The organism is Pseudomonas sp. yb_2, from assembly GCF_043103905.1.
Classification (GTDB): domain Bacteria; phylum Pseudomonadota; class Gammaproteobacteria; order Pseudomonadales; family Pseudomonadaceae; genus Aquipseudomonas; species Aquipseudomonas alloputida.
Map to the genome: position 1 here is coordinate 53,974 of NZ_JBICKH010000066.1, position 55,504 is coordinate 109,477.

Sequence of the window (55,504 nt, forward strand, 5' to 3'; positions counted from 1 at the left end):
AGGAAGGAAAACGGCGGGTAGCTTTCCATCAGCACGTTAACCATTTCCTTGCGCGATTCAACTCGCTCCAACGTGGCGCCAGCAAAGGCTTGGGTGGCAGTTGCGAGCAGTACAAGGCCCGCACCCAGCAGAGAAGAAAATCGCATGTACATACCTGATATGTTGGGCAAATGGGTGATAGGGTATTTAATAGTTATAACCCTAATCCCCATAATGAATTTTATTCATAAGAACCTTCAGAGAAGTTATATGGCAGAGCGAACGATGGTAATTCTGGACGGTGGCATGGGCCGAGAGCTGCAGCGCAGTGGCGCACCGTTTCGCCAGCCCGAGTGGTCGGCGCTGGCGCTGAGCGAGGCGCCGGAGGCGGTCGTGGGTGTGCACGCAGCCTTCATCGAGGCGGGTGCGCAGGTCATCACCAGCAACAGCTATGCGGTAGTACCGTTCCACATCGGTGAAGAACGCTTTGCCGCCGAAGGGCGACAGCTGGCCCATATCGCCGGCCAGCTTGCGCGGCACGCGGCAGATAGCGGCGCGCACCCGGTCAGGGTGGCCGGCTCGCTGCCGCCGCTGTTCGGGTCCTACCGCCCCGACCTGTTCCAGCCCGAGCGTGTGGCAGAGGTGCTGACCCCGTTGCTCCAGGGCCTGGCCCCGCATGTCGACCTGTGGCTGGCCGAAACCCAGAGTTCCGTGGCCGAGGTGCGGGCCATTCATAGCCATTTGCCGGCAGACGGCAGGCCGTTCTGGGTGTCCTTCACCCTGCAGGACGAGGACGTCGACGAGGTTCCGCGCCTGCGCTCCGGTGAACCGGTGGCCGACGCCATCGAAGCCGCAGTCAGCCTGGGGGTGGCTGCGGTGTTGTTCAACTGCAGCCAGCCTGAGGTGATCGGCGCCGCCATTGATGTCGCGCGCTCGGTCATCGAGCGGCACAACGCCGAGATTGCCATCGGTGCCTATGCCAACGCCTTCCCGCCGCAGCCCAAAGAAGCCACTGCCAACGATGGCCTGGACGAACTGCGCGAAGACCTCGATCCGCCGGGTTACCTGGCATGGGCCAAGGACTGGCGTGCGCGGGGGGCCAGTATGGTCGGCGGTTGCTGTGGCATCGGCCCGGAGCATATCGCCGAGCTGAAGCGCAACCTGGCCTAAGCGACCACGTGGCCGGGCGGCTTTTGCAGCGCCCGGCCCGCAGCCATTAAAAAAAACGCCAGTCAGACCCGGATTCCATCGTTTTTCAGGCCTCCGTCATCTCCCTATAGTCCGCTGAAGGCCGATGCTGCATCGGTGTACACAACTCAGCTGGGCGGGAAGCGGATATGAACAACAACGAAAAATTCGAGGGCAATGCTGCGGCCGGTGTGGGGACGCGGGTCGTGTGGAGCGGGGAGCAGGTACAGCACCCGTACAACGCCACGCAGACCCCGATCGTGGTCAGCGCCGCTTATGGCTACAACGATATCGATGCCTGGTACGACGTGGCGCAGGGCAAGCAGCCGGGCTTCATCTACAGCCGCATGAGCAACCCCACGGTCGCCACGCTGGAAGCAAAACTGGCCGAACTGGAGCAAGCCGAGTCGGCAGTCGCGTTCAGCAGTGGCATGGCGGCCATCAGTGCCGTGCTGCACACCTTCCTGTCCAACGGCAAACGCGTGGTGTCGACCCGCGACAGCTATGGCGGCACCAACAAGATCTTCGAAGAGTTCCTGCCGCGCATGGGGGTGCAAGTGTGCCTGTGCGATACCTTGGACACTGAAGCGCTGGAGCGCGAGATTTCCGCCGGTTGCGACCTGCTGTACCTGGAAACCCCCACCAACCCGACGCTGAAGGTGCTGGACATTCGTCGGCTGAGCGCCGCTGCGCACAAGGTGGGGGCGCTGGTGGTGGCCGACAACACCTTTGCCACGCCACTGAACCAGAACCCGCTGGCGCTGGGCGTGGATGTGGTGGTGCACAGCGCAACCAAGTTTCTGTCCGGGCATGGTGACGTGCTGGGTGGGGTGGTGGGCGGCGCGGAGGCGCTGATGGCCCAGGTGCGGCACTACCGGGAAATCAACGGTGCGGCGCTGGACCCGTTCTCGGCCTACCTGATCATCCGCGGTATCAAGACCCTGGCAGTGCGCCTGCGCCAGCAGCAAGCCAGTGCCATGGCGTTGGCCCTTTACCTGAGCACCGAACCGCTGGTTGAAGCGGTGAACTACCCAGGTTTGCCGGCGCATGCCGGGCATGCCATTGCCAAGGCGCAAATGCGCGGGTTTGGCGCCATCGTCAGCTTCGTGCTGAAGGGCGGCATGCCGACCGTGGCCCGTTTGCTGCCGCGGCTGAAGTATGCCCACCGGGCCGGCAACCTCGGCGCGGTAGAGACCATCTATGGCCCGGCGCGCACCACCAGCCATGTCGAGAACACTTTGGAAGAGCGCCTGGCGCTGGGCATTTCCGAAGGGCTGGTGCGCATTTCAGTGGGCATCGAGGAAACCGATGACCTGCTGGCGGACCTGGCACAGGCCTGTGCATCGGTGCGTGAGGAACTGGCCGTCGCAAAGGAATTGCACGCTGACGCAGACGCCTGCCAGAGCCCGGTGCAGGCCTGAGGCTGGCGCGTAGCGCCCACCCGTGTGGTGGGTGCCACTTCATGAAGTCGAACAAAAACAATATGCAAGGCAACTCGATTCGCTCTGCCAAGACGAGGTCGTTGCTACGTCCTTGCCCGCCAACTTTCATGAGTAACCCACAATGTCCGTGCAGACAACCACAACTAGAAATGCCTCGGCGCATACCTTCAAGCAGGATATGCAAACCCGCCACATCGTCATGCTGGCGCTGGGCGGAGTGATAGGCACCGGCCTGTTTCTCACGTCGGGCTACACCGTTAACCAGGCCGGCCCGTTGGGCGCGGTCATCGCCTACATACTCGGCGCAATCATGGTGTACCTGGTCATGATGTGCCTGGGTGAGCTGGCGGTACACATGCCGGAAGTCGGCTCGTTCAGCAGTTACGCCACGCGTTACCTCGGCCCGGGCACCGGTTACATGGTGGCCTGGATGTACTGGCTGACCTGGACGGTGGCCATCGGCTCCGAATTCACCGCCGCGGGCATCCTGATGGTGCGCTGGTTCCCCGACACGCCGGTATGGATGTGGAGTGCGCTGTTCGGCGCCGCGGTGTTCATCAGCAATATCATTTCGGTGCGATCGTTCGCCGAAACCGAATTCTGGTTGTCACTGGTCAAGGTGTTGGCCGTCATCGCCTTTCTGGTGGTGGGCGGCGGGGCCATTCTGGGTGGCTTCGAGATCCAGCAGGCGCACAGTGCAGGGCTGGGCAATTTCACCCGTGAAGGGTTGTTCCCCACCGGTTTCTGGTCCATTGCAATGACCCTGCTGGCAGTGGCCTTCGCGTTCTCGGGCACCGAGCTGATCGGCATCGCTGCCGGTGAAACCAAAGACCCGGAAAAGAACGTGCCCAAGGCCATTCGCACCACGGTCCTGCGCCTGGCGCTGTTCTTCATCGGCACCATCTTTGTACTGGCCACCTTGCTGCCGCGTGAACAGGCCGGGGTTATTGAAAGCCCGTTCGTGATGGTCTTTGCGATGATTGGTATCCCGTATGCGGCCGATATCATGAACTTCGTCATCATCACCGCGCTGCTGTCTGCCGCCAACTCCGGCCTATACGCCGCTTCGCGCATGCTCTGGACTCTCAGCGACCAAGGCAACATGCCCCGCCGTTACGCCACGCTGTCGCGCCGCGGCACCCCCTTCAATGCGATCGTGCTGAGCATGGCTGGCGGCATGGCTTCGCTGTTGAGCAGTGTGTTTGCCCCCGACACCATCTACCTGGCGCTGGTGTCGATTTCAGGGTTGGCCGTGGTAGTGGTGTGGATCAGCATCGCGGCCAGCCAGATCGCATTCCGCCGTCATTACATCGCCAGCGGCGGCAAGCTCGAGGACCTCAAGTTCCGGGTGCGTGGCTACCCGTTCGTACCACTGGGGGCCATTTTCTGCTGCGTACTGGCCTGCGTCGGCATTGCCTTCGACCCAGCTCAGCGGGTTGCCCTGTACTTCGGCTTGCCCTTCATTGCCTGGTGCTACCTGGCCTATTGGCTGACGTGCAAGTACCGCAGCCGCCGTACGGCCCCGCTGGAAATCGTCGCCCCAGGTTCCGAGGCCGCCTGAGCAGGTGATACTAGGCCACCGGAACCTAGCCACGAGAAGCCGCCGATGACCCAGAAAACCTTGCCCCCCCTGAACTGGCTGAGAGCCTTCGAAGTGTCGGCGCGTTACTTGAACTTCACCCATGCGGCAGAAGAGCTGCACCTTACCCAAGGGGCCGTGAGCCAACAGATTCGTCACCTGGAAAGCCAATTGGGTGTGGCGCTGTTCAAGCGCCTGCCGCGCGGGTTGGGGCTGACCGAAGAAGGGCAGTCCTACCTGCCGGTGGTGCAGGACGCTATCAGCCGCCTTGCGGTCGGCACCAATGAAATCTTCGGGCAACGCCAACGTCGGCCCCTGAAGGTACGGGGCAGCCTGTCGTTCCTGCACTTCTGGCTGGCCCCGCGGCTGGCCGACTTTCGGCGTTCGCACCCGCAGGTGGACATCCGCTACATCAGCAACCTGTGGGTCAAGGAGCTGGATGCCGAAGATGATCTGGAAATCCGCTGGGGTAGCGGGCAGTGGGCCGGGGTAGAGGCGCAGCGCCTGACCCGCGACATGCTGGTGCCGGTGTGCGCACCCGCGCTGCTGGCCGGTTGCCCGCTGCGCGAACCGCGCGACCTGGCCCGTGTGCCGTTGCTGCATGTGCTGGGTTACGAGGAGGGGTGGGGCTACTGGCTGGAGCGGGTCGGCGCCGATCAGGTCGACTCTTCCAGTGGCCTGCAGTTCGACACGCTGGTGTCGACCCTGCGCATGGCGGAGCTGGGGCTCGGGGTGGCGCTGGCACGCTCGTCGCTGGTCGAGGACCTGCTGCAGGAGGGGCGGCTGGTCGCTCCCTTTGCCCAGCGTATCGAGGCAAGCGAGTCGTTTTTCCTGGTACGCGGCCTGGGTGAAGCGTTGTCCCCCGATGCCCAGGCGTTCAGCCATTGGCTGGTGGCCATGGCGCATCGTTAATTTACGTAGCTATCTGGAGCACCGATGCAGTACACATCCACGCGCGGCAACGAGACACGGGTCGATTTCCGCACGGCATTGCTTTCTGGCCTGGCCGACGATGGCGGGCTTTATGTGCCCATCTCGGTGCCGGTGTTCAGCCCACAGGAAATTGCCAGCTGGTCGTGGTTGCCCTTCGACGAACTGGCCTGGCGGGTGATGGCACCGTTTGTCGGCGATACCCTCGACGAGCCTACCCTCAGGGCGCTGGTCAGCGACAGCTATCGCGGGTTCCGCCACCGCGGCATTGCGCCGTTGCAGCAGCTTGGCCATAACGAATGGATCCTGCAGCTTTTCCATGGGCCTACCCGGTCCTCCAAGGACTTTGCCGCGCAGTTGCAGGCGCGTTTTGTCCGGCACTTTCTGGGGGCGGAGTGCGAGCGGGTCATGCTGGTCGGTGCCAGCAACGGCGATACCGCAGTTGCGGCTATCGAAGCGTTGCGGCATTGCCCGGCAGCAGGCTTGCTGGCGCTATACCCCAGCGCAGGCACGCCCGCCGACCGCGCGGCAGTGATGCGCAGTGCTGCGTCCGACAGCGTGAGCTGCGTGGCCGTGGATGGCAGCTTTGACGATTGCCAGTCGCTGGTGTCGGCGCTGCTGCGTGACTGGCCATGCCCCGGGCTGATTCCGGTCAGCTTCAACTCCACCAACTGGGTCGGTGTGCTGGCGCAGATCGTGTTCTATTTCCATGCGGCGCTGCAGCTCGGTGGCGGCATACGCCCGGTCGGGTTCAGCATCCCCACGGCCAGTTTTGCCGAGATCTACGCGGGGTTCATTGCCCAGAAAATGGGCCTGCCGATCAACCAGATCATCGTCTCCACCAACCGCAACGATGCCCTGCACCGGTTCATCCACTGCAACCGCTACAGCCGTGGCTCAACCAGCCAGACCTTGTCACCGGTCATGGACTTTTCGCTGTTCTCCAACCTGGAGCGCTTCGTCTGGGAACTGTATGACCGCGATGGCGTGGCGACCCGGGCACTGATGGAGCACTTCGAGGCGTGTGGCGAGCTGAGCATCGGCAACCGCCAGTGGTTGCATGCGCGCATGCTGTTCGACTCCTATGCCGTGGACGACGCGCTGATTCGCGAAGAAATTGTCACGCTGTTCCACGAAACGGGCAGCGCAGTAGACCCTCATGCCGCGACAGGGGTATTCGCCGGGCGCCTGCACCGGCGCAACATCGGTGCGCCCATCGTCACGCTGGGGCAGTTTGCCCCCGAAAAGTCTGCCGGGCTGCTGGCGGAGCTGGGGGCCTGGCACGGTGAGGTGCCCGCCGGCGCGGTCGGCACAGCGGGCGATGGGCCGCTGTTGGCAGCTGACGACCTGGCCGGTGTTCATGCCTTGTTGACCCGGTTGCAGGCTGGGCGATGAAGCGCATCCTCGACCCCCTGGACGAGCGCATTCTCGCCGAGCTCACCGCCAATGCGCGTATCGCCCACGCCGAATTGGGGTTGAAGGTGAACCTGTCGCGCAATGCGGTACGCCAGCGCATCGAGCGCCTGGAGCGCGACGGCGCCATTCAGGGCTACACCCTGCGCATCGGTGAGGGCAGACGGCCGGCGTCGTTGATCAACGCGGTGATCTTCGTCTACCGCTATGACCGCATGCGCGGTGAGGCGGTACTCGATGCGCTGCGCCAGATCCCCGAGGTGATCCAGTGTGAAGTGCTCAGCGGCGAGTTCGACCTGATGTTGCGCGTCGAGGCCTCCAGCCCGGAGCGGGTGCACCATGTGTGGAAGGAAATCGCTGCCATGCCCGGGGTGGAGAACACGGTGACTTCGTTCGTCCTGGCCGCGGTGGTCTGAACCGCGTCTTTGCATTGGCTGGCACAACGCCGCCTGGGTTCGCGCCCAGGCGGCGTTGTGCGTTTTGCCCTGGCGCAAGTGCGCGCTTTGCACTGGCCAGATTGGCCAATAAATACAGCGGATTGCCATATTCAACTGGCAGTGCACGGCTCTTACGCTAGTCCTCATCCACCCACTGCCTGGACAGGACAGCAAACCATGACCGAATACAAAATTGCACTCGTTGGCTTTGGTGGCGTTAACCGCGCGCTTGCCCAACTGATCGCCGAACGCAATGCGCGCTGGCAGCACGAGTTGGGCTTTGGCCTGAAAATCGTGGGTGTCACCGACTTGTTCCTGGGGTCGGTGATCGACCGCGACGGCTTGGATGCCGCCGTGCTGGCCGCGCTGCCGGCCCAGAAGGGCGCGCTGGCGCACATCCCTCAAGGTTCGGCCGAGGCGTTCAATGAGGCGGTGATCAAGCAATCAGGCGCCGACATCATCGCCGAGGCCACATTCACCAACCCCAAGGACGGTGAGCCGGCGGCAACCTTCTGCCGCTGGGCGCTGGAGGCGGGCAAGCACGTGGTCACCACCAACAAGGGGCCGATTGCCTTGCATGCCCAGGCACTCAAGGCCTTGGCTAAGGCCAACAATGTGTCGTTCGAATACGAAGGCGCCGTCATGAGCGGCACACCGGTGCTGCGCATGGCGCGCCAGACCCTGGCGGGCGCGGGCTTGGTAGGTTTCGAGGGCATTCTCAACGGTACCTCTAACTATGTGCTCACGCGCATGGAGGAAGGGCTTGGCTTCAACGAGGCGGTGGCCCAGGCACAAGCGCTTGGCTTTGCCGAGGCTGACCCGACCGCCGATGTGGAAGGCCATGACGTACGCCTGAAGGTGGTGATCCTCGCCAATGAGTTGCTCGGCGCCTGTCTGCAGGTGGGTGATGTGGCCTGCAGCGGTATCAGTGCCATCGACAGCGCGGCTATCGAGCGGGCACGGGCGGCGGGCGAGCGCTGGAAGCTGATCGGCAGCGCCCGCCGTGAAGCCGATGGTTCGGTACGAGCCAGCGTCGAAGCGAAGCTGCTGCCTGGTCATCACCCCTTGGCGGGTATTTTAGGCGCCACCAATGCGCTGGCGTTCGACACGGAGTTGCTGGGGGCTGTAACCGTGTCCGGCCCGGGGGCGGGGCGCATCGAAACGGCTTTTGCCCTGCTGTCGGACATTGTCGCCATTCACACCGCCGGCCACTCGGCCTGAGGAGCAACGTTCATGAGCCTGACTTCCGTATCGCGGGCGCTTGTTCAGCAACCCGCCTTGATCGATGTGTACAACCCCTTCGATGGCAGCCTGGTTGGCAGCGTCGACAACCTCGGCGCAGAAGCAGTGCCTGCCTTGCTCGCCCGTGCCCGTCAAGGTGTGCGTGAAAGTGCGGCGCTGCCCCGGCACCGCCGGGCCGCTATTCTGGAGCACGCCGCTCAGCTCATTGAACGGGATGCGGCAGACTTTGCCGGCCTGATCGTCGATGAAGCGGGCAAGACCCTGCGCCAGGCCGAGAAAGAGGTCAAACGCTGCATCAACACGCTCAAGCTGTCTGCCGAAGAGGCGCGGCGCAACGCCGGTGAGGTGGTGCCTTTCGATGCCTATGAAGGCTCCGAATCGCGTCAGGGCTGGTTCACCCGCGAGCCGTTGGGGTTGATCCTGGCCATTACCCCGTACAACGACCCGCTCAACCTGGTGGCGCACAAGCTGGGGCCAGCACTTGCAGGGGGCAATGCGGTCATTCTGAAACCCTCGGAACTGGCCCCGCTTTCTGCCCTGAAACTGGTGCAGTACCTGGTGGATGCAGGGCTGCCGGAGGCCGTCGTCACCGTAGCCACAGGGGGCGCCGAACTGGGCAAGGCGCTGGTGGCTGTGCGTGAGGTGCGCATGGTTTCCTTTACGGGCGGTTTCGCGACGGGCGAAAAGATTGCGCACGGGGCTGGTTTGAAAAAGCTTGCCATGGACCTTGGCGGCAACGCCCCGGTGCTGGTGCTCAAGGACTGCGACCTGGAAGCCACTGTCGAGTCGTGTGTGTCGGGCGCGTTCTGGGCGGCCGGGCAGAACTGCATCGGCACCCAGCGCATTCTCGTAGATGCCTCGATCTACGAGGCGTTTCGAGAGCGCTTCGTGGCATTGACCCAGGCGATGGTCTGGGGCGATCCGGGCCGGCGCGAAACCGATATGGGGCCGATGATCACCGAAGCAGCTGCACGGCAGATCGAAGCACGCGTGAACCAGGCGATTGAGGGCGGTGCCCGCCTGCTCTGCGGCCACCAGCGTCACGGGGCGGTCTATGCGCCGACAGTGCTCGAAAGCGTTGACCCCGTCAGCCGGCTGTGGCTCGAGGAGGTTTTTGCACCGGTGGTGATGCTGGCGCCCTTCGAGACTGTCGAGCAGGCGATAGCGCTGGCCAATGCCCCGGAGTACAGCTTGCATGCCGGTGTGTTCACCCGTGACCTGTCGCTGGCGTTGAGCCTGGCCCGGCGTATCGAGGCCGGCGGTGTAATGATCAACGACTCTTCCGACTACCGCTTCGATGCCATGCCATTTGGTGGTGCCAAGTATGGGAGTCTTGGGCGTGAGGGGGTGCGGTTTGCCTACGAGGACATGACCCAACCCAAAGTCGTCTGCTTCAACCAGATGGGTTGAGGGGGAGGTTACCTCGATGATCACTCGCTACGGATCAGGCGCGCGGATGTCACTGGCGGTCAGTTACAGGGGCCTGTTCGAAACGGCAGGCATCGTGGCCGAGGACCTGCAACAGGATGTGCAGGGGCAGTTGCGTCAGGCGCTGAGCGTGATCGACGGCCTGATGGTGCAAGCCAACGTCGGCAAGGCGCAGCTGACGCGGGTTCAGATGTGGCTTGCCGACTACCGCCACTTCGACCTGGTCAACGAAGTGTACGACGCCTGGTTGCAAGGCTGTGCAAAACCGGTGCGGGCCTGCGTGGGTGCCGACCTGGGGGCTGGCTACCTGGTAGAGGTGCAGGTGTTCGCTGTGTGCACTGGGTGCCCGGATTCACTGTGACCGCTAGGCTGAAAGCGCAGACCAGTTGCTTGATATGGGCAGGCCTCGGCCTGATCGCAAAATCATCCCTGCCATGACCAAACCGGGCAGCGTTGCTTATCGCAATTGCCCGGTGTCATTCATCCACGCTACCATTGTGAATAATTCCTATTAGCATAATGGCCTGCCCCATGAATGCCTCTCCCAGTGCTCCAGCCCCTGGTTTCGACCTGGAGGAACTCTACCGTTCCCATCATGGCTGGATTCGCCAGTGGCTCCAGCGCAAGCTCGGCAATGCCCATGATGCGGCGGAACTGGCCCAGGATGTATTCGTGCGGCTGTTGTCCAAGCCCCGTGTGTTCAATGACCACGAGCATGCCCGTGCGTACCTGGGACGTATGTCGCGCAATGCGTGTGTGGACTTCTGGCGACGGCGGCGGGTGGAGCAGGCTTATCTGGAAGTGCTGGCCGCCCAGCCCGAGCAACTTGCGCCTTCGCTGGAACATCAGGCCGTTATCCTCGAAACCCTCGAGCAACTGCAGGCAATGTTTGAGCGTATGCCCCAGCGCGTGGCCGAGGCATTTTCCATGGCGCAGTTGCAGGGCATGAAGCAACGCGAGATCGCCGAGCAGTTGGGCGTGAGCGAGCGCAGTGTGAACAGTTACCTGGCTCAGGCTATGTACCAATGCCTGCTGCTGGAAGCCGAACTGGATGGCTCGCTGGCATGAGCAGGGCGCCACTCGACCATGCCGTACTGCAAGCGGCTGCCGGTTGGTTCGCACGGCTGCACGCGGCGCACAATGACGCTGCGATCCAGGCGCAGTGGCATGCCTGGCTGAACGAGGATACGCGGCATCGCCTGGCCTGGTCGTACGTAGAGAACATCAATCAGCGCTTTGGCGGCCTCAGCGGCCAGGCAGAGCAGGCTCGGCAAGTGTTCGACAGCGTGCGCCGTGACCGGCATTCGCGCAGGGCCGTGCTCGGTAGCCTCTGTGTGGCGGGTGTGGCAGGTGTGTTGGGGTGGGGCGGATGGCAGCGCGGTTGGGTCGACTCGCCACGTGCCTGGTTCGCCACTTACCGCACCGGCCTGGGTGAGGTGCGGCCGGTCACCCTGGCCGATGGCAGCCAGCTGTGGCTGAACGGCGGGACGGCGCTGGATGTGCAGTTCGATGAGGGCTCAAGGCAATTGCGCCTGTATCGCGGAGAAATCCTGATCGAGTCCGGCAAGGACCCACGTCCACTTTCCGTGGTGACGAGGGCTGGGCGGGTGCAACCGCTCGGCACGCGCTTCAGTGTCCGGGACCAGGGGTTGCAGACCACCTTGAGCGTATTTGCCGGCGCAGTGCAGGCAACTTGCTCCGGCAGCGGCAGACAAACCACGTTGCAAGCCGGGCAAATGATGGTGTTCGACGCGCAGCAAGTCGGCGCCCCATCAACTGCACAACGCTTGCGCGAGGATTGGAGCCGCGGTGTGTTGGTGGCGGAGGACATGCCGCTGGTTCAGATGATCGACATTCTGCGCGATTACCGCCATGGCCACTTGGGCATCGACCCAGCGATTGGCAGCCTGCGTGCGGTCGGTACCTTCCCGTTGCTCGATACCGACCGTGCGTTGGCCATGCTCGAGCGTGCGTTGCCCATCCGGGTTGTGCGTACCTTGCCTTGGTGGGTCTCCATCGAGGCGGTCTGAAGTTTTTTCAAAATTCTTTTTCCGGTTTTGCGACGCTCATTCGCTTGGTGGGATGACGCTACTTCATCCTCTTTGCGAAAGGATTCTTCCATGCTGCTTCGCGACTCTGCCTCCGCGCACCGTCATCCGTTGGCCCTGGCCATTTTCCTAGCCCTTGGCGGCCACGTTGCCGTCGCCGAGGCCGACAGCAGTGCTGCAGCCCAACGCGTGGTATTCGACATTCCAGCCGGGCCATTGGCGCGCCAACTGAACCTGTTGGCCAGCCAGGCCGGGCTGTTGATCGGCGGTGATGCGGCGCTGACGGCCAACAAGCAGAGCCAGGCGGTGCACGCCTTGAGCGTAGACGTGGCGCTGGCGCAGATGCTGGCCGGCACCGGTGTGGCGGCCGTGCGCACGGGTGAGCGGGAGTTCCAGCTGGTGAGCCAGGCCGAAGATGCGGCAGGCGCGGTGACCTTGGGCGCCACCACCATCTCGGGCCAGGGCCTGGGTGCTGTGACGGAGGCTACAGGGGCTTATGCGACGGGCCGTTCGTCCACTGCCACCAAGCTGCCGATGAGCCTGCGTGAAACGCCCCAGTCGGTCACGGTGGTCACCCGTCAGCGCATGGACGACCAGAATATGAAGAACCTTGACGACGTAATGCGTAACGCCACCGGCGTCACCATCATCAAGAACGGCAGCGAGCGCTCGCTGTACCAGGCTCGCGGGCAGACGGTCGACAACCTGCAGATTGATGGCGTGCCGACCAACATTGGCAACCCGTACTCGATGGATACCATTTCCAAGCCCAACACCGACATCTACGACCGCGTGGAAGTGGTGCGGGGCGCCACCGGCCTGATGGAAGGCGCGGGTAATCCGTCGGCCTCCATCAACCTGGTCCGCAAGCGGCCCACGGCCGAGCGCCAGGCGTTGATCGAAACATCGGTCGGCTCCTGGGACGACTACAAGACCATGGTCGACCTGTCTGCGCCGCTGAACGAAGCAGGCACCCTGCGCGGCCGCTCGGTCATTACGTACAACAATGCCAACAGCTACCTGGACACTGCCCAGAAAGAGAACCAACTGTTCTATGGCATCATCGAGGCCGACCTGGCTGAGTCAACCCTGGCCACCTTCGGGTTTACCTACCAGAAGGAACGCAACTCCGGTTATGACTGGTCGGGCCTCCCCAGCAAGGAGAGCGGCGCGTTCTACCCGGTTTCGCGCTCTACCTCGCTGACCGGCGACTGGAACCACCTGGACAAGCGCAATACCACCGTGTTCGCCGACATCCAGCATACCTTTGCCAACGGCTGGAAGGGCGTGGTGGCCGTGAACCAGATGTGGGCCAAGTCGGACTTTCTCGGTAACTACACCTATCCGGGTGGCGGCCCCGACCTGTTCACCCTCAACCCGCGCCACTTTCACTTCGATGACACCCAGACCAGCATCGACGGCTATTTCACCGGCCCGTTCCAGCTGCTGGGCCGCCAGCATGAGCTGATCGTGGGTGGCAATTGGAACAAGGACGATTTCGACTATCACGGGGGGCGCGATGCCACCTACCGCTACATCGTCGACATGAACAACCTGGCAGCGTTCGATCCGCCCAAGCCGACAGCCCTCAACGTCAACCAGTGGCAATACAACCGCACTCAGGAGCAAAAGGGCGTGTACGTGGCCAGCCGGTTCAGCCTTACCGACAGCACCACGTTCATTCTGGGCAGCCGCCTGAGCTGGTACAGCCACGATTCGCTGGACGACACCAATGGCGTGCGTGAGCCCACAGACCATAAGCGTTTTTCCAAGAGTGGCGAAGTCACACCTTATGCGGGCCTTGTGCAGGACCTGAACGAGAACTGGTCGGCATACGCCAGCTACACCGAAATCTTCAAGCCGCAGAGCGCGCAAGATGCGGAGGGCACCACGCTCCAGCCGATGACCGGCAGCAACTACGAAATCGGTTTGAAGGGTGAGTTTCTGGACAAGCGCTTGCAAACCGCCATCGCGCTGTTCCAGGCCGACCAGACCGGCCGGGCCGAGCGGGTGACCTGTGCGCAGACTTGGGCTTGCTATCGTGCCTCCGACAAGGTGCGCAACAAAGGTATCGAGCTGGAGCTGACCGGTGAGGTGCTGGCGAACTGGAATGTATCGGCGGGGTACACCTACACCCAGTCCAAGTACATCGGTGGCGAGCAGAAAGGTGAAGACTTCAACGGCGCCTCGCCGCGCCACCTGTTCAAGGTTGCGACCGACTACCGCCTGCCAGGCGCGCTCAACCAGCTGCGTGTGGGTGGCAGCTTCTATGCGCAGAGCAAGATGACCCAGACTGAGGTTGGCGAAGACTACAAGATCCAGCAGGACGCATACCACCTGACGAACCTGCATGCGATCTACGAGATCAACAAGCGTCTTGAAGTGCAGTACAACCTGGACAACGTGTTTGACAAAAAGTACTACCAGACCTTGGGTAACCCCAATTACTGGAACTTCTATGGCGAGCCGCGCAATTTCAACGTGGCGTTGCGGGCCAGGTTCTAGGGGCTGTATTAAGCCTTGAGACGAAGGTCAGGCTGTTTTCAACGCAGCATCACCGAACCTCAAGGCTTTTCATACAGAGCCTGACCGGCTGTCGCGATACCGGGCCCCTACAACTTATGCATGTGCTGATCGATCAGCGTACGAGGCGTGGAACTGCCCGTACATAGATCAGTTCACTCACCAGCTCTACCAAGGTTTGTGTGATCACCGCCGCTGCCGCCAACCCGCGCATCTCTTCTGGCAACGCCAGCGCCAGCGGCAGCACCACCAGCGAGTTGCGCGTGGCTGCGCTGAAGGTCACCGAGCGTGCCTCGCTGGCTGGCAGGCGCAGCAGGCGCGCACAGATGAAGCCGAGCACCGGCGCCAGCAGCATGAAGCCGATGTATACCGGAATCACCGGCAGCAAACGGTCGAAATCACGCAGTACCACGTCAATCTGCGAAGCGATCACCACCATCAGCACCAAGGCCATGGCCGGCACCGGCAACCACGCCCAGGCGTCGTTCCAGGTCGCGACTGCGCGCGAGCGCCGGGCACCGGCGCTGGTGAGCACCGCGAGGGCCATCGGCAACACGATCAACAGCACGAAGGCTTCCAGGAACGGGGTGATGGAGATTGCCACCTGGCTGCTGCCACCCAGCATCAGGGCCAGGTACACCGGCAGCAGCACCAGTTGCGCCAGCAATAACAGGGGGGTTGCGGCCAGGGTCAGGCGTGAGTCGCCTTTGCCAATGTGGGTGAACACCACCACGTAGTCGATGCAGGGCGTAAGCAGCACCAGCAAGGCACCGACGAGGATCGCCGGGTGTTCCACCAGCCCACGGGTGATGGCCCAGACAAGCAGCGGAACGAGAATGAAATTGGCCAGTAGCAGGGCCGTGATGAAGCGGCGGTTACCCAGGCCCTGGCGCAGGTCGAGGAAGGGTATTTGCAGGAACATCGCGTACATCAGCACGGCGATGGCGGGGGTGATCAGGGCTTCAAGCTGGCGCGCAGTGTCGCTGGCCAGCAGGCCGAAAACGATCGCGGCCAGTACGGCGGCGAAGTAGATGGGGATCTGCCGGGTTTCGAGTTGCTCTCTGGTCAAGGTGTGGCCTGTGGTTGGTAGTGTCAAACAGGGTAATACGTGATGGCACGTCGCTGCTCGAAATCATTCCCTGTGGGAGCGGGCGTGCCCGCGAACACCGGCGCAGCCGGTGCCATCCACCGCGTAGCCTTCTTCGCGGGCACGCCCGCTCCCACAGGATGTGTATCAGGCCTGCGAACGTGTTTCATGGTCCGTTCACGAAAAAGCCCGGCACTGGGCCGGGCTCTTTCACTTTAGGCAAGCGCCAATCAGTTGCCGTAAACCGGCAGCTTCTTGCAGATGGCCTTGACCTTCTCACGGACGGCGTCGATCACCGCTTCGTTGTTCAGGTCGGCCAGGATGTCGCAGATCCAGCCGGCCAGTTCCTTGCACTCGGCTTCCTTGAAACCACGGGTGGTCACGGCTGGGGTGCCGAAACGCAGGCCCGAGGTAACGAACGGCGAACGCGGGTCGTTCGGTACCGAGTTCTTGTTGACGGTGATGAAGGCTTTGCCCAGGGCGGCGTCAGCATCCTTACCGGAGATTTCCTGCTTGATCAGCGACAGCAGGAACAGGTGGTTCTGGGTGCCACCGGAAACCACGTCGAAACCGCGCTCGATGAACACGCTGGCCATGGCCTGGGCGTTCTTCACGACCTGCTGCTGGTAAGCCTTGAACTCTGGCTGCAGGGCTTCCTTGAAGCAGATGGCCTTGGCCGCGATGACGTGCTCCAGCGGGCCGCCCTGGGCGCCCGGGAAGACGGCGGAGTTCAGCTTCTTCTCGATGTCGGCGTTGGCACGGGCCAGGATCAGGCCGCCGCGCGGGCCGCGCAGGGTCTTGTGGGTGGTGGTGGTGACCACGTCGGCGAACGGAACAGGGTTCGGGTACACGCCAGCGGCAACCAGGCCGGCAACGTGGGCCATGTCGACGAACAGGTAGGCACCGACCTTGTCGGCGATGGCGCGGAAGCGGGCGAAGTCCAGAACCTGCGAGTAGGCCGAGAAGCCGGCAACGATCATCTTGGGCTTGTGCTCGACAGCCAGGCGCTCGACTTCGTCGTAGTCGATCAGGCCGTTGCCGTCGATGCCGTACTGGATGGCGTTGTACAGCTTGCCCGAGGAGCTTACCGAAGCACCGTGGGTCAGGTGGCCACCGTGTGCCAGGCTCATGCCCAGGATGGTGTCACCGGCCGACAGCAGGGCCAGGTAGACGGCAGCGTTGGCCTGGGAGCCAGCGTGCGGCTGTACGTTGGCGTAGTCGGCGCCGAACAGCTCCTTGGCACGGTCGATGGCCAGTTGCTCGACGACGTCGACGTACTCGCAACCGCCGTAGTAGCGCTTGCCTGGGTAGCCTTCGGCGTACTTGTTGGTCAGGACCGAGCCCTGGGCTTCCATGACTGCCGGGCTGGTGTAGTTTTCCGAAGCGATCAGCTCGATATGCTCTTCCTGGCGCAGAGCTTCTTGCTGCATGGCTTCGAAGAGCTCGGCGTCGTACTTGGCAATGGTCAAATCACGGCTGAACATGGCGGTCCTCAAGGATCGGGGTAATTTGGGTGTGCATTCTAACCGATTGATTCGCGGCTGGCATATGAAGTGGCGTCAAGTCGCAGACCAATGGGCTTCATCTTGCATCCCGCGCCGTTTCTGGGCTGGGCGGGGGCGGGAGTTGACCTGGAAGTCCGCTTTTTTATGCAGGAATGCGGCGCGGTGGATGGCACCGGCTTGGCCGGTGTTCGCGGGTAAACCCGCTCCTACGGGGACCTTGTGTGCGGGTCAATGGAACATGAACAAGGTCTCGTTGGAGAATTGCGCCTCGAACTGATGCGCTGGCATCGGCCGCCCGAACAGATAGCCCTGCACCTCGTCGCAACCATGCTCGCGCAGGAACTCCAGCTGTTCGTGGGTTTCCACGCCCTCGGCGATGACTGCCAGGTTGAGGCTGTGGGCCATGGCGATGATCGCCCGGGCAATCTGCGCGTCCTGCTCGCCTTCGGGCAGGCCGTCGACGAAGGTCCGGTCGATCTTCAGGACGTCGATGGGGAACTGCTTGAGGTAGTTGAGCGACGAGTAGCCGGTGCCGAAGTCGTCTACCGCAATGCTCAGGCCGAGGTTCTTCAGGCTGGCAAGAATCTGCAGCGCCTCGTTCACCTCGCGCATCAGGATACTTTCGGTCAACTCCAGTTCCAGGCATGCCGGCGGCAGGCCGCTTTCTTCCAGGATGTTGGCAATCCGCGTGCCTAGCTGGCCGTCGGAGAACTGCCGCGCCGAAATATTCACCGACACTTTCGGCACCCGCACCTTGGCCTTGTGCCAGGCCTTGAGCTGGCGGCTGGCCTCGCGCAGCACCCAGTCGCCCACGTCCACCACCAGGCCCAGTTCCTCGATCACCGGGATGAAGTCGCCCGGCGGCACCAGGCCTCGGGTCGGGTGACGCCAGCGCAGCAGCGCTTCGGCGCCGGTCAGGCGCTTGCCGTCGCCGCTGAACTGCGGCTGGTAATAGAGGATGAACTCGTTCTGCTCCATGGCATGGCGCAGGTCGCTTTCCAGCTCCAGGCGCTCCAGGGCGCTGGCGTTCATTTCGGCCTGGTAGAACTGGAAGTTGTTCTTGCCGCGCTCCTTGGCGTGGTACATGGCGGTGTCGGCGTTCTTCATCAGCTGGCTCAGCTCACTGCCATCCTGCGGGCTGAGGGCGATGCCGATGCTGGCGGTAACGAAGAACTCGCGGTTTTCCAGCACGAACGGCCGCACCAGGCTGCCGAGGATGTTCTCGGCCACGTGGATGGCGCGGTTCAGGGCCATTTCACGGGTGGGGCGCGGTTGCAGCAACAGGGTGAACTCGTCGCCGCCCATGCGTGCCACCGTGTCGTCGTCATCCACGCAGGCCAGCAGGCGCAGGGCCATGTCCTTGAGCATGCGGTCGCCGGCCGCATGGCCGAGGGAGTCGTTGATCGGTTTGAAGCGGTCGAGGTCGAGGAACATCAGCACCACCCAGGCCTTCTGCCGCTCGGCCTGCTGCAGGGCGTTGTACAAACGGTCCTGGAACAGTGTGCGGTTGGGCAGGTGGGTAAGGGCGTCGTAGTAGGCCAGGCGGTGGATGCGCTGTTCGCTGGCCTTGCGTTCGCTGATGTCGGTGAAGAAGCACACGTAGCTGGCCAGGTCGCCTTCGTCGTCCAGTACCGCGGTGATGCCGACCCAGGCCGGGTAGTGGTCGCCGTCACGGCGCTTGAGCCACACCTCACCTTCCCAGCTGCCGCGCTGGTGCAGTTGCTTGACCACATAGCGCAGGTGGCCTTCCTGCTGTTCGTCGACAGTGAGCATGCCCGGCAGTTGGTCGAGCACTTCACTGACGGCGTAACCGCTGACGCGGCTGAACGCCTCGTTGGCCTGAACGATATAGCCGGCCGGGTCGGTGATGAGGATCGCCGACGTGGAATGTTCGAATACGGTCGCGGCCATGCGCAGGTCTTTTTCGGCACGACGTTGCTGGCTGATGTCGCGGCCCACCCCGAGTACGCCTTCGAAGCGCTGGTCATCGTCCCACACCAGCACCAGGCGCAGCTCGATCGGGATCTTGCGGCCATCGGCACGCAGGCAGTCGAACAGGAACAGTTGGGTGGGTAACTGGCTGCACAGTTGCGCCATCTGCGCCGGATCGCCCATGGCCTTGCTGACACGCTCCATCAGGCTGTAGATGCCAGTGAGCTGGGCCGGGTTGGCGACGATCGACTGCCAGCCGTTGGCGAAGATCCAGTCGGCCTGGTAGCCCAGCACGCTCTGTACCGAGGGGCTGACATAGTTGAGCTTGAGCTGGTTGTCGGTGGAAAAGATCACGTCGCTGATGCTTTCGGCGAGCATGCGGTAGCGTTGCTCGCTGTCACGTAGCGACTGGCTGGCCTCGATCTGAACGGTCACATCCTTGCCCACACCGATGATGCGCGTCACCAGGCCTTCGGCGTTGCGGGTCAGCACCTGCTCGCGGATGTCGTAGCAGCGCCAGCTTCCGTCGCGGTGGCGGAAGCGCAGCTGGCAGTGCAGCGGTTGGTCATGACAGTTGTCGCGCTGTTGGCGGCGCAGTGCCTGGTAGTGTGCGGCGTCCTCGGGGTGCAGCAGCAGCTCCCAGAAGCGGTCGCCCATCTGTGCCAGCTCGGTGCGGTCGTAGCCCAGGGTCTGGCCGAGGTGGCGGTTGCTGAAGATCATCCGCTGGCTCGGCACATCCTGCACATACAACTGGTCGGGTACGGTGCGTACCACGTCCGACCAGAAACTTTCGCGTTCCAGTAGCGACAGCTCCACCTGTTTGCGGCTGGTGATATCGCTGATGCTGAGGATCACCGCCTGATAATCACGGCGCTGCAGCGGCAGGCGCGCCATCAGCCACAGGTGCAGCTCGGTGCCCTGCGGTGTCGGCAGGCGCACTTCCAGCTCCAGCAACGGGCGTTGTTCGATCAGTGCGTCGATCAGTTGCATGCCGACGCTGTCTCGGCTGTCGCCAGTGCCATCGATCAGCCGCTGCCAGGCACCTTCGTGGCAGTCGATGTTCAGCAGCTGGCGCGCCACTTGGTTGACCTCGGTGATCTTCAGCTCCAGCAGCAGCGAGCGGCGCAGGTTCGGGTCCAGCGCCAGGCTGTGCTTGAGCGCGGCCCGGTTACGCAGGTGGTAGCGGTCGAGCTGGCCGGGCAGGCTGGACAGGTCGAGCACGCACAGGGCAACGCCGGTGCCTTCAAAAATTTCCTGATAACGCCGGCGGTCTTCCTGCAGCGCCCGTTGGCGGCGACGCATGTTGATCAGCGCCAGCACTGGCAGCAGGGCGCAGAACAGCACCAGCAGGCACTTGCCGAGCAGCGCCGGCAATAATTTTTGCTGGGCCAGTTTGGCGTCGAACAGACCGCGTAGCTGCCAGGTGCTGTTTTCGATAAAGGCCAGCATCACGCTTTGCAGCGGCTCGTCGCTGGTGTCGGCTGCGGCATGGCGCTGCAGCACCTCGCCGCTGCGGCTGTTTTCCAGCAGCCACTGCGGGTGGCCACTGCCCTCGAGGTGGAGGGTGAGCTCGCGGTAATAGTCCGGTGACAGGCGCAGCAGCCAGTAGCCGCTACCCTGTGCGGCATCCTGGCGCAGCAACAGGTACAGGAGGTGGTTGTCGGCCGAATTGGTGAAGAAGTACGGGCGTCCCTGGCTCAGCACGAGCAACTCGTCAAGTGACTGGCGGTCGGGGCTGCCGGCCAGGCTGTCGGCGCGTAGCTGCCCGACGTTGTCCAGCCAGGCCACGCTCTGCAGGGCGGGAAGGCGTTCGCGCAGGGTACCGAGCAGGCTGGGCAGGGCGGCAGGTGTCGGTGCATCAGGGTAGGGTTGCACCACGTTCACGGCCTGTTGCGCCTTGAGCGCCATGTTCAGGCTCAGGTGGTCGGCCAGTTCCGCGGAGGCGTCCAGGCTCTGTTTGCGCAATTCGGCCTGGGTATGATTGAACTGGGCGAACAGCTGCCACAGCAGCAGGCCCAGCAGGATCAGGGCCAGCAGCGCCAGCGCACCCTTGATCGACCCGCGCAGGAGAGTCGCGGGTGCTTGTGGGGCGGAACGCAATGACGACGGATGAGTAAGGTTGGTCAAGCGTTGATCCTGCGATTGGGCTGGCGATGGCAGGGAATGATCGTGCACGGTGCGTGCCGGCGCCCGGCTTGCGCACCGCGGTGGCGCACTATAAGGCCGGACACCCGAAACCGGCTAGCATGCCTCGGATTATGGCGAAGTGCCAGCCATGTTGACCGATGGTGGCTGCCCGGTGGTTCGGCAAGCCCCTGTAACCTGTGCGAGAATAGCGCCCGCTTCACATGACAACGCATCGGAGATGTTCGGTTTTGGTTACTCACTTTTCCTCCAATGGCCTCGATTCCGCCTGCGGGCGCAGCAGTCAGACCCTTGTCAGCACTGCCGTGACCGAGGACGTATCCTGCAAGTCTTGCCAGCGTTCGCTGGGCAAACCTGAGGCGGCCGCTGCCGCAAAAAGCAAGGCCCCATCGCTGGCTGAACTGCGCAAGACCGCCAAGGTGGCAGCAGAGCCGGCTGTCGCAGTGGCGGCGGCCAAGCCGGCAGCCAAGGTGGTCAGCACTGCGCCTGCACCTGGCAAACCGGCCAAGGCGGCCGAGCAGCAACCTGCCCGCAGCGGCGGCTTCAGCGTGAAGTCCGCCTGGGCCGCGCGCCTGGCCGAGCAGGGCGACCGTTGCCGCCTGCCGCGGGGCAAGGCCAAACAGCGTCACGTCTGAGCCTCTTCGGCTGCTGTGCCGGCCCTTTCGCGGGCTCGCCCGCTCCCACAGGAATGCGGATTCTTCAGACTCTGTGGTGACGCTGTGGGAGCGGGCATGCCCGCGAAGAGGCCGGCACAGGCAATGAATTCATCCCAGTGACCGCACTGATCACACCCCACCATCGGCCCCTCCTATGCAACGCCGCGCGTTGGCGTAGAATGGTCGACTTTGTTCAATGACACCCCGTAAACACATCCCACTGGCCACCGCGTGCCGGGGCGATCGGCGATGTCTTTACCTATCTGATTAGAGGGCTTGGTTTTGGCTCAATACGTCTACACCATGCATCGGCTGAGCAAGGTCGTGCCGCCGAAGCGGGAAATTCTCAAGAACATTTCCCTGTCGTTCTTCCCAGGCGCCAAGATTGGCGTACTTGGCCTGAACGGCGCCGGTAAATCGACCCTGCTGCGGATCATGGCGGGCGTCGACAAGGAATTCGACGGCGAAGCCCGTCCGATGCCCGACATCAACGTGGGTTACCTGCCACAGGAACCGCAACTGGACCCAACCAAGACCGTGCGTGAAGTGGTCGAGGAAGCGGTCAGCGTAATCAAGGACGCCCAGGCCCGCCTGGACGAGGTCTACGCGGCCTACGCCGAGCCGGATGCCGACTTCGACAAGCTGGCCGCCGAGCAGGCCAAGCTGGAAGCCATCCTGCAGGCCGCCGATGGCCACAACCTGGAGCGCCAGCTGGACGTCGCTGCCGACGCCCTGCGCCTGCCGGCCTGGGATGCGCGCATCGAACACCTGTCCGGTGGTGAGAAACGCCGTGTGGCCCTGTGCCGCCTGCTGCTGTCGGCACCCGACATGCTGCTGCTCGACGAACCGACCAACCACCTGGACGCCGACTCGGTGGCCTGGCTGGAGCGCTTCCTGCACGACTTCCCGGGCACCGTGGTAGCCATTACCCACGACCGTTACTTCCTCGACAACGTCGCCGGCTGGATCCTGGAGCTGGACCGCGGCGCCGGCATCCCGTACGAAGGCAACTACTCGGGCTGGCTGGAAGCCAAGTCGGAGCGTCTGGCGCAGGAATCCAAGCAGCAGAGCGCCCACGAAAAGGCCATGAAAGAGGAACTGGAGTGGGTGCGCAAAGGCGCCAAAGCCCGCCAGTCCAAGTCCAAGGCCCGTCTGCAGCGCTTTGAAGAAATGCAGTCGCAGGAATTCCAGAAGCGCAGCGAAACCAACGAAATCTACATCCCGGCCGGTCCGCGCCTGGGTGACAAGGTCATCGAGTTCAAGAACGTCACCAAGGGCTACGGCGACCGTGTGCTGATCGACAACCTGTCGTTCTCCATGCCCAAAGGTGCCATCGTTGGCGTGATCGGTGGTAACGGTGCCGGTAAGTCGACCCTGTTCCGCATGTTGATGGGCAAGGAGCAACCGGACTCGGGCAGCATCGAGATCGGTGAAACCGTACAGTTGGCCTGTGTTGACCAGAGCCGTGAGGACCTGGACGGCGCCAAGACCGTGTTCCAGCAGATCTCCGACGGTTCCGACCAGATCCGCATCGGCAACTACGAGATCCCTTCGCGTACCTACGTTGGCCGCTTCAACTTCAAAGGTGGCGATCAGCAGAAGTTCGTCAAGGACCTGTCCGGTGGTGAGCGTGGCCGCCTGCACCTGGCCCTGACCCTGAAGGAAGGCGGTAACGTTCTGCTGCTCGACGAACCGTCCAACGACCTCGACGTCGAAACCTTGCGTTCGCTGGAAGAAGCCCTGCTGGACTTCCCGGGCGCCGCGATCGTGATTTCCCACGACCGTTGGTTCCTGGACCGTGTGGCTACCCACATCCTGGCGTACGAAGACGACTCGAACGTGGTGTTCTTCGAAGGTAACTACACCGAGTACGAAGCCGACCGCAAGAAGCGTCTGGGTGATGCTGCTGCCCAGCCGCACCGTGTACGGCACAAGAAACTGGCCCAGTAAGCCGGTTTTCTGATGCACAAGAATGGGGCCCCAAGTGGCCCCATTTTTGTGCCTGGCGGACCGCTATAAATGGCGAGGCGAAGCTGTATTTTGTATACACTTACATAAAACGCACCAAATAATTTCAAAAAAACGACATTTCGCCCTATTCCGGTGCGATTGCTTCTTGGTACATTCCTGAAAAAACCAATAAGTCCAATCCTCTTGGTGAGATGTCTACCATGATCGAATCTGTCGACAATTTCCTTGCACGCCTAAAGCAGCGTGACCCAGGCCAGCCGGAATTCCACCAGGCGGTGGAAGAGGTGCTGCGCACCCTGTGGCCATTCCTTGAAGCCAACCCCCACTATCTGCAGTCCGGCATCCTCGAGCGCATGGTTGAGCCCGAGCGCGCCGTACTTTTCCGCGTTTCTTGGGTCGATGACCAGGGCAAGGTGCAGGTCAACCGCGGCTACCGCATTCAGATGAGCAGTGCCATTGGCCCGTACAAGGGCGGGCTGCGCTTCCACCCGTCGGTGAACCTAAGCGTGCTGAAGTTCCTGGCGTTCGAGCAGGTGTTCAAGAACTCGCTGACCTCGCTGCCCATGGGCGGCGGCAAGGGCGGCTCGGACTTTGACCCGAAAGGCAAGAGCGACGCCGAAGTGATGCGCTTCTGCCAGGCGTTCATGAGCGAGCTGTATCGCCACATCGGCGCTGACTGCGACGTACCGGCTGGTGACATCGGCGTGGGTGCCCGCGAAATCGGCTTCATGTTCGGCCAGTACAAGCGCCTGGCCAACCAGTTCACCTCGGTGTTGACCGGTAAGGGCATGACCTATGGCGGCAGCCTGATCCGCCCGGAAGCCACCGGCTATGGCTGCGTTTACTTCGCCGAAGAAATGCTCAAGCGTCAGGACAAGCGTATCGACGGCCGCCGCGTGGCGGTGTCCGGTTCGGGCAACGTCGCCCAGTATGCTGCGCGTAAGGTCATGGACCTGGGCGGCAAGGTGATCTCGCTGTCTGACTCTGAAGGTACCTTGTATGCAGAAGCCGGGCTGACCGACGCCCAGTGGGACGCCTTGATGGAGCTGAAAAACGTCAAGCGCGGACGTATCAGCGAGCTGGCCGGGCAATTCGGCCTGGAGTTCCGCAAGGGCCAGACCCCGTGGAGCCTGCCGTGCGACATCGCCCTGCCATGCGCCACCCAGAACGAGCTGGGCGCCGAAGATGCCCGCACCTTGCTGCGTAACGGCTGTATCTGTGTGGCCGAAGGCGCCAACATGCCGACTACCCTCGAGGCTGTGGATATCTTCCTGGACGCCGGCATTCTGTACGCCCCGGGCAAGGCCTCCAATGCGGGCGGCGTAGCCGTGTCGGGCCTGGAAATGTCGCAGAACGCCATGCGCCTGCTGTGGACGGCCGGTGAAGTGGACAGCAAGCTGCACAACATCATGCAGTCGATTCACCATGCATGCGTGCACTACGGTGAAGAGGCTGATGGCCGGATCAACTACGTCAAGGGGGCGAACATCGCGGGCTTCGTGAAAGTGGCCGATGCGATGCTGGCTCAGGGCGTGGTCTGATCTGAGACCGTAGGGGGCCGCTTTGCGTCGCGATGGGCTGCAAAGCAGCCCCAGGGCCCTCAACCCTCGCCCAGAATCTCAACCACCTCTATCACCTGTTCCCCCACCGGCCGCCGCCAGACCACCTCATCCCCCGGCCCAGCCCCGAGCAAAGCCCGCCCCAATGGCGAACCCCAGTTGATCAACCCGTGCCCGGCATCCGCCTCATCCTCGCCCACCAGCTGCACCACCTGCTCCTGGTCCTGCGCGTCGACAAACCGCACCCGGCTACCAATCTGTACCTTGCTATGGGAAGTCGCCGCGGGTACCACCTGGGCGCTTTGCACCCGCGCGCTGAAGTAGCGCAGATCCCGCTCGGTATCGGCCAGCCGTTGTTTGTCACCCCGTTCGCCCTGCGCCTGCAGTTCGCTGCGCAAGGCATTCAGCTCGGCCACCCGCGTCTGCAACTGGCGCAGGCCGCTGGCCGTCACATAGTTGGGCTGTTCGCTGATGCGCCGCTCGACCGGCTGGTCGGCCTGGTCGGCTGCTTGGTCTTCGTTGACGAATGCTCGGCTCATGTAGGGCCTCCTTGTGCATGAGACCATCATGGCAGGCCGCCGGTTTAAAGGAATGTCCGTTTGCGACTCAATTGTGGCGATAGGCCTTGGCAGCGCCGCGGTCCTTTTCCTGCTCCCACTCGCGGTCGCGCTGGTCCCAGAAGCGCTCGTGGTATTGGCGCTGTTCTTCGCTGTTCTGCATGGCGTGACACTGGCGGAAGCCATCGTCCCAGCCGGTTTCGTACTGACGCTCGTGCAGGTAGCGCGGTACGTTTTTGCGAAAGTTGCCCACCATCAGCCCGGCCGCCTGGCGGCCACTGCTGCAGCCGTCCTGGAAGCCATCCGCATAGGCAGGAGGGTAACCGTGGTTGACCATCTGCTCGTGGGTGGTTTCGCAACCTGACAGCAACAACGCGACGCACACGCCGAACCAGTACCGCGACATAGCCACAAAACCCTCCAGTTGATGATGGGAAGTCTAGGTGGCGGTTTGTCGGGTAGGTGTCAAAACAGTGTCAAAGAGTCGGATGGCTCCCACAATTCACGTCAGTAGTGATACCACTTCAGCTCGAGCATCACCTCGTTCTGTGCCGTGGCCAGGTGGCTGAACTCACGCGAGGCGCTCAACCGAAGACCAAGGTTCTGGCTGATTTCCCACTGCTGGTTCAGGCTTACACTGCGCCGCACTTCGCCGTTGGTGAAGTAATCGCCCTTGGCCTCCAGCGTCATGTTGCCCAGCCCGTTGCGCCACAGCAGCCCGCCATTGAAGCCAGCTGCCGGGGCAATGAACTGAGCGAAGTCGTTGTGATGCTCGACCCGCACCGTGCCCAAGGCAAACCCCAGCAAACCGTCGGCCAGCTGCCAGGTGCCGCCAGCGCCGCCATTCACATGGCTCACCAGCACTTCGTCATCATGCTTGCCCGGCACCCGCTCCAGCCCGCCGGCCACTTGCCATGACCAAGGCTTGAGCAGCTCGTTACGGGGTGTCAGTGAACGGATGGTGGCCAGGTCCAGGCGCTGCACCTGCCAATCGTTGCCTTCATACTGGCGCAGCTTCAATTGCAGGATTTCGATCTGTGCGCCCAGCGGGAAGCCATAGGCGTTGTCATTCAGGTCGTGGTAGGCCATGCGCAAGCCATATTCGGCGTAGGCGCGGTCTTCACGGGTGCCCACGCCCAGTTGCCAGGTGCGCGAGTCATGGCCATCTTCGGGCAGGCCGGGGCGCTCGATCTGCAGGGGCGGCGGCGGGTTGCTGTTGATCGCCCGCAGCAACTCGAAGCTGCGTTTGGCTTGCCCTGGGTCGCGTTCCTGGCCGTTGGCCCGATACCGCTCAAGGCGATACGCGGCATCTTGCACCAACGCTTGGCGTTCGCGAGGCAGGGCCTGGAATTCTGGGCTTTGCAATTGCGCAGTGTCGGCGCTTACAGCCAGCACCTGGCGCTTTTCGTCGTGGTCGAGTGGCTCGGCTCTGGCCAGCAATTCACGTTCGCGAGAGGGGCGGTAAGTTTCGCTGGCGACCAGCCCGGACTGCTTCACGGCCTTCACCGTGTCGGTGGGAATGGCGGTCAGCGGGAACTGAGACGTCAGGTCCAGGCTCGGCCGGGCCACTTGCAGCAGCTCCAGCAGGCGATACGAGCAGTTTTCGTCGAAGAAGAAGTAGTCGAACTGGATCTGCTTCAGCTCCCACACATGCTCGACCATACGTCCGGTTTCTTCGGGGGTCAGGTCCAGCTGGTATTCCCACAGGTCGCGGTTTTCCAGGCTGCGGTATTCGGAGAGTTTTTCCTGGTAGGGCATCAGCGCGAACAGCCCCGGGTAGCCGCCCATCAGGCCTTTCCAGGCGTACAGGATGCTGTTGTCGCTGCCTTCGATATAGGCACCGAAGTTGATGGCGTAGCTCAGCAGCGTGGTGTCGTCGCTGCGGGTGTTGGACTGGTCGATGCGCAGCAGGGTGTGCCCGAACATCGACGACGGGCTGTTCAGGTAGGCTGCCGGGAAGATCAACGCGGCGCTGTGCGGGTCGATCGACTGGTACCAGGTCTTGAATTCCTGGCAGTCCGGTTGTGGCAAGTCTTGCAGGTCGAGCTGTTCGCGCAGCCAGCGGGTGCGAGCGGGGAATACGCACTGGGCGTGCTTGTCACCGAGGCTGGCCGGGGCATACAGCGCAGCGACCGTAGCCTTGAGTTCCTGGTCCGGATGGTGCGCGCCATCTTCGGCGAGGAAGAACGCATCATCATCCACATAGCTGCGCCAGCCGCCGAGCTTGGCGGTTTCGTAATGTCCAATGGCGAGCCAGTAGGGGGTATTGGCCAATTGCTGGAGACGGCCTGGATCCAGCATGGGGGCGGCATGAACAGGGGCGCAGGCACACAGCGCCAGGGCAGCGAGGCGTTTGAGCATATCGGGCAACTACTTCTTGACGATGCCGAAAAAGGCGAAACCCGCCCCGGGTGGGGCGGGAGCAGCTGTGCTTAGGCCTCGGTAGCGTATTTGGCCAGGCGTGGGTCGCTCTTCAGAACGGCCAGGGTGTTGCTGTGGACAGTTTCGGCAGTGACGTCGGCGCTGCTGAAGATCTGGTTGAAGTGCTGGTGGGTGACCGAGTTGAAGTAGCTGCGGTCCTCCGGTGCTACGCCGAGAACGACGGCATAGGTGGTCAGTGCTTCGCCCTGGCCCATGGCCATGTCTTCGGAAAGCTCGTTCATCATGCCGTTCATGGCGAACCAGGACTTGCCGCCGTAGGTCAGCGAAGCCTTGGTCGAGCAGCCGTTGGTGCCGGAGGTCATGCCGAAGGTGGCGTTACCGGAGGTGCCGTTGGTGGTAGAAGCCAGGAAGTGTGCCGGCGTGCCGCGCTGGCCTTCGAACAGCATGTTGCCCCAGCCGCAGTTCGGGCCGCCTGGCGCTTCGGCCATGGCGTTCAGCGAGACCACGGTGAACAGAGTACCCAGAAGAATCCGTTTCATAGCATTTGTTCTCTTTGTCTTAACCAAGGGTCAGGGTTTCTGGCAACTCGGTTGCCAGGTCGGGAAAGCTTTTCACCCACCCGCGCAGCTTGGAGTTTAGGCACGATCTAAAGGTTGCGTTGTTGATTGCGAAAAATTTGCTGTCACAAGACTGCACCGGCTGCGACATAAAGTCCCGTGGAGCCTTGCAAGGCGCGCGCGGGCAGCGCCAGAATGCTGCGTATCTGCCCCGCCGAAGTAAGGAAACCCAATGCCCGATCCTGTCGCTGCGCGCCTGCGTCTTGCGCCTGAAGCCCTGACCCGGCGTTTCTCCCCCGAGCAGTTTGCTTTTACCCATACCGACGATCTGGAGCCGTTTCGCGGAGTTCTGGGCCAGGAACGTGCTGTTGAGGCCCTGCAGTTTGGCGTGGCCATGCCGCGTCCTGGTTACAATGTGTATGTGATGGGCGAGCCCGGCACCGGGCGCTTCTCGTTCGTCAAGCGCTACCTCAAGGCCGAGGGCAAGCGCCAGCAGACCCCGGCCGACTGGGTCTACGTCAACCACTTCGACGACACCCGTGAACCACGTGCACTGGAGCTGCCGTCCGGAAGCGCCGCCGAGTTCATCAGCGACATGGGCGGATTGATCGACAACCTGCTGTCGACGTTCCCGGCGGTGTTCGAACACCCGTCCTACCAGCAGAAGAAGGGCGCCATCGACCGCGCTTTCAACCAGCGTTATGACCGTGCTCTGGATGTGATCGAGCGCGCGTCGCTGGAAAAGGACGTGGCCTTGTACCGCGATGCCAGCAACGTCGCCTTCACGCCGATGGCTGATGGCAAGGCGCTGGATGAAGCTGAATTTGCCCAATTGCCGGAGGAGGTGCGCGAGCAATTCCACGAGGACATTGCCCTGCTTGAGGAGCGCCTCAACGAAGAGCTGGCCAGCCTGCCGCAATGGAAGCGCGAATCGAACAACCAGCTGCGCCAGCTCAACGAAGAAACCATCACCCTGGCACTGCAGCCGTTGCTGGCGCCGCTGTCGGAAAAGTACGCCGAAAACGCGGCGGTGTGCGCCTACCTGCAATCGGTGCAGTTGAACCTGTTGCGTACGCTGGTCGAGCAACTGGTCGATGACAGCAAGTCCGACGCCGTGGCCCGCAAGCTGCTCGAAGAGCAGTACGCGCCCAGCCTGGTGGTGGGCCATCACGCTGACGGTGGGGCGCCGGTGGTGTTCGAGCCGCACCCGACCTATGACAATTTGTTTGGCCGTATCGAATACAGCACCGACCAAGGTGCGCTGTATACCTCCTATCGCCAACTGCGCCCAGGCGCGCTGCACCGTGCCAACGGCGGCTTCCTGATTCTGGAAGCCGAGAAAATGCTGGGTGAGCCGTTCGTATGGGACGCGCTCAAGCGTGCGTTGCAGTCGCGCAAGCTGAAGATGGAGTCGCCGATCGGTGAGCTGGGCCGTGTTGCCACTGTCAGCCTGCAGCCGCAGGTGATTCCGCTGAACGTCAAGCTGGTGATCATCGGCTCGCGCCAGCTGTACTACGCACTACAGGACCACGACCCGGACTTCCAGGAGATGTTCCGCGTGCTGGTGGACTTCGATGAAGACATGCCGATGGTCGACGAGAACCTGGAGCAGTTCGCCCAGCTGTTGCGCACCCGCACCAACGAAGAGGGCATGGCGCCGCTGACCAGTGACGCGGTAGCGCGTCTGGCCACCTACAGTGCTCGTCTGGCCGAAAACCAGTCGCGCCTGTCAGCGCGTATCGGTGACCTGTTCCAGCTGGTCAGCGAGGCTGATTTCATTCGCCAGCTGGCCAGTGACGAAATGACCGACGCAGGCCACATCGAGCGTGCGCTGAAGGCCAAGGCCACCCGTACCGGCCGTGTGTCGCAACGGGTGCTGGACGACATGCTCGCCGGCATCATCCTGATCGACACGGAGGGCGCGGCCATCGGCAAGTGCAACGGGCTGACCGTGCTTGAAGTGGGTGACTCGGCGTTCGGCATGCCCGCGCGTATTTCGGCCACCGTCTACCCCGGCGGCAGCGGTATTGTCGATATCGAGCGTGAGGTCAACCTTGGCCAGCCGATCCACTCCAAAGGGGTGATGATCCTCACCGGTTACCTGGGCAGCCGCTATGCCCAGGAGTTCCCGCTGGCGATCTCCGCGAGCATCGCCCTGGAGCAGTCCTACGGCTACGTGGACGGCGACAGCGCCTCGCTGGGCGAAGCCTGCACGCTGATCTCGGCCTTGTCGCGCACGCCGCTCAAGCAGTGCTTCGCCATTACAGGTTCCATCAACCAGTTCGGTGAAGTGCAGGCGGTGGGTGGGGTGAACGAGAAGATCGAGGGCTTCTTCCGCCTCTGCGAGGCGCGTGGCCTGACCGGCGAGCAGGGGGTGATCATTCCGCGTGCCAACGTCGCCACCCTGATGCTTGACGAGCGTGTGTTGCAGGCGGTGGAGAACGGCATGTTCCACGTCTACGCGGTCAGCCAGGCTGATGAGGCGCTGAGCCTGTTGGTGGGCGAGGAGGCCGGTGTACTCGACGACAAGGGGCTGTTCACCGAGGGCAGCGTCAATGCCCGGGTGGTGGAGCGCCTGCGTGAAATTGCCGAGATGATCAGTGAGGAAGACATCGAGAAGGCAGAAAAGGAACGCCTGGAAGAGGTGATTGCCCAGGCCAAACCGGCCTGAGTCAATAAACTGGCGCTGGCGGCGATGTGCTACCGTTCAGCGCCAGTTTTCCATCTTTCTGTACTGTTCCTCTATGCTGGAACTTAAGGACGGTACAGCGTTCAGGATGGAAACAGCCTGAGGGTTTCGGGCTGAACAAGGCTCATTGGAGGGGACGCGGCCATGCGCAACCTCAGCCTCACACGCCAGTGCCTGGGCCTGGTGACCCGTATCGAATGCAGCATCCGCCCGCTGGCCGGTGACAACGGCATGTGGACGTTGCTGTTCGCCGCCGGCATGGCCGGTGAACAACCCTCCGCGATCAAGGCGCAGGGCCCGTTTCATGGGCCACTGGTGGCCGAATCGGTGCTCAATGCCATCGTCGACAGCCTGACCATGCATGGTTATCAGGTGGCCGATGACCCGCAGATCTGGTGTCTGCATTTGCAGGCGCAGTTGCGGCGGATCAATGGTGAGCGGTGTCGCAACCTGGGGGATTACCAGTTTCATCCTGAGACCTGAAGAATGCCGGGGCCGCTTTGCGGCCCATCGCGACACAAGGCCGCTCCCACAGGTACAGCATCGGCTTGCTGTGGGAGTGTGGCCTTGTGTCGCGATCAGGCTGCGGAGCAGCCCCCGGGCTTTTGCTGTAACAGGTGGCTGGCTATACTCGCCGTCGCTTTTTTAGTCACCTGATGAGTCCTGAACTTCATGGAACGTATCCTCGAAAACGCGATGTATGCCTCGCGCTGGCTGCTCGCACCGATCTACTTCGGCTTGTCCCTCGGCCTGCTGGCCCTGGCGCTGAAATTTTTCCAGGAAGTGGTCCACGTCCTGCCCAATGTCTTTGCGTTGAGCGAAGCTGACCTGATCCTGGTGATCCTGTCACTGATCGACATGTCGCTGGTTGGTGGCCTGCTGGTGATGGTGATGATTTCCGGCTACGAGAACTTCGTCTCGCAACTGGACATCGATGAAAGCAAGGAAAAGCTCAACTGGCTGGGCAAGATGGACTCCTCGTCGCTGAAGATGAAGGTTGCCGCGTCGATCGTGGCGATTTCCTCCATTCACCTGCTGCGGGTGTTCATGGATGCGCAGAACATCTCCACCGATTACCTGATGTGGTACGTGATCATCCACATGACCTTCGTGGTCTCGGCGTTCTGCATGGGCTACCTGGACAAGCTGACCAAGCACTGAGTCCCCCCAGGCTTCACTGCAACTCCTGTGGGGGCGGGCATGCCCGCTCCCACAGATATCGAGGCTCAACTGACGAGTGGCGTCAGTCATGCCTTGCGCATTCTCCCTTCCTGTACAAAAAATGAGCTCTCATGCGTGGTTCCCATCGCGAGGTGCTCTCATGAACCTGCATCAGCTCAATACCGAGGCCAGGGCTGGCCATGTCGACGAACTGAACCTGATCGCCATCGAAGGCGGTGACTACCTGCTCGAGGCCCGGGTCAAAGGCCATCCTCACCCCCTGTCCGATACCCGTGGTGAACGCTTGCGCGTGCACTCGGTGGAGGATGCGCGCAAGTTGCTGCAAACCATCCCCATGGTCTCGATGAACCTGGTGCACTGGTCGGTGCAGGACGAAATGTGCGGCATGGGTACGCACCCGGAAGAAGACCTGAAGGTGCCGATTTCCCAGCGTTCGGCCTGGTAGCTGCTCGCAGCGCCCCAGTGTGCTAGGCTGCTCGCCCTTTTTATCAAGGGCGCGGCTGCATTGCGCCCTGCAGTGGAGCACGACAATGTCCGAACTCAACCTGTCTACCGACGAAACGCGCGTCAGCTACGGTATCGGCCGTCAGCTGGGTGGCCAGCTGCGCGACAACCCGCCACCAGGCGTTAGCCTGGAAGCCATCCTGGCCGGCCTGACCGACGCCTTCAACGGTGCCGACAGCCGCGTCAGCGAAGCCGACCTGTCGGCCAGCTTCAAGGTCATCCGCGAGGTGATGCAAGCCGAAGCTGCAGCCAAGGCCGAAGCCGCTGCTGCTGCTGGCAAGGAGTTCCTGGTCGAGAACGCCAAGCGTGAAGGCATCACCACGCTGGCTTCGGGCCTGCAGTTCGAAGTGCTGACCGCTGGTGAAGGCGCCAAGCCGACCCGCGAAGACAACGTGCGTACGCACTACCACGGCACCCTGATCGACGGCACTGTGTTCGACAGCTCCTACGAGCGTGGCCAGCCGGCTGAATTCCCGGTAGGCGGCGTGATCGCTGGCTGGACCGAAGCCCTGCAGCTGATGAACGCTGGCAGCAAATGGCGCCTGTACGTGCCAAGCGAGCTGGCTTACGGCGCCCAAGGCGTTGGCAGCATCCCGCCGCACAGCGTTCTGGTGTTCGACGTCGAGCTGCTCGACGTTCTGTAATGCCCTGGAGGCCGGCCCTGCCGGCCTCAATTCCAGTCTGTCCCCCCAGGGCGCAACGCCCGCGCATAGCAGAACAGAAACAGATTCCGTACCAGTTCCTTGAGCACCCCCGGTTCACTCGAATTCAGCCCGCTCATGTCCAGGTCACCCTGGTCACGCAGTTCGTCGAGGGCTTCTTCTTCAAGCACCGCGCACACTTCGCCGGTTTCCCGATGAAGAATGCGCAGGTAGGGGTGAGGGCGTTCCAGCCAGGCGTCGATCAGATAAGTCATGGCTATTCTCCTTGGACAGCAATTCCAATGAGAATAATTCTTATTACCAGAATAGCAAGCGCCAATTGGCGGTTTTTTGCCTGATCAGACTTTGCGGACGAACTCGGACTTCAGCTTCATGGCGCCGATGCCGTCGATTTTGCAGTCGATGTCGTGGTCGCCGTCGCACAGGCGGATGTTCTTGACCTTGGTGCCAACCTTGACCACCAGGGACGAACCCTTGACCTTGAGGTCCTTGATCACGGTGACGGTGTCACCGTCTTGCAGGATGTTGCCGACCGAGTCCTTTTTCACCACATCGTCGCTGGCCGCCTCGGCATCGCCGCTGGCCGACCACTCGTGGGCGCATTCAGGGCAGATCAGCTGAGTGCCATCCTCATAGGTGTATTCGGAGTTGCATTTCGGGCAGGGTGGCAGAGTGCTCACTTCGGTTCCTCAAACAAACAGACGGGCGGTTAAAAGCCCACATTGTAAAAGGTATTTTTCCGGAAGTGATTATGTCCGGACAAAAAGCACCACGGGCAAGCGCGCTCCCCACAAATGGTGCAGGAGCGGGCTTGCCCGCGAATGAAGACGACTCGGTCTGTCAGTGCGTACGCGCGACCGCAAACTCGCTCAGTTCAACCAGCGCATCCCGGTATTCACTGGCAGGCAGCACTTCGAGGCAGGCGATGGCGCGTTTCACGTAATCGCGCGCCAGCTCGGCGGTGTATTTCAGTGCGCCCGATTCTTCGACCGCAACGCGAATCTGTTCCAGATCTTCCAGGCCACCCTTCTGGATCGCCTGGCGTACCAGCGCCGCCTGCTCGGCAGTGCCTTCGCGCATGGTGTAGATCAGCGGCAGGGTAGGTTTGCCCTCGGCCAGGTCGTCACCGACGTTCTTGCCCAGGGTCTGCGAGTCACCCTTGTAGTCCAGCAGGTCGTCGACCAGCTGGAAGGCCACGCCCAGATGGTCGCCAAAGGTACGCAGGGCTTCGCGCTGCTCGTCGGTGGCCTGGGCCAGCGCCGCAGCACTGTGGGTAGAAGCTTCGAACAGCATCGCCGTCTTGCCGCGAATGACCTCCATGTAGACTTCCTCGGTGGTGCTGGCGTCGCGTACGCGCGACAGTTGCAGCACTTCACCTTCGGCAATCACCCGGGTGGCCTTGGACAGGATCTGCATGACCGGCATCGAGCCCAGCTCGACCATCATTTCGAACGAGCGCGAATAAAGGAAGTCGCCCACCAGTACGCTCGGCGCGTTGCCCCACAGGGCATTGGCGGTAGAGCGGCCACGGCGCATGCCGGACATGTCGACCACGTCGTCGTGCAGCAGGGTGGCGGTGTGCAGGAATTCGATGGTGGCGGCCAGCAGGCGCAGGTCGTCGCCTTCGCGGCCCAGGGCCTTGCCACACAGCAGTACCAGCAGGGGACGCAGGCGCTTGCCACCGGCGGACGTGATATAGTCGCCGATCTTCGATACCAGCGGCACGCGCGAGGTCAGCTGCTTCTTGATGATCTCGTCGACGGCGCTGAAATCATCAGCCACCGCGCGGTAGAAGGTTTGGGGTTGCATCGGCTGCTCCAGTGAGGTTGCGCGGCATGCTAGGTCGCGGGTCCCGGTGTGTCAAGGCGCGGTGCCCGCAGGCCGGGGGCGGCACTTGCAAGCAAAACCGCGGTTGCGTACAATCGCGCACCCTAACTTCCTGGGCAGCACCTGCCTTACGCAATTGCGCCGGGCCGTTCCAGCCCTGTGCAGCCATGCCAGCCAATACTCATCATATAAAGCGCTGGGTGAGCAGGATTATCGGAGAAATACCATGTCTTACGCAGTAATCGTTACCGGCGGCAAGCAGTACAAAGTCGCTGAAGGTGAATTCCTCAAGATCGAAAAACTGGAAGTCGCCACTGGCGAATCCGTGACCTTCGATCGCGTTCTGCTGGTCGCCAACGGTGAAGAAGTCACCATCGGTGCTCCAGTTGTTGCTGGCGCTAAAGTAGTGGCCGAAGTCGTTTCGCAAGGCCGCCACGACAAGGTTCGCATCATCAAGTTCCGTCGTCGTAAGCACCACATGAAGCGTATGGGCCACCGCCAGTGGTTCACCGAGATCAAAATCACCGGCATCCAGGCTTAATCCCCTAGATCCCCTGAATTTATTTGGAGAATTGAACCATGGCTCACAAGAAGGCTGGTGGTAGTACTCGTAACGGTCGCGACTCAGAATCGAAACGCCTTGGCGTGAAGATGTATGGCGGCCAGGTTATCAAGCCAGGCAACATCATCGTCCGTCAGCGCGGTACCGAATTCCACGCTGGCTACGGCGTTGGCATGGGCAAGGACCACACCTTGTTCGCCAAGATCGAAGGCGTGATCAAGTTCGAGAAGAAAGGCGAGTTCATGCGCCGTTACGTGAGCATCGTCGCCGCTTAATCGCGACGTCGCTCCAGAAGCCCCGTCATGCGACGGGGCTTTTTCGTTTGTGGTGAGCCTCTTGCAAAGCTGTTTGTCTGGGTTGCCGGCGTTGGTTTCTACGGTCGTACGGGGCCGCCGCGCTCATTTTTGCAAGAGCCTCATGTTTTTGAGTCATTCAGCTCGTCTGCCGACGAGAGGCGGTTTTAATGAAGTTTGTTGACGAAGTATCCATTCGGGTCAAGGCCGGTGACGGTGGCAACGGTTGCATGAGCTTCCGTCGCGAGAAGTTCATCGAGAACGGCGGCCCTAACGGCGGTGACGGTGGTGACGGCGGCTCGGTGTACATGATTGCCGACGAAAACCTGAACACCCTGGTCGACTACCGCTACACCCGTCACCATGAAGCCCAGCGTGGCTCCAACGGCGGTAGCACCGACTGCACCGGCAAGAAGGGTGAAGACCTGTTCCTGCGCGTGCCGGTCGGCACCACCGTGATCGATGCTTCCACGCAGGAAGTGATCGGTGACCTGGTCACCCCCGGCCAGAAGCTGATGGTCGCGCAAGGTGGCTGGCACGGGCTTGGCAACACCCGTTTCAAGTCGAGCACCAACCGTGCGCCGCGCCAGACCACCCCAGGCAAACCGGGTGAGCAGCGTGACCTGAAGATGGAAATGAAGGTGTTGGCCGACGTCGGCCTGCTGGGCTTGCCGAACGCTGGCAAGAGTACCTTCATCCGTTCGGTCTCGGCCGCCAAGCCGAAAGTTGCCGACTACCCGTTCACTACCCTGGTGCCAAACCTGGGCGTGGTCAGCGTCGACCGCTGGAAGAGCTTCGTCATCGCCGACATCCCAGGCCTGATCGAAGGCGCTTCCGAAGGTGCCGGCCTGGGTATCCGCTTCCTCAAGCACCTGGCGCGTACTCGCGTGCTGCTGCACCTGGTGGACATTGCGCCGCTGGACGAAAGCAGCCCGGCCGATGCCGCCGAAGTCATCGTCAACGAGCTGACCCGCTTCAGCCCGTCGCTGGCCGAGCGTGAGCGCTGGCTGGTGCTGAACAAGGCCGATATGGTCATGGACGACGAGCGCGACGAGCGTGTGCAGGAAGTGATCGACCGTCTGGAGTGGGAAGGCCCGGTCTACGTGATCTCGGCTATTTCCAAGCAGGGCACCGACAAGCTCAGCCACGACCTGATGCGCTACCTCGAAGACCGCGCCGACCGCCTGGCCAACGACCCGGCCTACGCCGAAGAGCTGGCCGACCTTGACCAGCGCATCGAAGACGAAGCCCGTGCCCAGCTGCAGGCCCTGGACGACGCCCGTACCCTGCGTCGTACCGGCGTCAAGAGCGTGCATGACATCGGCGACGACGATGGTTGGGACGATGATTTCGAGGACGACGAAGACGGTCCGGAAATCATTTACGTGCGCGACTGATCGGTTGCAGTACACTAAACGCCGCTCTCTGGAGCGGCGTTTTTGTATCCACGGTATCTACAGATTCGACATAGGTTGGAAGAAGATGCGAAGCAAGGTGACGGGCGCCAAGCGCTGGGTCGTTAAGATTGGCAGTGCTCTGCTGACCGCCGATGGCAAGGGCCTCGACCGCGGTGCAATGGCCGTTTGGGTCGAGCAGATGGTCGCGCTGCGTGAGGCGGGCGTGGAGTTGGTACTGGTCTCCTCCGGGGCCGTGGCTGCCGGCATGAGCCAGCTGGGCTGGACCAAGCGACCGAGTGCGATGAACGAGCTGCAGGCGGCTGCCTCGCTCGGCCAGATGCGTCTGGTGCAGGCCTGGGAGTCGAGCTTCGGGGAGCACGGGAAGCACACCGCGCAGATCCTGCTGACCCATGACGACCTGTCCGACCGCAAGCGTTACCTGAATGCCCGCAGCACCCTGCGCACCTTGGTCGATCTGGGCGTGGTGCCGGTGATCAACGAAAACGACACCGTGGTCACCGACGAGATCCGCTTCGGCGACAACGACACCCTGGCGGCGCTGGTGGCCAACCTGGTCGAGGCCGACCTGCTGGTGATCCTCACCGACCGCGATGGTATGTTCGATGCCGACCCGCGCAACAACCCCGAAGCGCAGTTGATCTACGAAGCCCGCGCCGACGACCCCTCACTGGATGCCGTGGCCGGTGGTACCGGTGGTGCCCTGGGCCGTGGCGGCATGCAGACCAAGCTGCGTGCGGCGCGCCTGGCTGCCCGTTCCGGCGCCCACACCATCATTATCGGTGGCCGCATCGAGCGCGTGCTGGACCGCCTGAAGGCGGGCGAGCGCCTGGGCACCTTGCTGTCCCCTGAGCGCGGCATGCTCGCGGCGCGCAAGCAGTGGCTGGCCGGTCACCTGCAAACCCGTGGCACCCTGGTGCTGGATGCCGGTGCCGTGCAAGCGCTGCGTCAGGCCAACAAGAGCTTGCTGCCGGTTGGCGTGAAGACTGTGCAGGGCAGCTTCCGTCGTGGCGAGATGGTGGTGTGCGTCGGCCCGGACGGTGTTGAAGTGGCTCGCGGCCTGGCCAACTACAGCGCCCTGGAGGCGCAGAAGATCATTGGTCAGTCGTCCGAAGCCATCGAGTCGATCCTTGGCTATAGCGCCGAGCCGGAACTTGTACACCGCGACAACCTGGTGCTGGTATGAGCCTGCTGAAGAACGTAATCGCTGTGGCAGCGTGCGTGCTGCCGATGTTGGCTGGCGCCGAAGAGGTCGGCCAGGTGTCCACCGTGTTCAAGTTCGTCGGGCCGAACGACCGCATTGTGGTCGAGGCGTTCGATGACCCTAAGGTCGAGGGCGTGACGTGCTACCTGTCACGTGCCAAGACTGGCGGAGTGAAAGGGGGCTTGGGGCTGGCCGAGGACCGGGCGGAGGCATCGATTGCCTGTCGTCAGGTCGGGCCGATCAACTTCAAGGGTGAGCTCAAGGATGGCGAGGAAGTGTTCAAAGAACGCACCTCGCTGGTGTTCAAGACCATGCAGGTGGTGCGTTTTCTCGACAAGAAGCGCAACACGCTGGTGTACCTGGTGTACAGCGACCGCATGATCGAAGGTAGCCCGCAGAATGCGGTGACTGCCATTCCGATCCTGCCTTGGGCTCATTGATAGCCCGCTCCTGCATACGCATGGGTGGTTGGACACAGGCCGTCGTAGGAGTGGGTTCACCCGCGAAAGGGCCGCAACGCGGCCCCGGCTATCTCAGGCCAGCTCCTCGGCCTGATCCTCACGCACAACCGCTTTCACTTCATCCAGCCGGCTGATGAACTTCCAGTCCGCCTCGTCGATGTAGATGCCGTTCGGCCCGCTGCCACCTTCCAGGTCGATCGCAACGTGCGCCGAGACCTGTGGTTTCACACTCGCCAGGATCGGCACGAAGCCCAGTTGCTGGCTGGTCTCCAGCAGTGCCGCCTGGTTGCGTTCGTCGATGTCTGCCGCTTCGTCCAGGTAGTACGGCAGGCGAATGCGCCCGGCCAGGTCACGGTCCATCAGGTGCAGCAACAGGTACATGTTGGTCAGCGCCTTGATGGTCATGGTGGTGCCGTTGGACGCCGCACCGTCGATGTCGGCGTGGATGATCGGCTGGCCATTGACCTTGGTGATCTCGAACGCAAGCTCGAACAGGTCCTTCAGGCCCAGCTGGTTGTGGTTGGCCGCCACCAGCCGTGCCAGGTACTCCTTGGCCTCTTCGTTCTTGTTGTCCTGATCGGCACTCTGGGTCAGGTCGAAGACCGACAGGGTTTCGCCTTCTTCGTACTGGCCGGCACTGTGGATAATCTGGTCGATGTGCTTGAGCGCTTCCTTGTTCGGCGCCAGTACCACGCGGAAGCTTTCCAGGTTGGAAACCTGGCGCTTGTTGATCTCGCGGTTGAACAGGGCCAACTGGTGCTCGAGGCTGTCGTAGTCGCTGCGGATGTTGCGCAGGGTTCGGGCGATGTCGGTGACCGCAGCGCGGCGTGCCTTGGCCAAGGTCAGGGCTTCGTCGGTACGGTGCGCGTAGGCGTTCACCAGCAGTTGCAGGCGGCGTTCCATGTCGTCTTCGCTGTCGAACTTGGCAACGCCTTTCAGGCGCACCTGGGCGTACAGCGCCTCGATCTGGTTGTCCACCCGCTGAAGGCTTTGCCAGCTGTCCTGGTAGTCATTGAGCAGCGGCAGCAGGTTGTCCATCGAGTCGTCGATGGCTTCCATGTATGGCGTGCCGTAGGGCAGGTCGGCCGGCAACAGCTGGCGACGGCGCAGGGCGTCTTCCAGGGTGCGCTGCTTGGACTCGAGGTCGCCGAGCTGGCGGCCGACCAGTTGCAACTTGGCTGACAGCTGCTGGACGCGCTCGGTGAAGGCGTCGCTGGAGCGCTTGAGTTCGTCCTGGGCCGCTTCCAGCTGCGAGAGCTGTTCCAGCTTCTCGGGCTCTTCGGCGGCGAGGGTTTGGCTGCGGCGGAAGTCTTCCAGCGCCTTCTGCGCGTCCAGCACTTCCTGGTACAGGGTTTCGGTCTGCGCTTTGGAGGCGGAGCGGTCGGCGGCCACGGCCTGCTGGGTCTTGAGCTGCTTGAGTTCTTTTTCCAGGCGCTCTTTCTGGTCGCGCAGGGCGGCCCGGTCGGCCAGGGCCTGCAGTGCCGGCGGGTCGATGTGGGTCAGGTCGATGGCCAGGCCTGGGGCCTCGAAGCGTTCGCCCTTGAAGCCGTCGAGCACCGCTTCCAGCGATTTTACCCACAGGTCGCTGTCGTCCAGCTCGATACCGCGATCGCCCAGCGGCAGGCTGAACAGCGCGCCGTTGAACAGGCGCATCAGGCGGTCGACGTCCTGCTGCGAGAACTCTTCGCGCAGGCGGGCATAGCTGTTGTTGTCAGCGTGATCCAGCTGCTGCTTGACCTGCTTCAGGCGTTTTTCCAGGTCGCGTACGCGCTCGTCGAGGTCTTCGGCACTGAACTGCCGTGACTGGGCCAGCGCGCCGGCCAGCTCGTCGTGGGCGTCTTTGGCCGCCAGCAGTTGCTGCTCCAGTACCTTGACGTCATCGACCAGCGCAAAGCGGTGCTTGAGCACCGACAGCTCGCCTAGCCAGCGCTGGATACCGGTAATTTCACGCTCCAGGCGCATCAGCTCCTGGGTGCCGCCACGCTGGTCGTTCTGCAGGCGGTCCTGCTCGCCACGGTAGTGCTCGGACTGGATGACCAGCTCTTCCTTGCGCGCCATGGCGTATTCCTGCCAGGTGCCCAGCAGGGTGTCGAGCACAGGCGAAATGCGGTGCAGCTTGCCACGCAGGATGTCGCGCTGGGCCACGCCACCGGCCAGGGCCTCGACCAACGGGCCGGCAGCGACCAGGGCGTTGTAGTCCTGCTCCATGCGGCGTACGTCGCGGAAGGCTTCCTCGCACGCAGCGATGTAGTCGACGCTGCCCGAGCGCAGGCTGTGCTCGAAGGCGTCGAGGAACAGTTGCTTGAGCTTGGCGGCGGTGATCTCACGCATGTGCAGCAGGTTGATGAACAGCGCGCGGAAAGTTTTCAGGCTTTGCTCGCTGGTGGAGCGCAGCGGGATCATGGTCAGGTCCAGCGGCACCGAAGTGTGTCCGCCCACCAGCAGTCGGCGCAGTTCGTCCGGCTTCAGTTCGTAAGCCTTGATCCCCAGGCGCTCAAGGTTGGTGAACAGCTCCTTCTGACGCAGGCAGGTGTCGTTCTTCTGGTAGTGGGCCAGGTCCAGTTCGCCCTTGTAGGCGAAGAACTGGTGGCCGAAACCGCCACCCGGGCCGCGCCCGACCACACCAATCACGTGCGGGCCGTGGGGCAGGCTCAGTTCGCAAAGAATGTACGACGTGTCGCTGGCGAAGTAGAAGCGGCGCGATTGCTCAAGGCTGTACTTGCCGAAACTCATGTCCGACATACGTGCCAGGATCGGGAACTGCAGGGCATTGATCGAAGCCGATTTACCCAGGTTGTTGGCGCCGTATACCGACAGCGGGTGCTCCAGCGGGAACAGGCCAAGGCTGTAGCCGGCGGTGTTGAGCAATGCGAAGCGGCGGATGCCGTAGCGTTCCTGGCTCATGCGTCAATCTCCTGTTGCTCTTCGCGGATGGCCCGGGCCAAGGCGTCCTCTTCGCTTTCCTCGCCCTGGAAAGGCGTGAGGTCGAGCGGGTCGTCGGTACGGTTGAGTTCTTCGGCGCTTTCTTCCTCGACCAGTACCGGGGTCGGCAGCGGCAGGGCGCTGTGCAGGGTGGCGGCCAGGTCGCGGTCCTGCTGCACCGAAAGGCACACATCGAGGAAGCGATGCATGGGCGGCAGGAAGCGGTAGATGCCGCCTTCCTCATGGGCGAAGCCGAGTTGGGTCATGCGCCGCAGGATTTTTTCTTCCAGCTCGTCCACGGTCTGCACTTCGGCCTGCAGGAACAGGTCGCGGTACTTGTCCAGCAGCGAGGGCAGTTCGTCGCGGCCGATGCTGCCGCCATCGAGCACGGCCATCGGGTCGCGGCCCTGGTCAGCAAGGTGCTCGACCAGGATGAAGGTGAACAGCGACAGGCGTTGCGCGGTCTTGTTGACCTGCGCGGCGGTCATGTCGGGCACGAAGTAATAGAAGCCACGGGTATCGCACACCAGTTCGAAGCCCAGGGCCTTGAACAGGGTGCGGTACTGGTCCTGGAAGTTCGACAGCTGGGCGTACAGCTCAGGGTCGCGCCGGCTGACGTGGAAGCCTTTGAACAGCTCGCGGAAGATCGGCGCGAGCTGGGACAGTTCGGAAAGATCAAGATGCATGGGCTGGGCTCGCGTTGGGTTCGGTAGGCGCGCTTGGGGCGTCTTCGCGGCTGGAGGTCAGGGCGAACGAATGCAGGCTGACCAAATGTTCCTGGGTGGTGTATTCGCGGCGGTCGAGGCGTTCGCGCTTGAAGCGCTTTTCCCGCGACAGGCGCGAGAACCAGTACAGCAGCTCGTCGGTGGCGCCTTCGGGCTCCTGCTCCAGCAGCCAGACCATCAAGTCGGGCAGTGGCAGGGCCTGTTCGCAGCGTTCGGCCATTTCCTTGACCGTGCGCGGGGCACGGGGCAGGGCGCCGGACTGGGTCTTGTGGGCTTTGGGGAAACGCGCCGGTTTGGGCTCGAAGCGAGCCAGTGCGTAAACGTAGGCCTCGACCTGGCTGGCACTGCCAAGGAAGGTGCTTTGCGGGCGGGTGAACATCGGCATGGCCGCCTGCGGCACGGCATCGATGCCTTTGCGCCGGATCACCGACAGGGCCAGTGCGGCGCCGCGGGTCACGGCGTTGTGCCGGCGGGCTTCTTCGCGCAGCGGCAGCAGCAGTTCGCGGGCGTGGCGCAGGGTCAACTGGGCGCTGGTCTGCATTTCCAGGATGCGCGCGTGGGTGCGCAGCAGCATGTCGTCGTCGACCAGGTGGCCCAGGCGCGCCTGTTCGCCCAGCAGTTTCAGCAGCACGGTCTCGACCTTGCGTACACCCTGTTCGAAGGCGCCGTCGGCGTTGACCAGCTGGATCATCGGCTCGACGTATTCGTCCCAGGTGGCCAGCACTTCGGCATAACGCTGACGCAGCGGAATCTGGCGGTTGCTGGTCTTGGCCCGTTCGGCCACGGCCACCAGTGCCTGCTCGTCGTTGTCGAGCTTTTTCAGCACATCGCGCACGCGCATGTCGAGCAGGCGCAACTGGCGTGCCAGGTCGTCGCTGTCGCGGTTGTCGAAGGCATCCTGGATGTGCCCGGCCAGGCGCTCCAGGTGGCGCAAGTAGGCTTCGATCTCCAGGCACAGGCCCAGCCGGTGTTCGCGGCGCAGGTAGGCGAGGAAGTCGTGGATCTGCGCGTTGAGCTCGAAACGGTTCGGGCTCTTGGCCACCGGGACCAGGATATCCAGGCGGATCCACACGTCGAGTAGCTGGGTGATGTCCTGCGGGGTGCTTTCGAGCTGCTGGCGGGCCACATGCTGGCGCAGTTCGACCAGGCTCAGGGTGCCCTGGTCGAAACGCTCGCACAGCGGCTCGATCAGGGCCCAGTGTTCGGCTAGGGCGCGCAGGACGCGCTTGGGTTCGATCATTGGCTTCGACTCGTTGCCAAGAAAAAGGGGGCGATTGTACTGCATTCGCGGGGGGTGGTTTTTACCCCTTGGTCTGTAATGAGAAATAACCATGGGATGTGCAGGTGTAAGGCGTTGTTCATGTGACGGCGCTCGGTCTGATAGGCGCTGCAAAAACCACGGCGTACACGTTAGAATGCCCAATTGCCTTCACCCCCTCGGATATCCGCCCCTTGCTGACCGAACCCCGTCGCCGCGCCTACCTTTCCGCCATGCAAGTGGTGCACTGGCTGCCGCGCGCCGAGCTGCCGTTCGCCGCACCGTCGCGGCCCGAGCTGCTGCTGCCGGTTGCGCCGGTCGAGGACATCGATTTCGAGGTCAGGCCGGCATCGGCCGCCAACGAAACGCCCGTCACCCCCCAGGCTCGCTCCGGCGAGCGGCCGAAAATCGAGATCCCGCGCCCGGGCAGTGTGCCTAAACCCGCCGTCAAGCCTGTCGAGGCACAAGAGCAGCCCGCTGCTCCGCGCCCGGCACCGGTGCCGCCACCGCGCTTCTCGCTGCAGTTGTTGCGCGCCGGCAGTTGCCTGCTGCTGGTGGAACTGGCCACTGGTCAGCCGTTCCAGAGCCGCGACCCCTCTTACCTGCTGCTCAAGGACATGCTGCGCGCCGCCGGCCTGCCCGACGCCCCGCAGATCATCGGCGAGCCGGTGCGCTGGCCACTGCTGGTGCGCGGAAACATGGACCAGGGGCCGGAGGCTGCGCGCGATTTCGTCCAGGGCTTCGTTCAGGCGCGCCTGGAAGACGCCCCGTGTACCTGTCTGTGGCTGGTCGGCCTGCCGGCACTGCGTTTTGCCGCCAATGCCGACGCCGATGCCTATTACCAAACCCTGACGCTCGACAGCCTGGGCGACGCCTGGGCATTGCCGGGCCTTGAACTGTTGATGGACGAGCCGCAACGCAAGGCGGACGTCTGGAAAGCCATGCGCCAGCTGATGGCGCGCTGGAAGAGCGTTGAATGAGTGACTCGATCAGCTTCCGCCCGATGACCGAGGCGGATCTGGATGCCGTACTTAAGATCGAATATGCCGCATTCAGTCACCCCTGGACCCGTGGAATCTTTCAGGATGCGCTCAAATCGTACGAAGTCTGGCTGATGTTCGATGGCCAGCAGCAAGTGGGCCATGGTGTGATCAATGTGATCATCGATGAAGCGCACCTGCTCAACATCACCGTAAAACCGGAAAACCAAGGCTGCGGCCTGGGCCTGCGCCTGCTCAAGCACCTGATGGCCCGGGCCTATCAGCTCAATGGCCGCGAATGCTTTCTGGAAGTGCGCGCCAGCAACCAGTCGGCCTATCGTTTGTACGAGCGTTATGGTTTCAACGAAATTGGCCGCCGCCGCGACTATTATCCGATTGCCGGCGGCCGTGAAGACGCCCTGGTGATGGCCTGTACCCTGTTCGAAGACTGACTTTGCAGGGGCGTACCCGGGCGCGCAGGCTTTGTTCTCGGCAGGGACGGATAAAGAATGAGACAACTGCTTTTGGCAGCGAGCCTGTGTATCGCTAGCGCTACTCACGCTGACGAGCGCGACGTGTGGATGTTCGCCCAGTGGGCGGGTGATCATCAAACCCGCCCTTTCCGTGAAATGCTGGTAGATGCCCGGCTTTACGGTGTAGTGCCAATTCACCAGTTGCTGCGCTCGGCATCGGACTGGAAACTGTGCCACGCATCGCCTTTCGCCGTACCACCCCCCGGCAATTGGGCCGCTGTGCGTTCGACCCTCGCGTTGATCAAGGCACTCGACGATCAAGGCATCCTGCGCCAGTTCGAGGTGGTTTCGGCCTACCGTGAGCCGCGCCTGAACGCCTGTGCGGGCGGGGCGGCCAACAGTGCGCATACCCGCGCTTTCGCCGTCGATATACTGCTGCCGGCCTGGGCCGACCCCAATCCGCTGTGCCGTTTCTGGCAGCAACACGGCCAAGCCTGGAACATGGGGCTGGGCCGCTACCCATCAGGCCGTATCCATTTGGATACCGCCGGTTATCGCACCTGGGATGGTGATGGCGGTGCGGGGGCGTCGTTCTGCATCAACCCCAAATGAGCCAGGCACTTCCGGCATTCGTCCATTATCCACTCGGCGAAGCGCTGGCGCTTGCCGCTGTCGGCCAGAGGCTGCGGGCTGAGCAGGTGGTAGGCCGAGCCATCGCGCACAAAACCGAACGGCGCCTGCAGCTGCCCGCTGTCGAGTTCGTCGCGCACCATCAGGGCTGAGGCAATGGCCAGGCCCAGTCCGGCGCTGGCGGCCTGAATCGACAGGTAGAAATGTTCGTAGTCGCTGCGTTCGCAGTGCCGCGCCTGTTGGCCGCTCAGGCGCAGCCAGGTGGGCCAGGCAGCAGGACGTGTGGTGCTGTGCAGCAGCCGTTGGCCATCGAGTCTGGCGCAGGCGGCGGGGTGGCACACCGGGCCGATCCATTCATCGCAGATTTTCTGGCTGTACAGCTGGTTGTCCCAGTGGAAGTCGTCGCGGCGAATTGCCAGGTCGACACCGCTGCGCGCGAAGTCCAGCGGGCCGCCTGCGGCTACCAGGTGCAACTGAAGGTCGGGGTGGGTGGCATGGAAGCGCGGCAGGCGCGGGATCAGCCAGCGCATGGCGATGGTCGGTTCGCAAGACAGCACCAGCACATTGTCGCGAGCTTGTTGCTGCAGGCGCTGCACGGCGCCTTCGAGCTGTTCGAAGATCGCCTGGGTGGTGCCTTGCAGGGCACGACCGGCGGGGGTGAGGAAAATGGCCCGGTTGCGGCGTTCGAACAGTTCCACGCCAAGGCTTTCTTCCAGCAGGCGTATTTGGCGGCTGACCGCGCCGTGAGTGACGTGCAAGTGCTCGGCGGCGCGCACGAAGCTCTCGGTCTGGGCGGCAATGTCGAAGTAGCGGAAGGCGTTGAGTGGCGGCAGTTTCATGATATCCCTGTTCAGCTGTGCCGGCCTCTTCGCGGGTAAACCCGCTCCTACATGGCCACATATTTCCCTGTAGGGGCGGGTTTACCCGCGAAGAGGCCAAGGCAGGCTGTACATCTGTGAGCAAAACTATCAGATTCATCTCAGCATAAATCGATTTTTCCGCATCTGTAAGCGCTTGATAATCGGCGGTCTGTGTATTTCCATCGCCTATCGAGAGCCCTCAGCATGACCGAACTCATCGCCGTCGCCCTGTTCACCCTGCTCGCCGTCATCAGCCCTGGCGCCGATTTTGCCATGGTCACCCGCAGCAGCTATGCGCAGGGTCGCAAGGCCGGGCTGGCTGCTGCTGTGGGCATCGCCCTAGGGGTGCAGGTGCATGTGTTGTACACGGTGTTGGGCATTGCCGTGATCATCAGCCAGAGCCCGACGCTGTTCTTCGTCATGAAGGTGCTGGGGGCGGGCTACCTGATTTACCTGGGGTACAAGTCATTGACCAACACCCGGCGCATCAGCCTGGACGGGGTTGGCCAGTCCTCTGCCGGCGTACTGCAAGCGCTGCGCACGGGCTTTTTGACCAACGCCCTCAACCCCAAGACCATGTTGTTTGTCATCAGTGCCTTCACCCAGGTGGTACAGCCTGGTAGCCCGCTGACGCTGAACTTCGCCTACGGTGCGTTCATGTCCGTTGCCCATTGGCTATGGTTCAGCCTGGTGGCGGTATTTTTTTCCAGCACGGCATTGCGCAAGGCGATGATCGAGCGGCAAGTGCTGGTGGACCGAGCTATTGGTCTGGCATTGATCGGGCTGGGTTTGGCTGTGGCGGTGACCGGAATACGTTGAGGCGAAGACAGTAGCGCCGAAGCCTGTCATTCGGCGCCCGGCTGCTGCGGGATTGGTTGGTGCGGGCATCAGCAACTTTTTCGCAGGCAAAGAAAAAGGGCTTACCTTGCGGTAAGCCCTTCGTCTTGTTTGGTGGCTACACAGGGACTTGAACCCCGGACCCCAGCATTATGAATGCTATGCTCTAACCAACTGAGCTATGTAGCCGATGGCGCGCATTATTCTCTTGAACGCCCCCTCTGTCAACACTCATTTCAAAAAAAATTTGCACGCTTTCAAAAACTTAGCGGCCAGCCCCGGTTTCAGCGCACCACAAGCCAGTACCCGAGCACACCCAGCAACTGCAGCTGCTGGGCTGCAGCCAGGGATTGCAGGCTTTGGCCAGGCCGGTCGAGGTTGAAATCGCCGCTCACACGGCGATGAGCCACGTGTTCATCCATCATCCACAGACGCTGCCCTTGGTAACCGGCAAGGCGCTCCAGCACCTGCCTCAATGGCATGTCTGTGGCTTTAAGGCGACCGTTGCGCCAACTGTCAGCGGTTTTCAGATCAGCCTTCCGCACCGGATCGATGCGTGTGTCATCGAAGGTTACCCGCTCACCTGCCGAGACCATTCGCTGCTCACCCCCCTGGGTGACCATGGCCTTGCCACTGAATACCACGAGTTCGTCACGCCCTGCATGGCGGGCTATCTGCAAGCGAGTGCCGTATACCTGGATGCGTGCGTTGCCCACTTCCACGTCCATGGCCCGCCCGTCGAGCACGACTTCCAGATGCACCTGGCCCTGCACCAGGTGCAGTTGGCGGGTGCGGCCGCGCAGGTCGACGTTCATTGCGCTGGCGCTGTCCAGGTTCAATGTCGTGCCATCCGCCAAGCGTATGCTGCGGCGCTCTCCCACATCGGTGTGCAGCTCGCTGGCCAGGCGCTGTATCAGCGGCCAGTACAGGTAAGCAGCAGCGCCTAACCCTAGCAAGAACACAAGCGCCAACCCTTTACCCAGGTGACTGCGACGGACAGTTACATGCCGTGGGCGAGGGCGGGCAGGTGCGGGTTGCAGCTGTTGCCAGAACGTCTCCAGCTCGGCGTAGGCGTGGGCGTTCTCTTGTACCTGGCACCAGGCTGCAAATGCCTGGCGCTGGGTTTCGTCGCAACCGGGCTGGCGCAGCAACGAAAACCACGCCAGCGCTTCCTGTTGTGGATCGGGCTGCAGCTGCTTGGCGGACATCGGGCTCATGGGGGCGGTCTGCTCACGATAGGGGCCGTTTGGCCTAACGATGACAGGAGTCATTGGCAGAGGATGCTAATTATATTGAGAACCATTTTCAAGTACGTGGCGACAGGGGGATAAAAAAGGTAGCTATGTATCTATTTGATTCCTGATAATCGGATCCCAAACCAGAGGACGGAGATTCAGGCAAATGGCCACCACTAGTGCCTCCACCGCATCCACCCCGGCAGCGGCAAGCCAAGCCTCGCCGATGGTGATGCGTATCATCGGTTTCTGCGCCTTGGCGCACTTGATCAACGACCTGATCCAATCGGTGCTGCCCGCGATCTACCCGATGCTCAAGGCCAACTACGACCTGAGCTTCGCCCAGATCGGCATGATCACGCTCACGTTCCAGATCACCGCCTCGCTGTTGCAGCCTTGGGTCGGCTTCTTCACCGACCGCCGGCCCACGCCAAATCTGTTGCCGCTAGGCACCCTGTGTACGTTGGTGGGGATCGTGATGCTGGCCTTCGTTGGCAGTTTCCCGATGATCCTGCTGGCGTCGGCTTTGGTGGGCATTGGCTCGTCGACCTTCCACCCGGAAACCTCGCGTATTGCACGGCTGGCCTCGGGCGGGCGCTTCGGCCTGGCCCAATCGACCTTCCAGGTCGGTGGCAACACCGGCTCTGCTCTGGGCCCGCTGCTGGCAGCGGCCATCGTCATTCCGTTTGGCCAGACCCATGTGGCCTGGTTCGGCCTGGCCGGGCTGTTCTTCCTTGGCGTTACCCTGATGTTGCGCGGCTGGTACAAGGAACACCTCAATCAGGCCAAGGCGCGCAAGGCGGTGCAGGCCACCCACGGCATTTCGCGCAATCGGGTTATCGCGGCGCTGATCGTGCTGGGCTTGCTGGTGTTCTCCAAGTACTTCTACATGGCCAGCTTCACCAGCTACTTTACCTTCTACCTGATCGAGAAGTTCGGTGTGTCGGTGGCCAGCTCGCAGCTGCACCTGTTCCTGTTCCTCGGCGCGGTGGCGGCGGGCACCTTCTTTGGCGGGCCGATCGGTGACCGTATCGGGCGCAAGGCTGTGATCTGGTTTTCGATACTGGGTGTGGCGCCGTTCACGCTGGCGCTGCCGTATGCCGACTTGTTCTGGACCACGGTGCTGAGCGTGGTGATCGGCTTTATCCTGGCTTCGGCGTTTTCCGCGATCGTGGTGTATGCGCAGGAGCTGGTGCCGGGCAGCGTGGGCATGATTGCCGGGATCTTCTTTGGCCTGATGTTCGGTTTTGGCGGCATTGGCGCTGCGCTGTTGGGGTACGTAGCGGACCTGCGTGGTATCGAATACGTGTATGGGTTGTGCTCGTTCCTGCCATTGTTCGGGTTGTTGGCGGTGTTGCTGCCAAGTACAGGTAAACGCTGAACGCACCGGGGGCCTGGCAGAGGCCCCTGGGCAATTGACGAGCCCCCCGGAGGTGGCTAAAGTGCCGCCTCTTTTTTCAATCACCTGCGTAGTAGCCAAAGCAATGCGCCGTACCCAGTCCCTCCCACATGCCCGCCAGCCTGCCTTCCAGGCACTGCGTCGTGCATGGCCGAGTGACACGGTGCTCAAGCGCCGCCGCAGCGTGCTGTTTGCCTTCACCTTCTCGCCACACCTCGCCTGAACTGATCTGCGCTTTCGCGTCGCTCGCCGTTCTGGCGTGCGCGCCTGTTTCTGCACGTCTTTTCGGTTTGCCAGGAGTGGTACATGAACATGCGTTTGTTGGCGGGCTTATTGTTCGCTGTTTCTGTCGTGGGTTTCAGTTTGGGGGCCAGCTTGCCGCTGGTGTCGTTGCGCCTGCATGAAGCGGGGGCGAGCACACTGGAAATCGGCATCATCTCGGCCATCCCTGCCGCCGGCATGATGCTCTCGGCTTTTCTGGTCGACGCCTGCTGCCGCCATCTCACCCGGCGCACCATCTATCTGCTGTGTTTCAGCCTGTGCACGGTCAGCATCGCCTTGCTCGAGTCCGCGTTCGGCTCGTTGTGGCTGCTGGCGTTGCTGCGCCTGGGCCTGGGGCTTGGCATGGGGATCGCCATCATCCTCGGCGAGTCGTGGGTCAACGAACTGTGCCCCGAACATAACCGCGGCAAGATCATGGCCTTGTACGCCACCAGCTTTACGGGCTTTCAGGTGCTGGGCCCGGCCATGCTGGCAGTGTTGGGCGCCGATAGCCCGTGGATCACGGGTGTCGTCACGGTCTGTTATGGGCTGGCGTTGCTGTGCATTGTGCTGACGGTGCCTAACGACCATGTCGAGCACGAAGAGGGCGAAAAAAGCTTCGGCCTGGCCGGGTTCTTCCGTGTGGCACCGGCGTTGTGCATGGCGGTGCTGTTCTTCTCGTTCTTCGATGCCGTGGTGCTGTCGCTGCTGCCGGTGTACGCCACCAGCCATGGCTTTGCCGTTGGCGTGGCGGCGTTGATGGTGACGGTGGTGTTTGCCGGCGACATGCTTTTCCAGCTGCCGCTGGGCTGGTTGGCCGATCGGGTTGAGCGCACAGGGCTGCACCTGGCGTGCGGGCTGGTGGCGATGGTGATCGGCATCGGTTTGCCTTGGCTGCTGAATCTGACCTGGCTGCTGTGGCCGCTGCTGGTGGTGCTGGGCGCGGTGGCGGGGGGGATCTATACCTTGGCGCTGGTGCTGATCGGGCAGCGCTTCAAGGGCCAGGACCTGGTCACTGCCAACGCCAGTGTGGGCTTGCTGTGGGGCGTAGGCAGCCTGGTCGGGCCGCTGGTCAGTGGGGCGGCCATGAATGTCGCGCCGCATGGTTTGCCCATGGCGCTGGCACTGATGGCCGGGCTGTTCGTGTGCTTTGCCAGGCAGTCATACCGGCGCCGTGGGCGGATGCGGGCTGTGGCGCAGTGATAACCCTTTACGCCGCGCCGATGCTTACCCAATAGCGCGTCCTGTACTCGACCCGCACGGGCAGGCTGCGGGTGAGCAGTTGCAGAATTTGCCCGGTGTCAGCCAACTGATAGGTGCCGGAAACCTTCAAGCCCGCCACTTCTGGAGCGCAGCGCAACAGGCCCGGTCGGTAGCGGCCGAGTTCGCTGGCAAACTCGGCAAGCGGCATCTGCTGCACGCTGAGTACACCTTCGGTCCAACCCCAGGGGTCGTTGTGCAGTGTTCTGGCCTGAATGCTGCCGTCGGCTGTGACTTGCAAGGTTTCACCGGGCAGCACTTGCCTCGCTGAGGCCGAGGCAGGGAACAGCGTGACTTCACCACGACGCACCGACAGCAGCAGCCCCTGGCTGTTTTCGCGCAGCAACAGCTGGCCATCGAAGGTGGTCAGCGGGCCGACACGGGTGGCGACGTGGAACGGGCGGTTGTCGTTGGGGTTGCTCTCCAGGCTGACCTCGCCATGGATCAGTTTCAGCTGGCGTTGCTCCGCGCTGTAGTGCAAGTCGATGGCACTGGCGGTGTTGAGCTGGATGCGGCTGCCGTCACTGCCTTGCCATTGGCGCCGTTCGCCTGTGGCAGTGCTGGTGTCGGCCAGCAGCTGTGGCAGGCCTAGCGGTTCGCGCGCGGCCCAGCCCAGGCTGCCGCCCACGGCCAACAGCCCCAGCAACTTCAGGTGGTCCCTGCGGCTGGCTTTTGGGTGCTGGCTAGCGTCCAGGGTGCGCCGGCTCAGGTCCTTGGGCAGCCCGGCCAATTCATCACCCAGATTACTGACTCGCTGCCAGGCCAGGCGGTTGTGTGGGTGGCTGGCCAGCCAGTGTTGAAACTGCTGCTCGGTGCGCGGGCTGGGGGTGTCGAAACGCAGCTTCACCAGCCAGTCGATGGCCTGATCGACCTGCGCCTGTGCGGGCGTACCATCAGGCATCGGCATAGCGCAACCGGTAGCAGGCGCCCAGGGCTTTGGCCAGGTCGCGCTCAACGGTGGCCCTGGACACCCCCAGACGTTGGGCAACCTGCACGATGCTCAAACCGTCTAGCTGGGCCAGCAGGAACGCTTGGCGGACGCGCGGTTTCAACTGCTGCAAGGCGCGGTCGAGGCGTTCCAGGCTATCGAGGATGACAAGCTTATCCTCTTCGCTGGGCACTTCTGCTTCGGGCAGGTGAGCCAGGCCCTCCTGGTAGGCCCGCTCCAGCGCGCGGCGGCGGAACTGGTCGATCATCAAGCCACGGGCGATGCTGCTGAGGTAGGCGCGCGGTTCTTTGAGCGGCGACACCTGGCGGGCGCGCAACAACCGCACGAAGGTATCCTGGGCCAGGTCTGCGGCATGTTCACTGCAACCGACCCGGCTGCGTAACCAGCCGCGCAACCAGGCATGGTGAGACTGGTAGAGCAGAGCGACCTCGGTGGGCTTGAGCGTGTCGTTGATCTGCATCGTAGAGAAGGCCCAGTCCAGTGATGTGTGCGATTGTGAATAGTTCTCAATTCTATGCGGGTAAGATGGCGCGGAGCAATGGCATGCCAAAGATTAGCTGCGCAAGAACCGGCGTTTGCCCGATGAACGGCTGCGCTAAGCTGGACCTGCAATCGACTTGATGGAGGTGCCATGATGCTGGCCGACCTTTCGCCTGAGGCCTATCACGAGGCCGCGCAACACCTGGCGGCACTTGACCCGGACTGGTCACGGCATATCGCAGCGATCGGGCCCTGCCTGCACCAGGCTACGCCGGGACGTGAGCCTTATGAGGCATTGGTGCGGGCGATTGCCTACCAGCAACTGCACGCCCGCGCCGCCGAGGCGATCCTGGGGCGTTTGCTGGCACTGTTCCCGGCAGATGATTTTCCCCAGCCAGAGCAGTTGCTGGCGGTATCCCCGGAAACCCTGCGTGCCTGCGGCTTTTCGGCGAGCAAGCTGGTGACGGTCCAGGGCATTGCTCAAGCCACCCTGGAGGGCCTGGTACCGACGCGGGAGCAGGCGTTAACCATGGCTGACGAGGCGTTGATCGAACGCCTGGTGGCGCTGCGTGGGGTAGGGCGGTGGACGGTGGAGATGCTGCTGATCTATAGCCTGGGGCGTTCTGACATTCTGCCGGTGGACGATTTTGGCGTGCGCGAGGGGTATCGGCGGCTCAAGGGGCTGGAGACGGCGCCGACACCGGCGCAAATGCGTTCGCTGGGCGGCGCCTGGCGGCCGTTTCGTACCGTGGCGGCCTGGTACCTGTGGCGGGCCTGAGGTTTTCGCATCGCCCGTACAGGCAACAACATATCCGGGAAACAAAGATGAACCTCTACACCACCCCCGACCAACGCTGGCAAGCCGTAGAGAGCCGCGACACTGCCGCTACAGGCCACTTTGTCTACGCCGTACGTACCACCGGCGTCTACTGCCACCCCGGCTGCAAATCACGCCAGGCCAAGCGTATGAACGTCGAGTTCTACGACACTGCCGCGGCTGCCGAGGCTGCCGGCTACCGTGCTTGCAAACGCTGTATCAGCAAGGCCAGCGCCACCCGCCACAGCCAGCTGGTTACTCACGCCTGCCGCTTGATCGAAACCAGCGACCCCGTTCCAAGCCTCGGCCAACTCAGTGCACGGCTGGCCGTCAGCCCCTTCCACCTGCATCGGCTGTTCAAGGCCGAAACCGGGGTTACCCCCAAAGCCTACGCCACGGCCTTCCGGGCCCGGCGCCTGCGTGCGCACCTGGAAGACGACCAGCACTCGGTCACCGATGCTATCTACAACGCCGGCTACAACTCCAACAGCCGCTTCTACGAAAGTGCCGACCAGCGCCTGGGCATGCGCCCCCGGCAATACCGCGCCGGCGGTGCCGGGGCAACCATTCACTTCGCCCTTGGGCAATGCTCGCTGGGTGCAATACTGGTAGCCCAGAGCGACAAGGGCATCTGCGCGATTCTGCTGGGCGACGACCCCGAGGGCTTGTTGCACGAGCTGCAGGATCAGTTCCCCAAGGCCCACCTGATTGGCGGCGACAGCGCCTACGAGCAGAAGGTCGCCGAAGTGATCGGTTTCGTCGAAGCGCCCTCCTTGGGCCTGGCCCTGCCGCTGGATGTGCAAGGCACCGCGTTTCAGGAGCGGGTGTGGCAGGCGCTGCGTGAGGTGCCGGCCGGAAGCAGGGTCAGCTACACAGACATCGCCGAGCGCATTGGCGCCCCCAAGGCCGTGCGGGCGGTCGCCATGGCCTGCGCGGCCAACCGTATTGCCGTGGCCATCCCTTGCCACCGCGTGGTGCGCCGGGATGGCGACATCAGCGGTTACCGCTGGGGCGTGGAGCGCAAACAGCAATTGCTGAAGCGAGAAACGGCACTCTCCT

General features: G+C 62.7%; 52 protein-coding genes and 1 tRNA gene (2 of these 53 running past the window's edge). 34 read left to right on the forward strand and 19 right to left on the reverse strand.

The window, feature by feature from the left end:
- Nucleotides 1–146, reverse strand: partial view of an ABC transporter substrate-binding protein gene (locus tag ACF8FB_RS16445; RefSeq protein WP_098089762.1) — the start only. The gene continues 676 nt to the left of window position 1, outside the view; only the first 146 of its 822 coding nucleotides appear in the window; the start codon lies at nt 144–146; the stop codon falls past the left edge of the window.
- Nucleotides 147–264: 118 nt separating this feature from the next.
- On the opposite strand from ACF8FB_RS16445, the gene ACF8FB_RS16450 reads away from it, so the two are divergent.
- From ACF8FB_RS16450 to ACF8FB_RS16505, 12 genes are all read left to right on the forward strand, one after another.
- Nucleotides 265–1,149: a homocysteine S-methyltransferase family protein gene (locus tag ACF8FB_RS16450; RefSeq protein ID WP_193774180.1), complete on the forward strand. Its 885-nt coding sequence runs from the start codon at nt 265–267 to the stop codon at nt 1,147–1,149.
- A 167-nt stretch (nt 1,150–1,316) separates the two neighbouring features.
- Complete coding sequence (locus tag ACF8FB_RS16455; RefSeq protein ID WP_392511567.1) at nt 1,317–2,588, forward strand: cystathionine gamma-synthase family protein; 1,272 nt, start codon at nt 1,317–1,319, stop codon at nt 2,586–2,588.
- A 142-nt stretch (nt 2,589–2,730) separates the two neighbouring features.
- Nucleotides 2,731–4,170, forward strand: coding sequence for an amino acid permease (locus ACF8FB_RS16460; protein ID WP_010951918.1), 1,440 nt, complete (start codon nt 2,731–2,733; stop codon nt 4,168–4,170).
- 45 nt (nt 4,171–4,215) lie between these two features.
- On the forward strand, nt 4,216–5,100 hold the full coding sequence (locus ACF8FB_RS16465) for a LysR substrate-binding domain-containing protein (protein ID WP_010951919.1): 885 nt from the start codon (nt 4,216–4,218) through the stop codon (nt 5,098–5,100).
- 24 nt (nt 5,101–5,124) lie between these two features.
- Nucleotides 5,125–6,513, forward strand: a complete 1,389-nt coding sequence (locus ACF8FB_RS16470) for a threonine synthase (protein ID WP_392511568.1) — start codon at nt 5,125–5,127, stop codon at nt 6,511–6,513.
- The gene (locus ACF8FB_RS16475; protein WP_010951921.1) at nt 6,510–6,947 is read left to right on the forward strand and encodes an Lrp/AsnC family transcriptional regulator; all 438 of its coding nucleotides are present in this window, start codon (nt 6,510–6,512) and stop codon (nt 6,945–6,947) included. The genes ACF8FB_RS16470 and ACF8FB_RS16475 overlap by 4 nt, the downstream gene beginning before the upstream one ends.
- Nucleotides 6,948–7,145: 198 nt before the next feature.
- A complete protein-coding gene (locus ACF8FB_RS16480) occupies nt 7,146–8,189 on the forward strand; it encodes a homoserine dehydrogenase (RefSeq protein ID WP_392510284.1) in 1,044 nt (347 codons plus the stop codon).
- A gap of 12 nt (nt 8,190–8,201) precedes the next feature.
- Nucleotides 8,202–9,620 carry an aldehyde dehydrogenase family protein gene (locus tag ACF8FB_RS16485; protein WP_010951923.1) on the forward strand — a complete coding sequence of 473 codons (1,419 nt, stop codon included), beginning with the start codon at nt 8,202–8,204 and terminating at the stop codon, nt 9,618–9,620.
- Between the two features lie 46 nt (nt 9,621–9,666).
- Nucleotides 9,667–9,999 carry a RidA family protein gene (locus ACF8FB_RS16490; protein WP_049586359.1) on the forward strand — a complete coding sequence of 111 codons (333 nt, stop codon included), beginning with the start codon at nt 9,667–9,669 and terminating at the stop codon, nt 9,997–9,999.
- Between the two features lie 170 nt (nt 10,000–10,169).
- Complete coding sequence (locus ACF8FB_RS16495; RefSeq protein WP_010951925.1) at nt 10,170–10,706, forward strand: sigma-70 family RNA polymerase sigma factor; 537 nt, start codon at nt 10,170–10,172, stop codon at nt 10,704–10,706.
- A complete protein-coding gene (locus ACF8FB_RS16500) occupies nt 10,703–11,668 on the forward strand; it encodes a FecR domain-containing protein (protein WP_010951926.1) in 966 nt (321 codons plus the stop codon). Before ACF8FB_RS16495 ends, ACF8FB_RS16500 begins: the two co-directional genes overlap by 4 nt.
- A gap of 90 nt (nt 11,669–11,758) precedes the next feature.
- The gene (locus ACF8FB_RS16505) at nt 11,759–14,191 is read left to right on the forward strand and encodes a TonB-dependent siderophore receptor (RefSeq protein WP_392511569.1); all 2,433 of its coding nucleotides are present in this window, start codon (nt 11,759–11,761) and stop codon (nt 14,189–14,191) included.
- A gap of 133 nt (nt 14,192–14,324) precedes the next feature.
- On the opposite strand, the gene ACF8FB_RS16510 is transcribed toward ACF8FB_RS16505, so the two are convergent.
- From ACF8FB_RS16510 to ACF8FB_RS16520, 3 genes are all read right to left on the reverse strand, one after another.
- The gene (locus ACF8FB_RS16510) at nt 14,325–15,278 is read right to left on the reverse strand and encodes an arsenic resistance protein (RefSeq protein WP_392511570.1); all 954 of its coding nucleotides are present in this window, start codon (nt 15,276–15,278) and stop codon (nt 14,325–14,327) included.
- A gap of 248 nt (nt 15,279–15,526) precedes the next feature.
- The gene (glyA, locus tag ACF8FB_RS16515; RefSeq protein WP_003247505.1) at nt 15,527–16,780 is read right to left on the reverse strand and encodes a serine hydroxymethyltransferase; all 1,254 of its coding nucleotides are present in this window, start codon (nt 16,778–16,780) and stop codon (nt 15,527–15,529) included.
- 249 nt (nt 16,781–17,029) lie between these two features.
- Nucleotides 17,030–20,860: an EAL domain-containing protein gene (locus ACF8FB_RS16520; RefSeq protein WP_010951929.1), complete on the reverse strand. Its 3,831-nt coding sequence runs from the start codon at nt 20,858–20,860 to the stop codon at nt 17,030–17,032.
- A 248-nt stretch (nt 20,861–21,108) separates the two neighbouring features.
- On the opposite strand from ACF8FB_RS16520, the gene ACF8FB_RS16525 reads away from it, so the two are divergent.
- The 3 genes from ACF8FB_RS16525 (at nt 21,109) to gdhA (ending at nt 25,046) form a co-directional block, all read left to right on the forward strand.
- Nucleotides 21,109–21,513, forward strand: a complete 405-nt coding sequence (locus tag ACF8FB_RS16525; RefSeq protein WP_017148090.1) for a hypothetical protein — start codon at nt 21,109–21,111, stop codon at nt 21,511–21,513.
- Between the two features lie 303 nt (nt 21,514–21,816).
- Nucleotides 21,817–23,484, forward strand: a complete 1,668-nt coding sequence (gene ettA, locus ACF8FB_RS16530) for an energy-dependent translational throttle protein EttA (RefSeq protein ID WP_010951931.1) — start codon at nt 21,817–21,819, stop codon at nt 23,482–23,484.
- A gap of 221 nt (nt 23,485–23,705) precedes the next feature.
- A complete protein-coding gene (gene gdhA / locus ACF8FB_RS16535; protein WP_003247498.1) occupies nt 23,706–25,046 on the forward strand; it encodes an NADP-specific glutamate dehydrogenase in 1,341 nt (446 codons plus the stop codon).
- A 59-nt stretch (nt 25,047–25,105) separates the two neighbouring features.
- Here the strand turns inward: gdhA and ACF8FB_RS16540 are convergent, their stop codons facing one another.
- The 4 genes from ACF8FB_RS16540 to ACF8FB_RS16555 form a co-directional block, all read right to left on the reverse strand.
- Entirely contained in the window at nt 25,106–25,603 is a 498-nt protein-coding gene (locus ACF8FB_RS16540; RefSeq protein ID WP_010951933.1) for a GreA/GreB family elongation factor, read from the reverse strand.
- Nucleotides 25,604–25,670: 67 nt separating this feature from the next.
- The gene (locus ACF8FB_RS16545; RefSeq protein ID WP_176685629.1) at nt 25,671–26,027 is read right to left on the reverse strand and encodes a hypothetical protein; all 357 of its coding nucleotides are present in this window, start codon (nt 26,025–26,027) and stop codon (nt 25,671–25,673) included.
- Nucleotides 26,028–26,128: 101 nt separating this feature from the next.
- Nucleotides 26,129–27,982, reverse strand: a complete 1,854-nt coding sequence (locus tag ACF8FB_RS16550; protein WP_049586363.1) for a DUF4105 domain-containing protein — start codon at nt 27,980–27,982, stop codon at nt 26,129–26,131.
- A 71-nt stretch (nt 27,983–28,053) separates the two neighbouring features.
- Nucleotides 28,054–28,542 carry a DUF3015 domain-containing protein gene (locus ACF8FB_RS16555; RefSeq protein WP_003247492.1) on the reverse strand — a complete coding sequence of 163 codons (489 nt, stop codon included), beginning with the start codon at nt 28,540–28,542 and terminating at the stop codon, nt 28,054–28,056.
- Between the two features lie 250 nt (nt 28,543–28,792).
- Between ACF8FB_RS16555 and ACF8FB_RS16560 the strand changes: the two genes are divergently transcribed.
- From ACF8FB_RS16560 to ACF8FB_RS16580, 5 genes are all read left to right on the forward strand, one after another.
- Complete coding sequence (locus tag ACF8FB_RS16560) at nt 28,793–31,231, forward strand: Lon protease family protein (RefSeq protein ID WP_004575710.1); 2,439 nt, start codon at nt 28,793–28,795, stop codon at nt 31,229–31,231.
- A gap of 162 nt (nt 31,232–31,393) precedes the next feature.
- The gene (locus ACF8FB_RS16565) at nt 31,394–31,732 is read left to right on the forward strand and encodes a hypothetical protein (RefSeq protein ID WP_010951936.1); all 339 of its coding nucleotides are present in this window, start codon (nt 31,394–31,396) and stop codon (nt 31,730–31,732) included.
- A gap of 189 nt (nt 31,733–31,921) precedes the next feature.
- Nucleotides 31,922–32,410, forward strand: coding sequence for a TIGR00645 family protein (locus ACF8FB_RS16570; protein ID WP_003247486.1), 489 nt, complete (start codon nt 31,922–31,924; stop codon nt 32,408–32,410).
- A gap of 160 nt (nt 32,411–32,570) precedes the next feature.
- Nucleotides 32,571–32,876: a DUF6482 family protein gene (locus tag ACF8FB_RS16575; protein ID WP_014589631.1), complete on the forward strand. Its 306-nt coding sequence runs from the start codon at nt 32,571–32,573 to the stop codon at nt 32,874–32,876.
- An 85-nt stretch (nt 32,877–32,961) separates the two neighbouring features.
- Nucleotides 32,962–33,579: an FKBP-type peptidyl-prolyl cis-trans isomerase gene (locus ACF8FB_RS16580; protein ID WP_003247482.1), complete on the forward strand. Its 618-nt coding sequence runs from the start codon at nt 32,962–32,964 to the stop codon at nt 33,577–33,579.
- Nucleotides 33,580–33,605: 26 nt separating this feature from the next.
- On the opposite strand, the gene ACF8FB_RS16585 is transcribed toward ACF8FB_RS16580, so the two are convergent.
- The 3 genes from ACF8FB_RS16585 to ACF8FB_RS16595 all read right to left on the reverse strand — a co-directional run bounded on the left by ACF8FB_RS16585 (nt 33,606) and on the right by ACF8FB_RS16595 (nt 35,406).
- Nucleotides 33,606–33,851, reverse strand: coding sequence for a hypothetical protein (locus ACF8FB_RS16585; protein WP_010951938.1), 246 nt, complete (start codon nt 33,849–33,851; stop codon nt 33,606–33,608).
- 84 nt (nt 33,852–33,935) lie between these two features.
- The gene (locus ACF8FB_RS16590; RefSeq protein ID WP_010951939.1) at nt 33,936–34,277 is read right to left on the reverse strand and encodes a zinc ribbon domain-containing protein YjdM; all 342 of its coding nucleotides are present in this window, start codon (nt 34,275–34,277) and stop codon (nt 33,936–33,938) included.
- A gap of 160 nt (nt 34,278–34,437) precedes the next feature.
- Entirely contained in the window at nt 34,438–35,406 is a 969-nt protein-coding gene (locus ACF8FB_RS16595; protein ID WP_010951940.1) for a polyprenyl synthetase family protein, read from the reverse strand.
- Between the two features lie 244 nt (nt 35,407–35,650).
- Between ACF8FB_RS16595 and rplU the strand changes: the two genes are divergently transcribed.
- From rplU to ACF8FB_RS16620, 5 genes are all read left to right on the forward strand, one after another.
- Nucleotides 35,651–35,965, forward strand: a complete 315-nt coding sequence (gene rplU, locus ACF8FB_RS16600; protein ID WP_003247466.1) for a 50S ribosomal protein L21 — start codon at nt 35,651–35,653, stop codon at nt 35,963–35,965.
- Nucleotides 35,966–36,003: 38 nt separating this feature from the next.
- Nucleotides 36,004–36,261, forward strand: coding sequence for a 50S ribosomal protein L27 (gene rpmA, locus ACF8FB_RS16605; RefSeq protein ID WP_003247464.1), 258 nt, complete (start codon nt 36,004–36,006; stop codon nt 36,259–36,261).
- Nucleotides 36,262–36,449: 188 nt separating this feature from the next.
- Entirely contained in the window at nt 36,450–37,676 is a 1,227-nt protein-coding gene (cgtA, locus tag ACF8FB_RS16610) for an Obg family GTPase CgtA (RefSeq protein WP_003247460.1), read from the forward strand.
- A gap of 85 nt (nt 37,677–37,761) precedes the next feature.
- Complete coding sequence (proB, locus tag ACF8FB_RS16615; RefSeq protein WP_003247458.1) at nt 37,762–38,880, forward strand: glutamate 5-kinase; 1,119 nt, start codon at nt 37,762–37,764, stop codon at nt 38,878–38,880.
- Nucleotides 38,877–39,338, forward strand: coding sequence for a CreA family protein (locus ACF8FB_RS16620; RefSeq protein WP_010951941.1), 462 nt, complete (start codon nt 38,877–38,879; stop codon nt 39,336–39,338). The genes proB and ACF8FB_RS16620 overlap by 4 nt, the downstream gene beginning before the upstream one ends.
- A 93-nt stretch (nt 39,339–39,431) precedes the next feature.
- Here ACF8FB_RS16620 and mksF read toward each other — a convergent pair whose 3' ends face one another.
- Genes mksF through mksB form a run of 3 tightly spaced genes read right to left on the reverse strand, consistent with a single transcriptional unit; the run spans nt 39,432 to nt 44,246 of the window.
- Nucleotides 39,432–42,263, reverse strand: coding sequence for an Mks condensin complex protein MksF (mksF, locus tag ACF8FB_RS16625; protein WP_010951942.1), 2,832 nt, complete (start codon nt 42,261–42,263; stop codon nt 39,432–39,434).
- Complete coding sequence (mksE, locus tag ACF8FB_RS16630; protein ID WP_003247452.1) at nt 42,260–42,967, reverse strand: Mks condensin complex protein MksE; 708 nt, start codon at nt 42,965–42,967, stop codon at nt 42,260–42,262. Before mksE ends, mksF begins: the two co-directional genes overlap by 4 nt.
- On the reverse strand, nt 42,957–44,246 hold the full coding sequence (gene mksB / locus ACF8FB_RS16635; RefSeq protein WP_003247449.1) for an Mks condensin complex protein MksB: 1,290 nt from the start codon (nt 44,244–44,246) through the stop codon (nt 42,957–42,959). Before mksB ends, mksE begins: the two co-directional genes overlap by 11 nt.
- Nucleotides 44,247–44,458: 212 nt before the next feature.
- On the opposite strand from mksB, the gene ACF8FB_RS16640 reads away from it, so the two are divergent.
- From ACF8FB_RS16640 to ACF8FB_RS16650, 3 genes are read left to right on the forward strand one after another with little or no spacing between them, the layout of a single operon-like run.
- On the forward strand, nt 44,459–45,244 hold the full coding sequence (locus ACF8FB_RS16640) for an energy transducer TonB (protein ID WP_392510287.1): 786 nt from the start codon (nt 44,459–44,461) through the stop codon (nt 45,242–45,244).
- Nucleotides 45,241–45,696: a ribosomal protein S18-alanine N-acetyltransferase gene (rimI, locus tag ACF8FB_RS16645; RefSeq protein WP_010951945.1), complete on the forward strand. Its 456-nt coding sequence runs from the start codon at nt 45,241–45,243 to the stop codon at nt 45,694–45,696. Before ACF8FB_RS16640 ends, rimI begins: the two co-directional genes overlap by 4 nt.
- Before the next feature lie 57 nt (nt 45,697–45,753).
- Nucleotides 45,754–46,329: a D-Ala-D-Ala carboxypeptidase family metallohydrolase gene (locus ACF8FB_RS16650; protein WP_392511571.1), complete on the forward strand. Its 576-nt coding sequence runs from the start codon at nt 45,754–45,756 to the stop codon at nt 46,327–46,329.
- Here ACF8FB_RS16650 and ACF8FB_RS16655 read toward each other — a convergent pair.
- A complete protein-coding gene (locus ACF8FB_RS16655; protein WP_392511572.1) occupies nt 46,269–47,186 on the reverse strand; it encodes a LysR substrate-binding domain-containing protein in 918 nt (305 codons plus the stop codon). The genes ACF8FB_RS16650 and ACF8FB_RS16655 overlap by 61 nt on opposite strands.
- A gap of 225 nt (nt 47,187–47,411) precedes the next feature.
- Here ACF8FB_RS16655 and ACF8FB_RS16660 point away from each other — a divergent pair, with 225 nt between their 5' ends.
- On the forward strand, nt 47,412–48,026 hold the full coding sequence (locus ACF8FB_RS16660; protein ID WP_392510288.1) for a LysE family translocator: 615 nt from the start codon (nt 47,412–47,414) through the stop codon (nt 48,024–48,026).
- 130 nt (nt 48,027–48,156) lie between these two features.
- Here ACF8FB_RS16660 and ACF8FB_RS16665 read toward each other — a convergent pair.
- Both ACF8FB_RS16665 and ACF8FB_RS16670 read right to left on the reverse strand, forming a co-directional pair.
- Nucleotides 48,157–48,233: transfer RNA gene (locus ACF8FB_RS16665), tRNA-Met, on the reverse strand.
- A 95-nt stretch (nt 48,234–48,328) separates the two neighbouring features.
- The gene (locus tag ACF8FB_RS16670; protein ID WP_392510302.1) at nt 48,329–49,252 is read right to left on the reverse strand and encodes a FecR family protein; all 924 of its coding nucleotides are present in this window, start codon (nt 49,250–49,252) and stop codon (nt 48,329–48,331) included.
- A 193-nt stretch (nt 49,253–49,445) separates the two neighbouring features.
- On the opposite strand from ACF8FB_RS16670, the gene ACF8FB_RS16675 reads away from it, so the two are divergent.
- The 3 genes from ACF8FB_RS16675 to ACF8FB_RS16685 all read left to right on the forward strand — a co-directional run bounded on the left by ACF8FB_RS16675 (nt 49,446) and on the right by ACF8FB_RS16685 (nt 52,142).
- Nucleotides 49,446–50,660, forward strand: coding sequence for an MFS transporter (locus ACF8FB_RS16675; protein ID WP_392510289.1), 1,215 nt, complete (start codon nt 49,446–49,448; stop codon nt 50,658–50,660).
- A gap of 103 nt (nt 50,661–50,763) precedes the next feature.
- Nucleotides 50,764–50,901, forward strand: coding sequence for a hypothetical protein (locus ACF8FB_RS16680; RefSeq protein ID WP_003247435.1), 138 nt, complete (start codon nt 50,764–50,766; stop codon nt 50,899–50,901).
- A gap of 83 nt (nt 50,902–50,984) precedes the next feature.
- The gene (locus tag ACF8FB_RS16685; protein ID WP_010951950.1) at nt 50,985–52,142 is read left to right on the forward strand and encodes an MFS transporter; all 1,158 of its coding nucleotides are present in this window, start codon (nt 50,985–50,987) and stop codon (nt 52,140–52,142) included.
- 7 nt (nt 52,143–52,149) lie between these two features.
- On the opposite strand, the gene ACF8FB_RS16690 is transcribed toward ACF8FB_RS16685, so the two are convergent.
- Both ACF8FB_RS16690 and ACF8FB_RS16695 read right to left on the reverse strand, forming a co-directional pair.
- Nucleotides 52,150–53,106 carry a FecR domain-containing protein gene (locus ACF8FB_RS16690; protein ID WP_392510290.1) on the reverse strand — a complete coding sequence of 319 codons (957 nt, stop codon included), beginning with the start codon at nt 53,104–53,106 and terminating at the stop codon, nt 52,150–52,152.
- Nucleotides 53,093–53,608 carry a sigma-70 family RNA polymerase sigma factor gene (locus ACF8FB_RS16695; RefSeq protein ID WP_392510291.1) on the reverse strand — a complete coding sequence of 172 codons (516 nt, stop codon included), beginning with the start codon at nt 53,606–53,608 and terminating at the stop codon, nt 53,093–53,095. The genes ACF8FB_RS16690 and ACF8FB_RS16695 overlap by 14 nt, the downstream gene beginning before the upstream one ends.
- 171 nt (nt 53,609–53,779) lie before the next feature.
- Between ACF8FB_RS16695 and ACF8FB_RS16700 the strand changes: the two genes are divergently transcribed.
- Nucleotides 53,780–54,406 carry a DNA-3-methyladenine glycosylase gene (locus ACF8FB_RS16700; protein ID WP_010951953.1) on the forward strand — a complete coding sequence of 209 codons (627 nt, stop codon included), beginning with the start codon at nt 53,780–53,782 and terminating at the stop codon, nt 54,404–54,406.
- Between the two features lie 47 nt (nt 54,407–54,453).
- Nucleotides 54,454–55,504: the 5' portion of a bifunctional DNA-binding transcriptional regulator/O6-methylguanine-DNA methyltransferase Ada gene (gene ada / locus ACF8FB_RS16705; RefSeq protein WP_129933727.1), read on the forward strand. 2 nt of this gene lie beyond the right edge of the window; the window shows 1,051 of its 1,053 coding nt (coding positions 1–1,051); it begins with the start codon at nt 54,454–54,456; its stop codon straddles the right edge of the window (only 1 of its three bases is visible, at nt 55,504).

Bases quoted from the DNA above. Each gene is read 5' to 3' on its own strand.
- ACF8FB_RS16450 (WP_193774180.1), top strand. From the start codon at position 265: ATGGTAATTCTGGACGGTGGCATGGGCCGAGAGCTGCAGCGCAGTGGC.
- ACF8FB_RS16455 (WP_392511567.1), top strand. From the start codon at position 1,317: ATGAACAACAACGAAAAATTCGAGGGCAATGCTGCGGCCGGTGTGGGG.
- ACF8FB_RS16460 (WP_010951918.1), top strand. From the start codon at position 2,731: ATGTCCGTGCAGACAACCACAACTAGAAATGCCTCGGCGCATACCTTC.
- ACF8FB_RS16465 (WP_010951919.1), top strand. From the start codon at position 4,216: ATGACCCAGAAAACCTTGCCCCCCCTGAACTGGCTGAGAGCCTTCGAA.
- ACF8FB_RS16470 (WP_392511568.1), top strand. From the start codon at position 5,125: ATGCAGTACACATCCACGCGCGGCAACGAGACACGGGTCGATTTCCGC.
- ACF8FB_RS16475 (WP_010951921.1), top strand. From the start codon at position 6,510: ATGAAGCGCATCCTCGACCCCCTGGACGAGCGCATTCTCGCCGAGCTC.
- ACF8FB_RS16480 (WP_392510284.1), top strand. From the start codon at position 7,146: ATGACCGAATACAAAATTGCACTCGTTGGCTTTGGTGGCGTTAACCGC.
- ACF8FB_RS16485 (WP_010951923.1), top strand. From the start codon at position 8,202: ATGAGCCTGACTTCCGTATCGCGGGCGCTTGTTCAGCAACCCGCCTTG.
- ACF8FB_RS16490 (WP_049586359.1), top strand. From the start codon at position 9,667: ATGTCACTGGCGGTCAGTTACAGGGGCCTGTTCGAAACGGCAGGCATC.
- ACF8FB_RS16495 (WP_010951925.1), top strand. From the start codon at position 10,170: ATGAATGCCTCTCCCAGTGCTCCAGCCCCTGGTTTCGACCTGGAGGAA.
- ACF8FB_RS16500 (WP_010951926.1), top strand. From the start codon at position 10,703: ATGAGCAGGGCGCCACTCGACCATGCCGTACTGCAAGCGGCTGCCGGT.
- ACF8FB_RS16505 (WP_392511569.1), top strand. From the start codon at position 11,759: ATGCTGCTTCGCGACTCTGCCTCCGCGCACCGTCATCCGTTGGCCCTG.
- glyA (WP_003247505.1), bottom strand. From the start codon at position 16,780: ATGTTCAGCCGTGATTTGACCATTGCCAAGTACGACGCCGAGCTCTTC.
- gdhA (WP_003247498.1), top strand. From the start codon at position 23,706: ATGATCGAATCTGTCGACAATTTCCTTGCACGCCTAAAGCAGCGTGAC.
- ACF8FB_RS16540 (WP_010951933.1), bottom strand. From the start codon at position 25,603: ATGAGCCGAGCATTCGTCAACGAAGACCAAGCAGCCGACCAGGCCGAC.
- ACF8FB_RS16545 (WP_176685629.1), bottom strand. From the start codon at position 26,027: ATGTCGCGGTACTGGTTCGGCGTGTGCGTCGCGTTGTTGCTGTCAGGT.
- ACF8FB_RS16550 (WP_049586363.1), bottom strand. From the start codon at position 27,982: ATGCTCAAACGCCTCGCTGCCCTGGCGCTGTGTGCCTGCGCCCCTGTT.
- ACF8FB_RS16555 (WP_003247492.1), bottom strand. From the start codon at position 28,542: ATGAAACGGATTCTTCTGGGTACTCTGTTCACCGTGGTCTCGCTGAAC.
- ACF8FB_RS16560 (WP_004575710.1), top strand. From the start codon at position 28,793: ATGCCCGATCCTGTCGCTGCGCGCCTGCGTCTTGCGCCTGAAGCCCTG.
- ACF8FB_RS16565 (WP_010951936.1), top strand. From the start codon at position 31,394: ATGCGCAACCTCAGCCTCACACGCCAGTGCCTGGGCCTGGTGACCCGT.
- ACF8FB_RS16570 (WP_003247486.1), top strand. From the start codon at position 31,922: ATGGAACGTATCCTCGAAAACGCGATGTATGCCTCGCGCTGGCTGCTC.
- ACF8FB_RS16575 (WP_014589631.1), top strand. From the start codon at position 32,571: ATGAACCTGCATCAGCTCAATACCGAGGCCAGGGCTGGCCATGTCGAC.
- ACF8FB_RS16580 (WP_003247482.1), top strand. From the start codon at position 32,962: ATGTCCGAACTCAACCTGTCTACCGACGAAACGCGCGTCAGCTACGGT.
- ACF8FB_RS16585 (WP_010951938.1), bottom strand. From the start codon at position 33,851: ATGACTTATCTGATCGACGCCTGGCTGGAACGCCCTCACCCCTACCTG.
- ACF8FB_RS16595 (WP_010951940.1), bottom strand. From the start codon at position 35,406: ATGCAACCCCAAACCTTCTACCGCGCGGTGGCTGATGATTTCAGCGCC.
- rplU (WP_003247466.1), top strand. From the start codon at position 35,651: ATGTCTTACGCAGTAATCGTTACCGGCGGCAAGCAGTACAAAGTCGCT.
- rpmA (WP_003247464.1), top strand. From the start codon at position 36,004: ATGGCTCACAAGAAGGCTGGTGGTAGTACTCGTAACGGTCGCGACTCA.
- cgtA (WP_003247460.1), top strand. From the start codon at position 36,450: ATGAAGTTTGTTGACGAAGTATCCATTCGGGTCAAGGCCGGTGACGGT.
- proB (WP_003247458.1), top strand. From the start codon at position 37,762: ATGCGAAGCAAGGTGACGGGCGCCAAGCGCTGGGTCGTTAAGATTGGC.
- ACF8FB_RS16620 (WP_010951941.1), top strand. From the start codon at position 38,877: ATGAGCCTGCTGAAGAACGTAATCGCTGTGGCAGCGTGCGTGCTGCCG.
- mksF (WP_010951942.1), bottom strand. From the start codon at position 42,263: ATGAGCCAGGAACGCTACGGCATCCGCCGCTTCGCATTGCTCAACACC.
- mksE (WP_003247452.1), bottom strand. From the start codon at position 42,967: ATGCATCTTGATCTTTCCGAACTGTCCCAGCTCGCGCCGATCTTCCGC.
- mksB (WP_003247449.1), bottom strand. From the start codon at position 44,246: ATGATCGAACCCAAGCGCGTCCTGCGCGCCCTAGCCGAACACTGGGCC.
- rimI (WP_010951945.1), top strand. From the start codon at position 45,241: ATGAGTGACTCGATCAGCTTCCGCCCGATGACCGAGGCGGATCTGGAT.
- ACF8FB_RS16650 (WP_392511571.1), top strand. From the start codon at position 45,754: ATGAGACAACTGCTTTTGGCAGCGAGCCTGTGTATCGCTAGCGCTACT.
- ACF8FB_RS16655 (WP_392511572.1), bottom strand. From the start codon at position 47,186: ATGAAACTGCCGCCACTCAACGCCTTCCGCTACTTCGACATTGCCGCC.
- ACF8FB_RS16660 (WP_392510288.1), top strand. From the start codon at position 47,412: ATGACCGAACTCATCGCCGTCGCCCTGTTCACCCTGCTCGCCGTCATC.
- ACF8FB_RS16670 (WP_392510302.1), bottom strand. From the start codon at position 49,252: ATGTCCGCCAAGCAGCTGCAGCCCGATCCACAACAGGAAGCGCTGGCG.
- ACF8FB_RS16675 (WP_392510289.1), top strand. From the start codon at position 49,446: ATGGCCACCACTAGTGCCTCCACCGCATCCACCCCGGCAGCGGCAAGC.
- ACF8FB_RS16680 (WP_003247435.1), top strand. From the start codon at position 50,764: ATGCGCCGTACCCAGTCCCTCCCACATGCCCGCCAGCCTGCCTTCCAG.
- ACF8FB_RS16685 (WP_010951950.1), top strand. From the start codon at position 50,985: ATGAACATGCGTTTGTTGGCGGGCTTATTGTTCGCTGTTTCTGTCGTG.
- ACF8FB_RS16690 (WP_392510290.1), bottom strand. From the start codon at position 53,106: ATGCCGATGCCTGATGGTACGCCCGCACAGGCGCAGGTCGATCAGGCC.
- ACF8FB_RS16695 (WP_392510291.1), bottom strand. From the start codon at position 53,608: ATGCAGATCAACGACACGCTCAAGCCCACCGAGGTCGCTCTGCTCTAC.
- ACF8FB_RS16700 (WP_010951953.1), top strand. From the start codon at position 53,780: ATGATGCTGGCCGACCTTTCGCCTGAGGCCTATCACGAGGCCGCGCAA.